Genomic DNA, 57,671 nt, shown 5'->3' on the forward strand with positions numbered 1-57,671 from the left:
GATGATGGTGAATTATTTTTTCTAAACCCACAGCTTATTTATGATAATAACAAACAAACAGAGCTCGGTACGAAAATCCCCCAACTCGTCAAAAAAATGATAAAGGACGAAAATTATCTTCGCGATTCTACTGTCCAAGATGCGCGTGAAGAGATTGATGAGCGCAGTCAATATGCAGCAATTATCAGTAAAGCTATATCTCTACATATTTTTCAGGAAATAGAAAATCGTTTTGAGAAAATCGCAGAGATGTTGCTCACTCTTGACAAAATGACTGATTTAAAAGGTGTGGAAGAAATGAAAATGCGCATGAACGGTATGCTAGCTATGATTCAAAATGAATCGACAAAGCTACAAATGGTCATACATTCACACGACATTGAAAAAACACTCATTCAAAGATTAAAACGTAAGCGTAATGTGCAAATTCTTGCAAGTATGAATAAACAAATGCCTACTATAAGATAAATTTAGTGAACAGTTTTTTTATGTCATCTAAACTTTTTGTCTCCACATTCGAAAACACTTAAACAAATTGCGTATATACAAATAAACCTCACAAAACACAGTCATGTTGCAAAGTAACAGAAAATTGAAAATTTACTAAAGAGGAATGCCATGGACTTCACAATGTTCACGCAACTGTTCAATCACATTGATCAGGCAACAAAAACATACGTTACAGACATTTCCTCCAACGCAATTGCTACAATTACACCTTTCGTATCAGTCGGTCTCAGCATCACTTTCATTATATATGGGTGGCTTATTATGCGTGGTGCAATAGACATGCCACTCTCTGGATTCCTAAGCCGTTGCCTGCGAGTGAGTATTATTACTTCAATTGCATTAACTGCAGGACTTTATCAACCAGAAATCACGAATATAATAACAACAATGCCCCATGACTTGTCAGCCGCGCTCATAAATAATCCACCACAGGACAAACAATTAGCTAGCTTGATTGATAAAGTTGCCGAAAGAGGGTTCGAAAGTGCAAGCAAAGCTTTTGAAGAAGCTGCTTTCTTAGATGCTGATGGGCTCCTTTACGGCCTCTTTGGTATTCTTATCTTGCTTGCAACAAGCTTCCTCGCAGCAATCGGCGGTGCATTCATCTTGCTAGCAAAAATCGCACTTGCTCTGCTGGTGGGACTGGGACCACTTTTCATCGTTGCCTTGCTTTGGCAACCAACTTATCAGTTTTTCGAAAGATGGATCGCTCAAATCTTAAATTATACAATTTTCTTGGTACTCATAGCAATCATATTTAGTCTGATGATGGAAATCTTTGCAAATTATATGACCGATCTGAAATTCGACGGAAAACAAAATGTGGGTTATGCGCTTGGTGGAGCCCTCATCTTATCCATTATCTCTATTGTACTATTGTTTAAACTATCAAGCATTGCCAATTCCTTGGCAAAAGGTGTTACATTTAGACACCTCTGGAGATATTAGATAGTGCAAGAAACAATGTAACCGATAATATCCGCACAAGCAAATAACCAAAATATCAGCTACCCAGTAAAAAATATCTGTATTCTAACTGAACATTTCCATAAACAATAAAGAAATAATAAACACAATTATAGGCAATATATTTTATAATCAAAATTGAAATAATGACAAAAAAATGATACAAGCATACATTACAGTTGTAAAATAGGAGTATTAAAATGAAAAAAATCATTTTTGCAATTTTGATTGCGAATTTTCTATCCGCTTGCGGATTAGCTCCAAAGCCAAAGCAACCAAGTAATTGGAACCGTGTACCGATTAATAAAACAGTCCCTGCCGAAATTCAGCGAGGAACCATATGAAAAAACAAATTAAACCAGTAAAAGCACAACAACTTAACAGTTATTATGAAGAAAGCAGAGGCTTAGAACGTGAACTCATAAACGAATTTGTGAAATTAGCGATGTAATTGTCCATCCTTCTAAAATATGAAATAATTAAAAGGAGTAAAATATGAAAAGGCTGGTTATTGCAGCGGTAATAAGTGTATTTTCTGGAATACCAAGCTACGGAGAAGAACATCTATTTTATAAACCAGTAGGCGTTGAACAAAAATCTCTTACGGTGGCTGATTATGAATTACAAACAGTCAATGTGAGTTATCCAGTTAAATCCGATTCTGAGATAGAGTTATTGAAAGAACAAATTGAGTCTCTAGATAAAATGCGTTATTCTATAACCGGCACCAGAACAAAAAGTCGAGTACGTAATGATGATGATGGTGAATTATTTTTTCTAAACCCACAGCTTATTTATGATAATAACAAACAAACAGAGCTCGGTACGAAAATCCCCCAACTCGTCAAAAAAATGATAAAGGACGAAAATTATCTTCGCGATTCTACTGTCCAAGATGCGCGTGAAGAGATTGATGAGCGCAGTCAATATGCAGCAATTATCAGTAAAGCTATATCTCTACATATTTTTCAGGAAATAGAAAATCGTTTTGAGAAAATCGCAGAGATGTTGCTCACTCTTGACAAAATGACTGATTTAAAAGGTGTGGAAGAAATGAAAATGCGCATGAACGGTATGCTAGCTATGATTCAAAATGAATCGACAAAGCTACAAATGGTCATACATTCACACGACATTGAAAAAACACTCATTCAAAGATTAAAACGTAAGCGTAATGTGCAAATTCTTGCAAGTATGAATAAACAAATGCCTACTATAAGATAAATTTAGTGAACAGTTTTTTTATGTCATCTAAACTTTTTGTCTCCACATTCGAAAACACTTAAACAAATTGCGTATATACAAATAAACCTCACAAAACACAGTCATGTTGCAAAGTAACAGAAAATTGAAAATTTACTAAAGAGGAATGCCATGGACTTCACAATGTTCACGCAACTGTTCAATCACATTGATCAGGCAACAAAAACATACGTTACAGACATTTCCTCCAACGCAATTGCTACAATTACACCTTTCGTATCAGTCGGTCTCAGCATCACTTTCATTATATATGGGTGGCTTATTATGCGTGGTGCAATAGACATGCCACTCTCTGGATTCCTAAGCCGTTGCCTGCGAGTGAGTATTATTACTTCAATTGCATTAACTGCAGGACTTTATCAACCAGAAATCACGAATATAATAACAACAATGCCCCATGACTTGTCAGCCGCGCTCATAAATAATCCACCACAGGACAAACAATTAGCTAGCTTGATTGATAAAGTTGCCGAAAGAGGGTTCGAAAGTGCAAGCAAAGCTTTTGAAGAAGCTGCTTTCTTAGATGCTGATGGGCTCCTTTACGGCCTCTTTGGTATTCTTATCTTGCTTGCAACAAGCTTCCTCGCAGCAATCGGCGGTGCATTCATCTTGCTAGCAAAAATCGCACTTGCTCTGCTGGTGGGACTGGGACCACTTTTCATCGTTGCCTTGCTTTGGCAACCAACTTATCAGTTTTTCGAAAGATGGATCGCTCAAATCTTAAATTATACAATTTTCTTGGTACTCATAGCAATCATATTTAGTCTGATGATGGAAATCTTTGCAAATTATATGACCGATCTGAAATTCGACGGAAAACAAAATGTGGGTTATGCGCTTGGTGGAGCCCTCATCTTATCCATTATCTCTATTGTACTATTGTTTAAACTATCAAGCATTGCCAATTCCTTGGCAAAAGGTGTTACATTTAGACACCTCTGGAGATATTAGATAGTGCAAGAAACAATGTAACCGATAATATCCGCACAAGCAAATAACCAAAATATCAGCTACCCAGTAAAAAATATCTGTATTCTAACTGAACATTTCCATAAACAATAAAGAAATAATAAACACAATTATAGGCAATATATTTTATAATCAAAATTGAAATAATGACAAAAAAATGATACAAGCATACATTACAGTTGTAAAATAGGAGTATTAAAATGAAAAAAATCATTTTTGCAATTTTGATTGCGAATTTTCTATCCGCTTGCGGATTAGCTCCAAAGCCAAAGCAACCAAGTAATTGGAACCGTGTACCGATTAATAAAACAGTCCCTGCCGAAATTCAGCGAGGAACCATATGAAAAAACAAATTAAACCAGTAAAAGCACAACAACTTAACAGTTATTATGAAGAAAGCAGAGGCTTAGAACGTGAACTCATAAACGAATTTATAAAATCGCGTAAGACGGCATGGCGTGTCGCAGGTGCTGTTGGCATTTTTGGGTTGTTTGGCATGATATGTGGAGTCGTTGGCTTCTCCCAACCAGCTCCAACCCCCTTGGTGCTACGCGTTGATAACACAACTGGCGCGGTCGATGTCATTTCTATAATGCGCGAGCATGAAACCAGCTATGGTGAAGTTGTAGACAGATATTGGCTCAATCAATATGTCCTTAATCGTGAAACTTACGACTACGACACTATTCAGCTAAACTATGACACAACAGCGCTTTTAAGTGCGGGAGCTGTTCAACAGGAATTTTATAAAATTTATGAAGGTGAAGATGCCCGTGATAAAGTGCTTTCTAACAAGGCACGTATCACAGTTAAAGTACGCTCGATCCAACCCAATGGACGTGGTCAAGCAACAGTGCGTTTCACCACACAACAACATGAAAGCAGTGGCGCAGTTGGGCCAAAACAACACCAAATCGCAACAATTGGTTATACTTATGTTGGTGCACCAATGAAATCATCTGATCGATTGCTTAATCCCCTTGGCTTCCAAGTAACAAGTTACCGTGCTGATCCGGAAATACTGTTGAATAATTAAGGGATTGATTGTTATGAAAAAAATTGTGTTCGTTGCTCTACTGTTTTCATTTTCCTCTCTTTATACACTACCTGTACAAGCACTCAAGACCCCATCTCATTCACAATATGATCACCGCATTCGCTATGTCATGTATAATGTAGCTGATGTAGTTCAAATTGAAACTGTTCTCGGTGTGGCAACACATATTATCCTTGAAGAAGGCGAACAGTATATCACACATGCTTTTGGTGATTCGGATGCCTATGCCTTTGCCCATAAGGGACGACATATCTTTATCAAGCCCAAAGCAGAACTTGCTAATACCAATCTCATTGTTGTAACTGACAAACGGAGCTATAAATTTCGACTACAGTTCAGAAATGACCGTGCTGGAGCAACCTACGAATTAGCTTTCCATTATCCCGATACAAATACCCAAAAATTAGATGAGAATACTCATCGCCTTGCTATTGAACGTGGTTTTCACCAAGGGGTGAAAGGTTATAACCTAAGCTACACCATGAGTGGTAACCAAGATATTGCTCCGATAAACGCTTGGGACAATGGACGTATTACCTATTTCAAATTTCCTGCCAACATGGACATGCCATCAATTTACGTAGTAGACGCTGAAGGCAATGAAAGCTTAATACCACGGACCGTTGTAGGTAGTTCCAATGATATTATTGCCGTTCATAAAGTAAATCCTAAGTGGCTCATACGGCTTGGCAAACGTGCTTTAGCTATTTTTAATGAAGCCTATGATCCCAATGGTATACCAAACACAACTGGGACAATATCTTCGGTGGTTCATCGCGTTAATAAAGGAGGAAAGTAATGTTTGGCGACAAGAAAGGGGATGAAATCAACAAAAATGCGGAACCAGGTTATATTGAGCAAAAACATATTGAAGGTGCATATGGGAGCTCTGAATTAGGTTTAGAGCGCCGTCCAACGATTCCTGGTGCACGTGCATTATTAATGGTAGGACTGGTTGTCATAATAGCAGTGCCAATTGCTTTGACTTGGAAAGCTTTAAAAATGCGTAATAGCGCAGAAGTTGAAGAAGAAAAGCCTCAACAGACGGTACAGCAAATTATACCAAGTTATACCCCTCGTGTTATAGAAGAACCGAAAGTTGTAGAAGAGAATGAAAAAACAACACCAGCAGAAGACACAACATCGGAACTTCCTGCAGCTTTAACGAAACTTCTCCAAACAACGATTCCACCACATTTGATGCAAGATGCTGAAGAATTGGCACGCAAACGCATGTTCAGTTCTGGTCTAAACAACGGTGGCAGTAGTGAAGGCTCTGCAGAAAGTTCAAAGAATAAAGCATCTAACAATGATCAAAATAACGGTGTACTATTCGATAACCTACAGCCGGTACGATTAGGCCAATCCTATGCTGCGCAACTCCATAATCGTGATCTCTTGATTACGCAGGGAACGCAGATAGATTGCACATTAGAGACGAAGATTATTACCACACAACCAGGCATGACAACATGTCATTTAACACGCGATGTTTATTCTACGAGTGGCCGGGTTGTTTTGCTCGATCGTGGTTCTAAGGTCATTGGTTTTTACCAAAGCGGCATACAGCAAGGGCAAACGCGTGTTTTCGTACAATGGTCACGTATTGAAACACCTTCCGGTGTTATCGTCAATCTTGACTCACCTGGTACTGGCCCCCTTGGAGAAGCTGGTATCGGTGGTTGGGTCGATACGCATTTTTGGCAACGGTTTGGTGGAGCAATCATGGTGAGCATAATTGGTGATTTAGGAGAATGGGTAAAGGATAAAATCTGGCGAAGAGGTAAGGAAAATAAAGAGGACAAAGAGAATAAAGAACAAGCACTGCCCCAGGGCGTGCAGAATGCTCAATCGATAGTGAACGATGTTCTTCAAAACTCCATTAACATTCCACCAACACTTTATAAAAATCAAGGCGAGCGAGTGAATATTTTTGTTGCTCGAGATTTGGATTTCAGTGATGTCTACAGCCTCGTTACACGTTAATAAAATACAGAAAGATCAAGCAGTTGCACAGCTTCTGCAACCGCTTGATTGTTTCTTAGAAGATCCCAAAATCACTGAATTATCGATCTGTCGTCCCTGTGAAGTATGGACAAAAAGCTTTGAAGGTTGGCAGGTACATAACGTACCAGAATTAACAACTGCTTTTTTACAAACGCTCATTACAGCTGTGATCGTTTATAATGGTATGGCTCCCAGAAGTATTAATTATGTGCGCTTACCTGGTAGGCAGCGTGGTACAATTGTACAAACGCCGGCTGTCATTGATGGTGCACTATCTTTTGTGATTCGCAAGCATTCTCTCACGGTTAAGACACTAGAAGAACTTGAGAAGGAAGGTGCATTTAATGGTTTTACCGATGTAAGCTTTAATAAGCCTACAGAAAAAGAAGCAAATAGCTTGTTATCCAAGCAAGATTTCACAAGACTAGAGCCATTTGAAGTGCAGCTGCTTAGTCTTAAACGTGAGAGAAAAATTCTTGAATTTTTGGAACAGTGTGTACTCTACAAACGCAATATCATCATTGCTGGAAAAACAGGATCGGGTAAAACAACATTTGCTCGCTCGCTCATTGAAAAAGTTCCCGTAGAAGAACGCATTATCACCATTGAGGATGTTCATGAACTTTTTCTACCCAATCATCCCAATCACGTACATATGCTTTATGGTAACGGTGCAGGTCGTGTTTCAGCTGATGAGTGCTTAGATGCATGTTTGCGTCAGTCGCCTGACCGCATTTTTCTTGCCGAATTGCGTGGCAACGAAGCGTGGGAATATCTCAACTCATTGAATACTGGGCATCCAGGATCAATTACAACAACACACGCCAACAATGCTTTGCAAACGTTTGAGCGATGTGCCACACTAATCAAAAGATCAGAAATTGGCCGTCAACTTGATATAGAAATGATAAAGATCGTGCTTTACACGACAGTAGATGTGGTGTTGTTCTTCAAAGATAGAAAACTCTCTGAAGTCTTTTATGATCCAATTTTTTCTAAATCGAAGATTATTTAAGGGAACTCTTCAATATTATACAGACAATAACAGCCGTGACAATTTGTTGCGGCTTTTTATAGACCTTTTGAAATAAACCTTCTCCTCCACTTACTTTTTGGGTAAAACCTTCATACTCTCATAACAAAAGAGATAAAAAATTGATGATACGACTCTATGAGAAAAGATAAATCCACACAAAACTCTTATTGCTTTTGATTGTTTTACTCATTTTTTGAAAAGCATATTTTTATGCCAAAAGAGGAATAGCTCTTAATTTACATATCAATGAAGATTCTATGAAATATTTGTCATCATAAAAGCAATAACTTATCGTTTAAAATTCTATATTTCACTTTCTCGTCATCAACATAGCTGCTCGTTAATCAAAAAATGCCTTTATAGAGTCTACCAACACGAACAACTCAGTCGCATTATAAACAATTAAGCAGCAACAAATCACATGTCAATTTTCTCAGAGAGAATATATTACCTCTCATTATCTTGTGGTTACGAGCAATTGCCATTGAAGTTCTCTTCGCGCCATATTTTATTTTGTAAAAAAACATACTTACATCTGAAAATATCTTGAAAGCAATTTACTGTTTTTTATGCAAACTGATCCTACTTTTATAGTTTATGCTTTAGCATAATTTTGCAATATTATAGATCACTTCCTAATTACAGAAACAGTTATGTATGTAAACTTTCGCTTGAAAAACATACACAACCTGTCTTTCCTATTCAAAAACTATGAGATAATGAATGCAATAATAAACGTGATGAATTATTGATGCTATTAGCTAAAGTTCATTTCTCATGCTAAGAAATAGCTTTTATACCAAAAAATAAATAAAAAAGTATTTTGGTTGTGCAAACAAATTTCTTTCACTTTTATAGAAGCAACAATAAAATTTAATGATAAAACAAAAACCTAAACGATAGCAAAAATTCCCCTTTTCTATAGAACAATGTAAAAGAATATAAACTGAGCCTCCATAAAGATTTATCAGGATCAAGCATAATTTCTCTGAAAACTGAAGCCATTCAGGCAATAATAAATTCTTTACAGCTTATTGTTGGCATTCAAGATATATTTCTGAATGAGACATCTCTTTTGTTAAAAAGAAGAAGCATCCTTTTTAAGAAGCGATAAGAACTATTTTTGATGCGCATATAAAAGCCAATAAGCTTTTATAGATTTAATCCTGTGTATCATCCCAAAGAGCTTAAAAAGCACGCATACTTTCTTGCTTTTCACATTCCGCTTATAAGGGATAAATTTCTAAAGGCACCACTCAACCATGAGTTTTTTAATCTCAGCAATTGCCTTTGCAGGATTGAGCCCCTTTGGACAAGTTTGCGCACAATTCATAATCGTATGGCACCGATAAAGGCGGAAGGGAACCTCTCAAATTATCGAAACCCTCACCACACATTTCATCACGAGAGTAAGCCAATCTAAGCGATAAGCTTGGAGCAAAATAGCTGGCTCCAAAGGGCGATCACCATTCCATCAATAACTGGGACATGAAGTCTGACAACAGACGCACAGAATACATTCATAAAGACTCTCTTTGGGACAAAAAATACAAAAATAGGGAGCCCCCCTACTTTACCCTCATGAACAGATGAACTTTTAAAGACGGCGTTCAACCATGAGTTTTTTAATCTCAGCAATTGCCTTTGCAGGATTGAGCCCCTTTGGACAAGTTTGCGCACAATTCATAATCGTATGGCACCGATAAAGGCGGAAGGGATCCTCTAAATTATCGAGACGCTCACCACACATTTCATCACGAGAATCAGCAATCCAGCGATAAGCTTGGAGCAAAATAGCTGGCCCCAAATACCGATCACCATTCCACCAATAACTGGGACATGAAGTCTGACAACAGGCGCACAAAATACATTCATAAAGACCATCAATTTTTTGCCGGTCAGAATGACTTTGTAACCATTCTTTAGCCGGTTCAGGTGAAACAGTTTGCAACCAAGGTTCAATCACACGATGTTGTGCATAAAAGCGCTTTAAATCAGGAACCAAATCTTTAACTACCGGCATAGAAGGCAAAGGATAGACCTTAATGGGATGCTTTACATCATCCATACCTTTGGTACAAGCCAGCGTATTGGCTCCATCAATATTCATAGCACACGAACCACAAATACCTTCACGGCATGATCGACGAAGTGTTAAAGTTGGATCAATATGATTCTTAATAAACAAAAGCCCATCCAGAATCATAGGACCACAAGCGGAGCGATCTACATAATAGGTATCCAGATGCGGATTCTCCTCATCATCCGGTGACCAACGATAAACATGAAATTCTGTTAGTTGTGTAGCACCTTCAGGTTTAGGCCACACCTTTCCTGGTTTTACCTGAGAATTTTTGGGAAGCTTAATTTGTACCATAATCCATTCTCCCCTCAGTAAACACGTTTTTTAGGTGCAATGCGCTTTAAGTCGATACCACCATCTGCTTCAGATGTTAATGGATCAATATGGACAGGTCGATAGGATAAAGTCACCTTCCCATCTTTGGACAAATGAGAAAGCGTATGTTTACGCCAATTTTTATCGTCCCGCTCTGGATAATCTTCACGTGCATGAGCACCCCGACTTTCTAAACGCGCTTCTGCAGAATAAACAGTGGTAATTGCATTGGCCATCAGATTCTCAAGCTCTAATGTTTCGACCAAATCAGAATTCCATATCAATGAGCGATCCGTGACTTTAAGATCAGCTAATTCACCCCAAATTTGACTTATTCTTCGACATCCTTGTTGCAACGAATCTTCGGTACGGAAGACAGCAGCATCTTCTTGCATAGTGCGCTGCATTTTTTCACGCAATACAGCTGTTGGCATTGTTCCTCGAGCAAACCGCAATCGATCAAAACGCGCGATAATTTCGTCAACAGCAACCTCATTAAGAGGAGGAATTTCCGCATCTCGATCAATTACTTCACCAGCACGAATTGCAGCGGCACGACCAAACACGACCAAATCAATTAATGAATTTGATCCCAAACGATTAGCGCCGTGAACAGAGGCACATCCAGCCTCGCCCACCGCCATCAAACCTGGTTGAACACGATCAGGCGAATCAGCGGTTGGATTGAGAACTTCTCCGTAATAATTGGTAGGAATACCGCCCATATTATAATGCACTGTTGGAAGGATGGGGATCGGTTCTTTTGTCACATCAACTCCTGCGAAAATCCGTGCTGATTCAGAAATCCCTGGTAAACGTTCATGCAAGATAGCAGGATCAATATGACTGAGGACCAAATGGATATGGTCCTTTCTTGGACCAACGCCGCGCCCTTCACGAATTTCAAGGGTTATACAGCGTGAAACCAAATCCCGCGAAGCCAAATCTTTAAAGGAAGGTGCATAGCGTTCCATAAAGCGCTCACCTTCAGAATTGATCAAATAGCCTCCCTCACCACGCGCGCCTTCTGTAATTAAGCAACCCGAACCATAAATCCCTGTAGGATGAAATTGCACAAATTCCATATCTTGAAGTGGTAATCCAGCACGGGCGATCATTCCCCCACCATCACCCGTACAGGTATGAGCCGATGTTGCCGAAAAATAAGCACGTCCATAGCCACCGGTTGCAAGAACAACCATCTTGGCAGAAAAACGGTGTATTGTACCATCATCAAGGTTCCACGCTACAACCCCTGTACACACACCATCAGTCATAATGAGATCAAGCGCAAAATATTCAATAAAGAATTGTGCATTATGTTTTAAACTCTGTCCATAAAGGGTATGCAAAATGGCATGTCCCGTGCGATCAGCCGCCGCACAAGTCCTCTGCACAGGTGGACCTTCACCAAATTGTGTTGTATGCCCACCAAAGGGACGTTGATAAATTTTACCTTCTTGCGTCCGTGAAAAAGGCACCCCATAATGTTCTAATTCATAGACAGCAGCAGGGGCGTTCCGTACCAAATATTCCATTGCATCGGTATCGCCCAACCAATCAGATCCTTTCACGGTATCATATAAATGCCACTGCCAATTATCAGGTCCCATATTGGAAAGCGAGGCGGCAATACCACCTTGTGCAGCAACCGTATGCGACCGTGTAGGAAAAACTTTTGTGATACAGGCTGTTTTTAATCCCTGCTCTGCCATCCCAAGTGTTGCCCGCAAACCAGCACCACCTGCACCAACAACAACGACATCGAATTTATGATCTACAGTGCAATAAGGGGCATTACCTGCTCTAGCACCAAGAGATGATCCTGTACTCGCCATACTGCTTAACCCCCTAACGCAATTTTCAAAAGAGCAAAAATGATGACTCCCCCCAAAACAAAACAAAACAAAATGTTTAATGCCAAAAAGAATATCCGGAAACCTTCACGTGGAATATAATCTTCAATAACCACCTGCATTCCAAGCTTCATATGATAAAGGACTGAAACAGCGAACAACCCCATTAAAATAGCCACGACAGGATGAGCAAGCCGTGCACGCACAGTGCTATAATCTGCTCCAACCAGTGAGAGAATAAGAACAATAAAAAAGACTAAAAGTGGTAGATTTATAAAACCTGTCAACCGCTGCAACCAAAAATGCTCTGTTCCCTCATGTGCACTTCCACGTCCACGTACTTTAGCAAGTTCCGTTCGAAAATCTTTTTTCATAGCCCTCTCCACCCCCAGCTAAACAATGTTATATCCAACAATCCAAATCGCAAGAGTAACAATAAGAGAAATAAACACTGTTGCCCAGGCAGTTACAGTTGCCTTTTTTTTATCTAAAAGGCAAGGTTTCAGATCCCAAACAATATGACGAAGTCCGCCCACCATGTGATGAACCCCAGCAAGGGTATAAAGAAACAAGATACAAAGCCCAGGCAAAGAACTATAAATTTCCTGAACTGTTTTAAATGCCTCAGCTCCACAAGCCACCGCCATTAACCAAAGAGCGAGAAAAACCATTCCAAAATAAAGAGCCATACCGGTGATACGATGTGCAATTGACATAGCCATCGTAATGGTCCAACGATAAATACTTATATGAGGAGAACGAGGGCGCTCTTTTATCCTAATTGTCTCTGCCATAAAATATCCTGACCTGGCTTTTACTACAACCTCATCATGACGATGCACCCCCATGATGAGCGATAAGATTCGCACAAAATGACTGGATTCATGATCAATTCCATTTATTTGGCATTTCAAAATGCCAATATTACAGGTCGGTTGTCTCAAATAACGGATTAAAGGTCACGCATAAAAAAAACCGATTGTTTTACCAACATGTATCCGTAAAACAGGCTTTAATCTAATACAATTTTACTCTCACGTCAAAGGTCTAACATCATTTCACAAAATAAAACATACATTTTTCCAAGTATATTGATGCCTATTTTTAAATACCAACAATATCGCCAAAAGAACTTGAGTTTCACACTATAATTTAAGAGAAACAAAATACAGAGACTTTGAGAGGCCTAACATTTTTAGGCATCCTCAAAGCCACTCCTTTAACTGGATATACGAATCATGCAGGATAAAAATATGTAATATAAAGTCACTCTTGCACAAATTTCAGCGACAAGCAGTCTTTATTCAGCGGCTTGCGTTGATGCCTCTTCACTGACAGCTGCGGCTTTTGCGATTTCAGCAACCTTTTCACTTTTTTTGCGGTAATCTCTCTTTTCAGCGATACGTGCAGCTTTACCTCTCAAACCACGAAGATAATAGAGCTTTGCACGGCGTACTTTACCGCGGCGCACCAGCTCAACCCCCTCAATAAGGGGAGAATAAACCGGAAAGACCCGTTCAACGCCTTCACCATAAGAAATCTTGCGCACAGTAAACGTTTCATTCAACCCACCACCTGAACGTGCAATACAAATTCCTTCATAAGCTTGAACACGGGTACGTGTTCCTTCGGTCACGCGCACCATAACACGAACGGTATCTCCTGGTTTAAAAGCGGGCAGTTGGCGTTTTGCTTCAATTTTTGCACATTGTTCAGCTTCGAGCTGTGCGATAATATTCATTTCCTTTATCCTTCATGTTCTTTATCGAACAGTCAGAGCGCTCAACTCTTGCCGAAAAAAGCTCTCTCATACAAAGAAAAGAAGTTCTTTAGGCTATGCATTACACAGGAGCGAATACACCATTCCTTGATTTTAATTTTGGAACTACAGAAAAACCTTATATAAAAATTCTCTAAAAAGAGAGCCATGCAATACACCACCTTACAATATGAATCAAGTTTTATGACGATTTTTCTCATAACGCGCATAAAGATCAGGACGACGTTGAAGTGTTAACAATTCAGCTTGTTGTTGGCGCCAATCAGCAATAGCTTTGTGATGTCCTGATGTTAACACCGGTGGGATAGCACGTCCTTCAAAAAGAGCAGGACGCGTATACTGAGGATGTTCCAGCAAACCATTCTCAAAACTTTCCCATTTTGCAGAAGCCTCATTACCCATCACACCAGGGAGAAGACGTATAATAGCATCCAAAAGAACCAATGCCGCCGTTTCACCCCCTGAAAGAATATAATCTCCAATGGATACCTCTTCCAATTTCCGCGCTTCTATGACCCGTTCATCGACACCTTCAAAACGTCCACAAACCAATGTCACACCCGTCTCACACGCGAGAGAACGTGCATAATTTTGATCAAAAGGTCGCCCACGAGGACTCATCAACAACCGTGGCGAATCATTTGGACAACTATCCAATGCAGCCGCTAACACATCCGCCCGCATCACCATACCAGCTCCCCCACCAGCTGGTGTATCATCAACACTATGGTGTTTATCCAAAGCAAAATCTCTAATCTGCACTGTCTCCAATGACCATATGCCTCGGGCTAACGCTTGTCCAGCTAAAGAATAACCCAAAAAACCAGGAAACATTTCAGGATAAAGTGTTAAAATGCGCGCTTGAAACTTCATTTTTTCATTCTTTCATCTCTAGCTTGTAATCCTAAGCCGTACAAAACCAACACCAACCAGCTCATACTCAATGCCATGATATTTATTCAAAGCAAAAGCACCCATAGACTCTGCGTCCCAGCCCCACATCCCCTACTGTAAAATTTATCCTGCTTAAGAAAGACATCTTTACATGCCTTCATTTTTCCTTTTTATTTTGTACTTTCATTGTTATTTTTTGGAGTTCCAGGTGATTTATTCTTTTCTCATATATCACTTAAACCAGCTGCCACTGGATCAACAACCAAAAAGCCAGCAGCAAGGCAAATTTCTGGCACAGCTGCCTTACTAAAGGGAATAAGCACAGTTTTACCCGTATTCAACCGCATTTCAAGCAAATCACCAGCGCCAAAATTAAAAAAACCACTCACCTCGCCCAAGATTTGACCAACACCATCTTGAATACTAAGCCCTATTAAATCGGCTTGATAAAATTCATCCTCCGTTAAATCCTCTACCAATTGATCTCGACTAACATAGAGGCGAATCCCTTTTAAAGCCTCGGCAGCATTGCGATTTTCAATTCCTTTAAAATGCACAATCGCATTGTTTTTTTGCATGCGAAGCGTTACAATTTCATAACAGCGCCCCATATCATCATAAAGAGTACCGTAAGTTTTTAAATACTGCGGTTTATCACTTAAGATCTTAACCCAAACATCGCCTTTTATGCCATGGGCATGACCAATAATGGCAAGATAGACTTTATTTTTAAGCTTTTTTTGATTATACTTCATGCAAAAACATTATCTCTCACAAACGAATCCTTATAATCTAATAATTTTCTTTCAATCTTGTTGCCATATGAGACATATCTTTCTCAAAGTTTTTCTTGGTAACAAAGCAAATTAATACAAGGAGAAGTCTTATGGCAAATGTTATGCTATTTTACAAAGATATCACCCCAATCAACAAAGTTTCTCATAAAAACCTTAAATTTGCCCCTCCAAGTGATATGTCTTTCGCCAAAGACACCCACTGGGTTCCTTTAGCAAGTAGTGAATATTTTCAAGCAGCACTAGATTATCCCATTTTATTTATGTCCGCAGAAGACGAACAAAAGAAACGGCATTATACATCTGCTGCTCTTGTTGGTCTTTCTAACGATGAAAATGATTATATAGACTCTGATAAGAGTTGGAAAACAAATACTTATGTTCCAGCTTTTGTCCGCCGCTATCCTTTTGTTCTTGCTCAACTGAGCAATGAAAAAGAGCTTTCTGTTTGCTTTGATCAAAAATCAGGCATGTTTAATGAAGTAACCGGCACAGAACTTTTTAATTCCGATGGTTCTATTTCTCCCTTTATGGAAGAGCGCATTCGTTTTCTTGAAAGCTTCAAAATCGCTATGGAAAAAACCGCTGAGTTTATTGACGCCCTTGTAGAGATGGATCTTCTCAGTCAAAAATCCATCAATGTGAAGAACGACAAAGGTCTTTCAGCGCAATTAGAGCACTTTTGGATTGTTGATGAAGAAAAACTGAATAAACTCTCCGCAAGTCAACTTGCAAAGCTCCATAAAAATGGCTTTTTAGGATTGATCTTTGCGCATCTTATGTCAACAAATAATCTTTTAAAGATACTCTCTCTCAAAGGTGAAAAACAGCTTGCCAATAGCGAAGTGCAATCACAAAATGAGAAGAGTGAAGAACCGACTAAGAAAGAGACCCTCAATTAAAAAATGTCCCTAAAAGATGATACGAGAAAAGATGAAAATATCCCTCTTATTCCAGCAGATCATGCTGTTTTGAGCGCAAGAAAAAATTGGCTGGATTGTTTGCTCGAAACACGTCGCATGGCTGTAAAAACAGTAGAAGCCTATGAACGTGATACACGACAATTTTTGTCTTTTCTCTGTCAACATTTAGGACATAAACCAACCTTCAATGATCTTGCCAATTTGCGTGTTGTTGATTTGCGATCTTATTTGGCTTATCGGCGTGCGAGCAAGATAAGTGCACGTTCCTTGAGCCGAGGAATGGCAGGGTTGCGTTCTTTTTTCAGCTACTTATCTCGTGAAGGAATTGTCAATATTCCTGCTGCGAAGCTTGTTCGCACCCCAAAACACCCCAAATCCCTACCAAAACCTTTAGCGATAAAATCAGCACTACATTTAGTAAAACAAGAAAATCAACAAGAAAATGAACCATGGATTACCGCTCGTAATACTGCTGTTTTCGTCCTCCTCTATGGCTGTGGAATGCGGATATCTGAAGCTTTAAGCCTCACCCCCGAACAATTTTCTGACCCCCAGAAAAAAAGCTTATTCATAACAGGCAAAGGAGGAAAAACGCGCCTTGTTCCTCTCATCAACGTTGTTCACGAAGCCGTACAAAATTATCTTAAATGCTGCCCATACCCTTTAGGAGACAACCAACCAATGTTCCGAGGTGCAAAGGGTGGCCCCCTACAAGCAGCCATCATTCAACGTGCTATGCGAAACTTACGAGCACAGCTTGGTTTACCAGAAACAGCAACGCCCCATACATTGCGCCATTCCTTTGCCACACATCTTTTATCAAGGGGAGGAGATTTACGCACGATTCAAGAACTTCTTGGCCATGCGAGTCTTTCCACCACCCAAGCCTATACCCACGTTGATACGGACCACTTATTGGAAATTTATCAAAAGGCGCACCCACGTTCTTGAAATATTTATCCAAAAAGAGAAAATAAAACCGATGTAATCTTAAGCGCCAAAGCACGAATACAAATTTACGAATCCATTCTATAAAACTGAGATACAATCACCCGATAGATTTCTGCGCTTTTCATATCTGAAAAAACTCTATTTCGCTCTTAAAATTTTTTGAACAAAAGTAAAATATTAAATCGATTCAACCTCAAGCGCTAAAGCATGAACACAGGTTGCAAGCTCTTTTTGTAAAACGTGATAAATCGCTCGATGGATTTCTACACGTGTCTTGCCTATAAAAGCAGAAGAGAGAATTTTCACCCGAAAATGCGTTTCTCCTTTACCATCAAAAGCATGTTCATCATGTGGATGTCCCTCATGCAGATGGCTCTCATTAATCACCTCAAGTTTTTGTGGATGAAAAGCATCCTGAAGTTTCCTGTTAATTGTTGTTTGAACTGTTGTAGACATTTTTTATTCCTTCCCAAAATGCATGGTACAAAAGCATTTTTTTCACTAGCAAACGAATGTGAAAATAATTTTTTCAAAAGTCAATTCTTGTCAAATCGATTGATTTTGCATAAATCAAAGATATGACAATAACATCTAAATTATTCGACTCAATTCGAATCAGCTCCAATAAAAAACAAAAAGCTGAATCAGAAACACAACAGTGCCAATGGGAAGGGTGTGAAAAATCGGCATCCCATAAAGCACCAGCGGGACGAAATCACGAAGGACAGTATCTCCATTTTTGCATTGAGCATGTGCGTGCCTATAACAAAAATTTTAATTATTTCTCTGGTCTTAGTGATAAAGATATTGCCAAGTTCCAAAAAGATGCTCTCACAGGGCATCGCCCAACGTGGCCGACGGATTTGAGCAATGGAACATCAAAAAAAACAGCTGCCAATTACGCACAAATTCGCTCTGGTACAGCTGCCTATCAAAATCGTATGCGTGATCCCTTCGCGCTATTTACTGGGCGTCATGGAAGCAATAATGCATCGCGAAGATTAAAACCTTTAGAAGCCAAAGCTTTTGATACCTTAGGGTTACCAGCAAACGCGACATCTGAAGATATTAAAGCAAAATATAAAGAGCTGGTAAAAAAGCATCATCCAGATTCCAATGGCGGTAACCGTTCTTCAGAGGAGCGCTTTCGCGATGTTTTACATGCCTATAATTTACTCAAAAAATCTGGTTTGTGCTAAAAAGCGTACATTCAAAGAGCTCTATTCTGTTCGAATTATAAAAAAATGTAAAAGAGCAAGTCAGAAAACACCATCCTGTCTCTAATAGTGACAATCATTCTTTAAGAAGAGCGCTTTCGGGATGTTTTACACGCCTATCATTTGCCCCTAAATTTGCTTTATGCTAAGGAAAATCGCACCTAACAACTTCACTCTTCATTCGAATGATCTCTGCTTTCGCAAAATATTATAAAACACGAAGGGTTTCTTTCACATTTAAGACTTTTACCATAGGGCATTGCATAAGTGCTTTAAGTCCTGTATCATTTTTTAACAACCGAAAATAGCGTTCTCTCCCTTCCAGAAAAACAATGACAAAAACAAAGCTTACAGTTGAAAATGTGCCCGATACCACACTCTGCGCTCGTGATCTGTTTCACATTGATACGGATATGAAGGTTCCAGCCTTTAGCACGAAAAGCTCCCATGTTCCCGATGTAGATCCCGATTATCTTTTTGATCAGCAAACGACTTTAGCGATTTTAGCAGGTTTTGCATTTAACCGCCGTGTCATGATTTCCGGCTATCACGGTACAGGTAAATCAACACATATTGAACAAGTTGCGGCGCGTCTTAATTGGCCTTGTATCCGCATTAATCTCGACAGTCATGTAAGCCGTATTGATTTGGTAGGAAAAGATGCCATTGTTTTAAAAGATGGCTTGCAAATCACTGAATTTAAAGAAGGCATTTTGCCATGGGCTTATCAAAACAATATTGCCCTTGTTTTCGATGAATATGATGCAGGACGTCCTGATGTTATGTTTGTCATCCAGCGCGTCCTTGAAGCATCTGGACGCCTAAGCCTACTTGATCAAAGCCGTGTCATCACGCCTCATCCAGCCTTTCGCCTTTTTGCCACTGCAAATACCGTTGGTCTTGGTGATACAACAGGGCTTTATCATGGTACACAACAAATCAATCAAGCGCAAATGGATCGTTGGTCCATTGTAACGATCCTCAATTATTTACCCCATGATAAAGAGGTTGACATTGTTTGTTCTAAAGTCAAATTCTTTCAAACAACAGAGGGCAAAAAGACAATTTCACAAATGGTTCATGTTGCTGATATGGTACGTCAATCCTTTATCAATGGAGATCTTTCCACAGTCATGAGCCCGCGCACTGTCATTACGTGGGCAGAAAATACGACAATTTTTCAAAATGCTGGTTTTGCCTTTAGGCTTACTTTTCTCAATAAATGTGATGAACTTGAACGTGCCATGGTCGCAGAGTTTTATCAACGTGCCTTTGGAGAAGAGCTTCCCGAATCTCTCATTCATGGTGTTTTGCCTTAAGGAATATGTCAATCATGGCTACCAATACTGGTGACCACAAAAATCTAACAAATGACTCTTCCCACAGCAGTCTTAATGCTGAAGCTTTTAAAAAAGCACTTTCCACTTGTATCCGTGCCATTGCTGGTACGCCCAACCTTGAAGTTTCCTTTAGCCATGACCGACCATCTTTAAGCGAAAAATACGCCCGCTTACCGGAACTCTCACAACACGCGACAGATAAAGATATAACAATTAGCCGCGGACTAGGCGATTCCATGGCGCTACGTACAGCATGGCATGATAAGCACATCCACCAACAATTTTCTCCACGAGAATCAACAGCACGTGCTATCTTTGATGCTCTCGAGCAAACACGTGTTGAAGCAATCGGCACTTTAAGTATGGAAGGAATTGCACAAAATCTTGATGGCATGCTTGCTGATAAATATCAAAGAGCTCATTATCAAAAGATTCGTAGCCAAAGTGAAGCTCCCATTCAAGAAGCAATTGCGCTTTTATTGCGTGAAAAAATCACAAAACGCCCTCCCCCAAAAGAAGCAGGATCTGTATTAGAGTTATGGCGTCAAGAAATTGAACAAAAAGCTGCTACAGAACTGAATGAACTAACCCACCATGTTCACGATCAACATGCATTTGCGCGGATTGTTCGCCAAATGCTTGTTACATTAAAAATGGCAGCGCAATTTGAAGAAACATCGAGCAACATAAACAATCAAAAATCAACAAACGCGTGTGAACCACCAAACAAAACAGACAACGACAGCAAAAAACCAAAACACACTAAGAACGAAGAACAAGCCGCCACTGAACAAGAAAGTGACGTGCAAGACAAAGGAAAAACCAAAGCAACAAAGTCAAATGACAATCATAAAGATGCAAAAGAGCAAGAAAGAGGTTCTAGGCAAAAAGAATCGAGTCACTCCAAACGTCTTTTTACTGTTTCAGAGCAAATGGAAAGACTTGCTGACTATAAAGTTTTCACCCGTCAGTTTGATGAAGTTTTGGAGGCGACGGATTTTTGTTCTGAGAGCGAATTGGATCACTTGCGTCGTTATCTTGATAGACAAATCAATCATCTGCAAAATATTGTTGGGCGCTTAGCAAATCGTCTACAACGCCGCCTTATGGCACAACAAAATCGCAATTGGACCTTTGACCTTGAGGAAGGATATCTCGATACCGCACGGCTTTCACGCCTGATCATTGATCCCATGCAACCGCTTTCTTTCAAAATGGAAAGCAATACCCAATTTCGCGATACCGTTGTTTCACTCCTCATTGACAATTCGGGCTCCATGCGAGGGCGCCCCATTACAGTTGCAGCAAGTTGTGCAGATATTTTGACACAAACTCTTGAACGTTGCGGTGTAAAAGTTGAAATTTTAGGCTTTACCACCAAAACTTGGAAAGGAGGACAATCACGCGAACAGTGGCTTCGCCAAAACAAACCCAATCATCCTGGTCGCCTTAACGATTTATGCCACATAATCTATAAAAATGCTGATACCCCATGGCGTCGTGCACGACGCAATTTAGGTCTCATGATGCAGGAAGGATTACTAAAAGAAAATATCGACGGTGAAGCGTTGATTTGGGCCCATAAACGCCTTTTATCACGACGTGAACAACGTCGCATTCTTATGATTATTTCCGATGGAGCTCCCGTTGATGATTCAACGCTATCGGTTAATTCCAGCAATTATTTAGAAAAACATTTACGCGCGGTGATTCAAGAAATCCAAACACATTCTCCTATAGAACTCATTGCCATTGGTATTGGTCATGATGTCACACGCTATTATCAACATGCTGTAACAATTATGAATGCCGAAGAACTCGCCAACGCTATAACAAAACAATTAGAATCCCTCTTTAGCAATAAAAAACTTCATTCTCTTAAGAAACATTAAAAGCAAACCTCGTGCTCTTTATTTGACTCTCCCTCTTCCAAAACCGCGTTGACCCAAAAATTAAAATATGTGCTCAATTGCTTTACTCCCTTTTTTCCATACCACTGCGATAAAAAAAGAAAGGGACAGACATAGTGATATATGCGATCATGCAATGCAAAAAATGAGCAAAATGAACTCTACAGCTCCTGCTCTGCAACACCACTACCGTAAATGTAAAACACCAAATGCTGATAGAATACAGATACCAAACAATAAACAGCAGTACCCCAATCATCCAGTGAAACTATGGTAAAATACGATATTTATTATCAAAGAAGCAGCATAAAGATGCCGTGTTTGGTGGTTGAATACGTCAAACAACACGTTCAGAATGGGTGAATAACTGCTCTTTCAGAGCAGCAAAAAGAATTCTTCAAGCAATCAAAACAATGAAGCGTAAAGAAAATGCAGATAAGACCACATCATCGCAGCCATGGTCCATAAAAACGAAATGAGTTCACATTTAAGCACCCTGGTAGTACTTCTTATGCAGGATAAGAGACTCTCGCCAAAGAATTTATTGTTAACCAAACCAAGATGACAAATGACCAAACAAGCTATGCTGAAACCACACAAAACCTTGGGCTTAAAAGGAGAATAGAGAATGCTGCAATGAGCTCTAAAACCATAAAATTAAAGCAACTAAAACCAGAAGAATTTCTTAAAAAATTGGTTTATTGATCCCCTCTCCACACCTCAAATGAGGAAGATTCCTACTCGTGCCAGACTGTAAACAATCCAGCTACTCTCAATGAATTTCACCTGTTGACCATTCGTAGGTTTACTTGGCTCTACGAGCAAATCCTATCCTGAATATGCATACAACACCTTCTAAAAACATTGAACGTATAAAGTCTTATATGCTTATATCATTGTACCTCAAACAACGGTGTTTTACAGCATAATGCGATAAGCCATACTTTTAAGCAGACAAACCATTGCACACGATCAAAATTACAATACTATGCCTCTCTCCATAAAGCTTGTCTTCTTATGAGGGTAAAACCAATATCACTATTTTTTCTTTTTCAGCTTTCAATACACAAAGACTCTTGCATTTAAGAATGTTCAGAAGAGATATCTTTCCCCTTTATAAAATGGATCTACACGTTAATCCTATTGATGGCATACAAAAGAGTGATTTTTATTGATTGACCATGAAAAAATTTCAAATAAAAAAATCTTATGATATTGAGATTCTTAAAACAATAAATTATTATAATTCAATATATTGTCTTTTACTTGATCATTGGTCATAAATAAAAATAATCATCTTTTCTTCTTCAATTTCAGAATACGGCTTTTTCTTAGAAAGTTGTAAACTATCTTTCATTGAACAATAGTCATTTGTGAAGCATTCCTTATAATTTCCATCCTCTCATGGAGATTCCGCATTGCCTCATGCTGTTATTTCTCTGGTTCTTTAATAGAATCGCATTCCTCATGCACAACAGGATGCTAAAACATGCTATTATATTGCCAATCGCACAGGCTTTTTGAAGAAACATCTCTCAAAGCTCTCAAGCCCATTTCACGAGTACCACCCATAAAAATTATAGCAGTAAAACCATTATGCACCACCATTTTTACACTGATGAAACAGCAAACGAGCATCATCATATTATTTGCCAGCTCCAAATATGGTGAGAGTTCTTGCATTTGAGAGTTTTCAAAAGAGATATATTACCTCCTTTTTGCAGTATTTTCACCCACGCTCCACCCTGCTCTTGACGCGCAAGGGAACAATTTTAATGGCTTCAATATAAGAGGTTTTGAGATGAGAAAAACTGATTGTATTCGGATTAACAATACAAGTTGAATACATTTATTTATTGTTTAAAATCAATGTATTATCAAAAAAGAAATCACATTTAAGAAAATTAAATTGTCCAGGATGCATAGAGCTCTGAATCTTGAGAAGCCTCCTGCTTTTTAAAACCAAAACAACCTTTTGAGGTCATATCGAAACATGTCTATATTGAAAATGATTCTACAATGCTACTCTTAAGAAAACAAAGAGCGCTGTTTTCTAACTTTCAAAACAATCAGAGAACAAAGACTATTATTTGCTTTCAACAACAGATAAATCATCTCTTGATATGACTACTATGATAAAGAGGCATTTTCATAGCGCTAAGGATTGTTCTATAAGGGATTAACATAAACAAACTCATAATAATTTTAATAGAAAAATCGCCAACAGCAAGCGAAAACCAAACAGGGATCCCAACCCCTCCCCAAAGGGTGCTCTCTATAATTGAACTATCGGCATAATCTGTCATCTGATCGATAAAAGCAAAAGAGCTAGAAAAAGCAAGAGCAAAAAACACCACTGTATCCAAAGCCGACCCCACCAATGCTGCTGCCAAAGGAGCCTTCCACCATACTTTACGACGCAAAGGAGTAAAAACAGCAATATCAAGAAGTTGCCCGAATAAAAATGCTAAACTCGAAGCAATTGCAAGCCGTGGAGTCGCCAAAATCCAAGAAACAAAAACACCAGCAAAAAAACCAGCATAAACCACACGACGCGCAGCAGCTGGACCATAAAAACGATTGGTCAAATCATTAATCAAAAAAGCAAAGGGATAGGTAAAAGCGCCATAGGTCAGTAGGTCATTTAAACCAAACCAATAAATAGGATACTGCACCAAAATATTAGAGGCAGTCACAGCAAGACACATAGCAAGAATCGAACAAGCAATATACCTGCTCTCTTGCCGTGCCAATAAAAGATCGCGTGCTGAAAACATTTTTTTAACCTGGGATATGGAACCAATGAAATACAACGATCAAAAACTATAAAATGGAAAAAACAATACCTCTATAAAACAAAAAAAGACCAAACAGTGTCATAAACAAAGCTCATTACGCCGCCTGTTCAGCCTTTTGTTCAGCTTTTTTCTTAATAATCTGACGCTTTAATAAACGCGCCCGTTGTGACAACTCTTTATCATCGGCTTTAAGCAAAAAACCATCCAAGCCACCGCGATGCTCCACAGAACGCAAAGCACTTGCCGAAACACGCAAACGGTAATTTTGCTGTAACACTTCCGAAATCAATGTCACATTGCAAAGATTTGGTAAAAAACGACGACGGGTTTTATTGTTCGCGTGGCTAACATTATTGCCATAAAGAACTGCTTTTCCTGTCAATTCGCAAGCACGAGACATAAACTTCACCTTTAAACTCTGAAAAACTCTTAAAATCCCAATACCCATACAACAGAATGGACGCAAAGAGCGCACAACACCCCCTTAAACGGAATTATTGAGAAGGTGTGCTTTTAATAGGGTGTCGATACCAAAAGGTCAAGTCTTTTGTAAAGTCTTTTGCGTTCCTTATCATCTCATTCTGCTCTCTTTGCCTATAAAAGATACAGAAAATATTTTTTTTTAACATGGAGCATGCTAAAAGAACAGTTACCATCTCCTCTAAAGGGAAGCATTATCATGAACAAAACAGCCTCCTCCATGGCAAAGCCTCAACAAAAACCTATCCGTTTCTCTTCACTTTTGTTAGGCATATTATGTATGTGTTTTTTTCTTCTCTTTAGTGCATTAGGTGTATGGCAAATACAACGATTAAACTGGAAAACAAATCTTATCATGAGTGCCAATCAACGTGTTCATTTGCCTCCCATAAAAGCCCCGCCTCAAAATCAATGGGTCAAGACTACTTTTGAGAAAGACGAATATCGCCCTGTCATTATCACAGGAAAATTTTTGACAGATAAAAATATTCTGGTTATTGCTGTTGCTCAAAATACCACGGGCTATTGGGTTTTGACCCCTTTACAAGCAGCTGATAATAGCGTGACCTTTGTCAATCGTGGTTTTATTCCTATGGATGCACTCCATGACTTCCAAAATTCAGAACCATCACAAACAAATGCCGCACCTCATCAGGATTCTCTCTCAGAGAAAAAACAAACCACAATTGTAGGTTTATTGCGCATGAGTGAAAAAAATGGTTTTTTCCCACGCAAAAATAATCCGGACAAGAATTTATGGTACACGCGTGAACTTCCTGCTATGGCAGAGAAACTTGGTTTGTCCACTGTTGCACCTTATTTCATTGATGCTGGAAAAAAAACAGCCACGCAAGGAGCTCTCCCCGTTGCTGGTCTCACGGTTGTGCAATTTCGAAACAATCACCTTGCATACGCTATTACATGGTTTATCTTAGCTGCTGGTGTTCTAGGTGGCTCTCTTTTTCTGCTACGGCAAAAAGACTAAAAAATACACCACAAAATACGCACACCACAAAACAGTGCTGTTAATGCTCAACAACCTTGCTGTAAAGAAGCACAAATTCCACAACAGAGCATACCCTCTCTCTGTTATGTTGAGAATTTTAATAAGAGTTACTTTTCACAATAGCACAAAGCAAATACTATAGCGAACACATAAATGCTTCCCTGATACATTCTCTCTTGGTAACATCAGAAAGAGAGGAAAACGTCCCATAGCCGCTTTCCTCATAACAAAGGCTCTACTCAAATTCTATTATAAACAAATTTTAGAGAGATTTATAAGAATGGCGCCGCGCAACTGAATCAATATCACCACGACAAATGCCAAGATCATTAAGCTCGTGTGTTGAAAGATGACTTAACGCATTCACTGTCCGCCGATAACGGCGCCAATTACTATAAGAACGCAAAATATTCATTTCCTTTTACTCCAACCTAACGTTACCCTCTTTAGGGCATAAATATAAAGCAAATGACAAAAAAGAGTCGTGTTATAACTTCATAACAGATATGCATCTAAAACATGCTAAAATTATCTAAAACGTCTCTTGTTTAAAAAAAGCAGTCATCAAAACCATTAATGATACAAATGCCGTACACCTGTAAAAACCATCGCTAAATCATGCGCATCAGAAGCCACAATCACTTCTTCATCACGCATGGAGCGACCTGGTTGAATAACTTGCTGTAACCCCTGCGTTAGCAGCTGCTAACAACCAAATACACCGACACAACAAGCTCTTTGCAACACTGGTCTTATTCGAAAGAAATAATTACCAAAACTATTAATGGCGGAAATGCCGTACACCCGTAAAAACCATCGCTAAATCATGCGCATCAGCAGCGGCAATCACTTCTTCATCACGCATGGAGCCACCTGGTTGAATAACTGCTGTAACCCCTGCGCTAGCAGCTGCCAATAAACCATCTGCAAAAGGAAAAAAGGCATCTGATGCAACCACGGCCCCTTTGGCAAGAGATTGTGTTAAGCCTGCGATCGTTGCTCTTTCTTCCGCTTTACGCGCAGCAATTTTTGCCGAATCAATACGACTCATTTGACCCGCGCCAATCCCAACTGTTGCAGTATTTTTTGCATAAACAATAGCATTTGATTTGACGTGTTTAGCTACCCGAAAAGCAAATTGAAGATCACGCATTTCATCTCGACTTGGTGCACGTTTTGTCACCACTTGCAATTTAAGATCATCCACCACCACATTATCACGTGACTGCACTAAAATTCCACCCGCAAGCGTTTTAGCAATAAGCCCTCCACAACGTGGATCAGGAACACCACCTGTTATCAACAAACGAAGATTTTTCTTGCTTGCAATAATTTCACGCGCTGCCATTGTTGCATCAGGAGCAATAATCACTTCCGTAAAAACTTTGATAATCTCTTCTGCACATCCTTCATCGAGAGTTTGGTTTAACGCCACAATTCCACCAAATGCCGAAACATTATCACACCTCAAAGCTTTCAAATAAGCCTCTTTCAAACTCTGCCCTTCAGCAACACCACAAGGGTTGGCATGTTTAATAAGCGCAACAGCAGCAGTCTTTTGGGGATCAAATTCTGCCACAAGTTCAAATGCTGCATCTGTATCATTCATATTGTTATAAGAGAGTGCTTTGCCTTGCAAAAGTTTGGCGGTTGCAACACCAAAACGTTTGTCACCATTGCGGTAAAATGCTGCCTGTTGATGCGGATTTTCCCCATAACGCATAACCGTTTCAAGATGTCCAGAAAAACTCTGCCAAGATGGTGTTTCAATTTTTAAATCCTTTGCAAACCACGCTGCTACGGCTGCATCATAAGCAGCCGTGTGCGCATAAGCACGCATCGCTAGCTGCTGTCGCAGAGCTAAACTTAAACACCCATTATGCTTTTTCAATTCAGCAAGGACTACATCATAATCACGCACCGCTGTGATAACAGCCGTATAAGCATGATTTTTTGCCGCAGCACGGATCATTGCTGGTCCACCAATATCAATATTTTCAAGAATGGTTTGTCTATCAGCACCTGATTGAACAGTCTCTTCAAAAGGATAAAGATTCACCACCAAAAGATCAATTCCATGAATGCCATGCTGCCCCATAGCACTTTTATGACTAGGATCATCTCTGACTCCTAACAGAGCACCATGAATCAAAGGATGAAGTGTTTTGACGCGCCCATCCATGATTTCTGGAAATCCTGTGACCTCAGCAACGTCTTTAACCGGTAAACCAGCAGCCATTAAGGCTTTGGCTGTTCCTCCTGTTGAAATCAATTCAACACCATAAGCGTGAAGCGCTTGTGCAAAGGCAACTACGCCGGTTTTATCAGACACAGAAAGCAGAACACGACGAACCTGATGAAGATCAGATATGGGAAAATTTTTTGCAACAACACCCATAACAGGAACCCTAAAAATGAAATGGTTAAAATTCAAGTAAAATAAGCTTATACTTTAATAGCACAGGCCTTTATTAAAATACACCAAAAGGATAGAATCTCTCTATTTTAACACAGAAAGAATAACGCTCCATTTTATCCGTAATTATAAAAAGGTATCATTGTTCTGATGAACAGCGAAGAAAACGCCATCGAACTTTTTCTTGAACTGCAGGGCGAAAATACAAAACAATCTGTTGTGTCCGTTGCGGACCTGTTACTTCAGCAAAATCAATTGAATCTTCAAGGCAAATATCTACATCAGGCGATATAAAATACCATACTTGCCCACCCTCCAAGGCTAAACGCACACGCTTACCATCATAGTTGACTTCCACTTTTGGGTGAAGATGAAACCGAACAGCAACATTATTTTGTTCACTTTGAACTTTCTTATCTTTCTTTGCAAGCTTCTCATTTGGCGTAAAAAAGCGATCAAAACCTTCGATCATATCGCCATTTGTCGCTAAAATCAGACCACGCTCATGAACAAGATGAAAAGGTCGCACATAACCATCATGGCTAGCAACAAAACCAGTCTTTTCGGAATCCTCTATACGGCGCACTTTCACATCCGTTGGTCCCTCAAGCAAAAATGAAGCTCCCGTTCTTTTTTTATGAAAAACACCCACACAACAATCATTAACTGTTGCTGTTGAGTGAGCAGCGGTAACACGGCCTAAATGTCGATATTCTTCACGCCCATAAGGATTAACGCCCGTATTAATAATAAAGCGGCTTCCCTGTGAAGACATTTCAAAAGACAAACACCCCGAACCAGCGTGCTGAGCAGCAGAACGAGGTGGAAACTTTCCTGTATCAGCAAGCACTGTCGTTTGATTGGCTTGTAAACGCTGAAACCCTGAATAACGCGCATAACTAAAAGGATGCCCTGCTGTCTCATCCAGTTCTAAAAGTGCTGATAATCGTTGCGATACCAGAGGGCCCACCCCATTAAAATGCGCCAATGTTTGATCTTCATGGATAAAAAACCGCAAAGCCGGCAACATACGCTCAACAGAATCAATCAAAATACGTGGTGCGGTTTCATTACTATGCATAAAAAGCTGACGTAACGACAATAAATCTGATAACAAATAGAGCAAAATGACAGGGCTACGCGAAATATGTCCACCATCAATCAAAATTTGGCATGAAAGCTCCTCAATAAGAAAGGTTTGCGCCTTTTTTTTCATGGCCGCAGAAACTGGTAAAGCCAGAGAAGCAAATGTCAAAGCAACTGCGGCTTGTAAACGTTTATCATTTTTTTCCATACTGGAAATGATGACGCGCAAATAGCGAAATTGGAAACCAAGAGTACGCAAAAACCGCTTTTCAAACCGCTCACTTGCCCCTTGTAAGAGCATTTTCGCGTGACAAATCCACGAAATTAAACGCCGTGCCACAACCGGTGCACTCCAAGCAAGCCCCTTTACTTTTTTACTCCACTGATCGAGCCAATCTTCTAAAAGTGCGCGCGCATGTGCTGCTGCCAAATCGCTCCCAGCTGCTGCCATATGTCGCAACCAATGAAAATCATGAAGAGCCTCCTCCCATTCTGGTGTCGGGGGAACTAACGAAAAAGGGGAAACCGCACCAGAATGAACCACATGACCCGCAAAAGCAAAACGACCATGGTAAAATTCGTGTGCCATCACCGGATCAGCTAAATGCAAATCAATGGGATAGGCTAAAATTTGATGAGGACGAAATCCCGAAAAGCGCCAACGAAATAGTGGTCCAACCCATAAACGCCGTATAAACTGGTGTGCTTCATAGACAAAGTCCGACGCCTTTACCTGAGGACCTTTTAACGCAATTGCCACAATCTCATCTCCATTTGCACTGAATCACGTACAATTTCAGCCATTTTAGTAAATGAAGCGTTAATTAAGCCACTTTTCGCAAGCGTGCGGCAAAAAAACCATCCATTCCTAAAAAGATGTTGTGATCAGACCCAAAGTTTTTATGACAAAAATCTGCCGGTGTTGTCCGCAAAATGCCCTTACACGAGAGCAAATGCGCCATAACACCCATTTCCTCTGCAAGGATAGGCTCTAAAACAACGTCACTACGTGTCGATACAATTTTTTCGATGAGATCCTCACCTTCTTGTTTTGCCAAAGAACAATTGGAGAAAACAACGCACCCTCCCTTTTTTATCAAAGCAATTGCTGCGACAAGCAAATCATATTGGAGCTCTGTCAATTTGGCGATATCGCCCATTGATTTTGTCCATAAAATATCCGGATGACGACGTATTGTTCCCGTAGAAGAACAAGGCGCATCAAGAAGCACAGCATCAAAAAGCTGTTCGGAGTGAAAATCTCTCACATCCCCCTGCCAAGTAGAAACGGAAAAATGAAGGCGCTCCATATTTTCCTTTAAACGCTTTATCCGATTAGCAGAAAGTTCAATAGCTGTCACATCGGCGCCTTGCAAAACCAATTGTGCTGTTTTTCCCCCAGGACTTGCACAAAGATCAGCAACTTTCTTTCCCTGAATATTGCCAAGCAAGCAAGCAGGCAACGCCGCAGCAAAATCCTGGACCCACCAAGCCCCTTCCCTGTAACCTGCTAAATCAACAACAGAACCATCCAAACTGCTCAACCGAACAGAACCATTGGGCAAAACAACACCCCCAAGCCTCTTAGCCCATCCCTCACTATCAGACTTCACTGTCAAATCGAGAGGAGGCGGAGTACTTTGAATTGCCAAAATCTTTTCAGCTTTTTCTTTTCCATAAGTCGAGACTAAAAGCTGGGAAAACCATGCTGGACTCCCCTCAATACGAGGAGGTTGTTGGCGTAAAAATACCGCATCACGTGCAACATTGCGTAAAAGAGCATTGACCATTCCTGAAAACCGCCGCATACGAGGATCAAGTTTAGCCACACGCACCGCTAAATCAATAACAGCATGATCGGGAATATCAAGATAGAGAATTTGTGCCACACTGATATGCAAAAGATGCTGCAGTGCAAGTGCTTGTGAGGGCAAAGGACGTGCTAAAAAGCGTGATAAAGCAGCCACAATCTGCCCGCGATGACGCAACGCTGCTGCTAAAATAGCACGGCACAATGAACGATCTCGCTGTGAAAGTCCTAAATATTGTGGATGTCCATGTTCATTATCTATCAAACCCGAAAGAGAGGTCTTTTTATCAAGCACCGCGCCTAAAAGACGAACACACACCCGCCGGACAGCTAGTCCTGGAACATTTTTTTCGGACACACACCCCGCATTTTCGTGCTTCAAAACAACACCTTTATTCCTTTAAAAGCTGAATAATCAAGGCTTTTTTGAATCTTCATAACGAAGCCAAGAAGGGCGCTTTTTAACACGCTGAAAAGGACTCTTTTCCTGATTGCCAAAAACATTGGTCCATGCAGCAGAATCAGAATCTTTAGAGCCTCTGCCTTTTTCATACCAATCGCTTTCCTTACTCCATTCCATATTTTTCGTTATTGCTCCTTTCATCTCTTCGGCTTGCCGATAAAGAGCAGCAATACGATTTGCCGTTGCTGGATGGGTAGAAAAAAGACTATCGGCCCCTTCACCACTCAAAGGATTGATAATAAACATATGTGCTGTTGCCGGATGATGTTCTGCTTCTTCATTGTATACCGTCTGCCCACCGCCTGCAATTTTACGCAATGCTGAAGCCAACCATAAAGGATTACCACATATTTCAGCTCCTCGCCTATCAGCAGCATATTCACGCGTGCGACTAATAGCCATTTGCACCAGCATTGCAGCAAAAGGCGCCACAAACATAGCAATAAGCCCCCCGATTGCTCCAGCACCATGAGAACCCTCTGAAGAATTACGCTGTCCCCCCATAAAAAAAGCGAAATTCCCAAGCATTGAAATTGCTCCCGCAATTGTTGCCGTCAAGGTCATCGTTAAGGTATCACGATGTTGAATATGTGCAAGCTCATGAGCCATCACACCGGCAATCTCTTCTGCACTCAACGTGTTTAACAATCCAGTACTTGCTGCGACAGCCGCATTTTGAGGATTACGTCCCGTAGCAAAAGCATTTGGCTGCGCATTATCAATAATATAAACTTTTGGTTGAGGAAGAGAAGCACGCCTAGCTAAATCGCTTACAATCTTATAATAAACGGGAGACGAATGCTGATCAACTTCACGCGCCCCATACATGCGTAAAACGATTTTATCCGAATTCCAATAAGAAAAAAAGTTTAAGCCACTTGCTATCAAAAGTGCAATGATCATGCCACTGCCCCCTCCAACAAGATAACCAACTCCCATAAAAAGAGCGGTCATAAAAGCCAAAAGCATTGCTGTACGCATTATATTCATGACTCAAAAAACTCCATGATAAAATACAATCAATATTATATGATGGTGTTTTCTTTCTGCTTCTTCAATGGAATAGGTGTAAAATGGATAAAAAAGATGACAAAATAAAGACACAAAATACGACCATCAACAAACAACAATCCCTCTCTCCCGCAGCACAACGCGCCCTAAACGAAGCGCAAGAAAGACGCAAACAGGAAAAAAATGAAGAAAAACCTTTAGAAAATGGTGGACGTGGTGGCAAAGACCCTTCACGCTATGGAGATTGGGAAATTAAAGGCCGTGCCATTGATTTTTAAAAAATCTATCTTCATTACTTAAAAGGAGAGCGGCTTTTGGCAAAAAAACGATAACAATTGCTGTCTCCCTATAATACAGGTAATATATTTATTTATAATAATAATTCATTGTTCATTTGGAATGAGAGATCCTAATACCATAAAATTCTCTCATTTCAAATTTCTCCTATGTTGAATCAATCAAAACTATTCCCTTACACGTTAAAAGCGAAATTAGCATGTGAATAGAAATTCTTAAAGCAAGGAGGAAAATATTTCTACTGAACGCTCTCAAATGCAAAGGCTATTGCAACATTGGAAGCTGGGAAAATAGCTTTCGTTATACCATTCAGGGAACATCGTCGTAAAACGGATTTTTGTGCCTTAAGAGACATCTCTTTAAAACAAACAAGTGAATATATAATAAATAAAAATAAATCCTTAAAAAATAGGCGCAGAAGTAAAAAAACATCACATTATGGAAGCTATAAAGTTAAAACCGCACCATAACTTTTTTAAAGTATAGTCACTAAAACATAAATATCTCTTTAAAGAAAATCCGTTTTTGTCATTCAAAAACGGATAATACTCACTTCTCTATAAAATCTTTTAAAAGCAAAATTGCTTGTTTTAAACAGCCACACTTCTTATGCTTCTGAAGCGGATTCAGCTTCAGCCGACGCATTTTCTTCAGCAGCTTGCTTTGCAGCAGCTATGCGTTCTTGTGCTTTTTTACCCGGTTCGCCTTTTTGTGGATTATTGCGGGTTGGACGTTTTTTCAAGCCAGCTGCATCCAAAAACCGTAACACGCGATCCGTTGGCTGCGCACCTTGACCAAGCCAATATTGGATACGTTCTTCATCCAGTTTCACACGCAGTCCATCTTTCGGCAACATTGGGTCCCATGCACCAACACGTTCAATAAAACGTCCATCTCGCGGACTACGTACATCCGCAATAACGATATGATAGTAAGGACGTTTTTTTGAACCTCCACGGGACAAACGAATTTTTAATGCCATATTTTATCTCCTATTGTCAGCTCTGGCTTTCGTTTAAATTTATTTGCATTGTTTTTGCTCTTTGGCGATCACCTCATGGTGATGCACAACTTCTTTAATGACAAACTTTAAAAATCTTTCAGCAAAATCGGGATCAAGATGACTCTCTATAGCCAATTGCCGCAATCGTTCTGCTTGACATTGTTCACGCAGAGGGTCGACTGCAGGCAAATCATAACGGGCTTTTAAATGCCCCACAGCATTCGTACAACGAAACCGCTCTGCCAAAATATGAATCAAAGCTGCATCAAAATTATCAATGGATGCTCGTAAATGCGCTAATTCATCCAATATTTTTTCCTGCATCATATTCCCTTTCCTCTTTGCATCTTACTTTTTCTTGGGATGCTGAGGAAATTTTCCCCTCTCGGCAACGCCACTAGAAAGACCAGGAAATGTAAGCCCATGCCCTGGAAGACCAGGCAAGACCTTCCCTCCATTACCACTTTCAATCTGTTTTTGAAGTGTTGAGAGTTGCTTTGCATCAAATCCTGATAAATCAGGGAGAGTTGCAGAATCACCACTCACAGCTCCCATACCACCAAGCCCCATCTTAGAACCAAGCCCACTCAACATCTTTCCCATCAAACCACCTTTGCCTTTACCCCCTATGGCTTTGACCATATCGGCCATTTGACGATGCATTTTTAAAAGCTTATTAATATCAGCAGCACTTGTACCAGAACCCTTAGCAATGCGTTGTTTACGGCTATGTTTTAACAGTTCCGGATTGGCGCGCTCTAAGGGAGTCATTGACGAAATAATAGCCAATTGACGATTAAACAAACGATCATCAAGTCCTGCAGCAGCGATCTGATCTTTGACCTTACCCAAACCTGGCAACATTCCCATAATGCCGCCCATTCCCCCAAGTTTTTTCATTTTCTGCAATTGTTCTGCCAAATCATTGAGATCAAATTTTCCAGCTTGCATTTTTTTTGCAAAAGCGGCGGCCTTCTCATGATCCATTGTTTCAGCAGCTTTTTCAACCAAAGAAACAATATCGCCCATTCCCAAAATACGATCGGCAATACGACGCGGATGAAACTCTTCCAAAGCATCTATTTTTTCACCGATTCCAATTGCTTTAATCGGCTTTCCTGTCACAGCACGCATAGAAAGAGCCGCACCACCGCGCCCATCACTATCCATACGCGTTAAGATAATTCCTGTAATTCCCACCCGCTCATCAAAAGAGCGCGCCAGATGAACAGCATCTTGACCGGTCAAACTATCCGCCACCAACATAATTTCATGAGGAAGAGAACAAGCTTTAATTTCAGCCAATTCAAGCATCAAAGCTTCATCAATATGGTTACGACCTGCTGTATCAAGAATCAACACATCATAACCACCCAATTTGGCTGCTTGTAGCGCACGTATTGCAATATCGACGGGAGACTGCCCCGCAATAATAGGCAAACTTGCCAAGTTTGCTTGTTCTCCTAATTGGCGAAGTTGTTCCTGTGCTGCAGGACGGCGTGTATCTAATGACGCCATAAGAACTTTTTTATTATTTTTGTCCGTTAAACGCTTAGCAAGCTTTGCTGTTGTGGTTGTTTTTCCAGAACCTTGCAAACCAATCATCATCATCACAACAGGTGCCGGTGCATTGAGATCACTGAGAACGCCTTCACTTCCAAGCACATTCACCAATTCGTCATGGACAATTTTAACAACCATCTGTCCAGGTTTAATTGATTTAACAATTGCAGCCCCAACAGCTTTTTCACGAACCCTATCGGTAAAAGAACGCGCAACATCAAGCGCCACATCGGCTTCCAATAAAGCACGCCGAATTTCGCGCAACGCCGCTGCAACATCCTGATCCGACAAAGCCCCCCGCCCTGTCAAATGAGACAGTATGGAGCCAAGCCGTTCTTGTAAGGATTCAAACATTCTCTACCTCATTGCTGCATAACAAACCAACCAAAGCGGCATCCGAGAACGCATCGCGCCGTCGGATGTTGACCTCTGAGATCTCTTTATACCCTCACATTGGGGTCTCAGTCGGTGGCTCCAAGTTAATCCTGTCACTGAAAGCTTATTCTTTCAAACAATAAAACCTTAGCTTTGTCAAGATTTATCATACAATACTTTTAAAAGACAGCAAAGGTTATACTTAATCTTTCTAAACCTCAACACGCACAAAACGACCTGTTTCCTGTTCTACACTCCACAATTCACCACTTGAAATATCAAACCAAACCCCATGTAGTGTTAAAAGTCCTTGATCTTTGCGTACCTTTATCCAAGGAAAGGTTTCTAAATTTTTCAATGAATAATGTATAGACAATTGTTCTAATGCGATCTGCTGTTCTGATGCGGTCAGTGATTTATTATCAAGAACTGCTTGTGCTGCTGGTGCTAAAAGGCTTATCCATTGCCCAATAAAATCATTTGACGATAAAGATTTGCACTTTCCTTTAAGAGCAGTGCACACTCCCCCACAATGGGCATGACCAAAAACGACGATATGCTTGACCTCAAGCAATTGCACGGCATATTCAATCGCTGCTGATGTTGCATGATACTGATTATCAGGAGAAAAGGGAGGAACCAAATTTGCAACATTGCGCAATGTGAAAATTTCACCTGGTTTAGCATCAAAAATCGTTTCTGGTATTGCCCGCGAATCACAACAAGCAATGACCAAAACTTCAGGTTTCTGTCCTTCAGTTGCCAATTGCTGATAACGCGCTGTTTTATGTGAAAAATGATTGTTTATAAAGGATTGATAACCACTTAAAAGTCTCTCAGGCAAACACGTCATTCTCTCTTTACTTTCATTCACTTTGTATATTTTTTAAGAGCAAACTATTAAGATGCAATAACATACAAAAATACTAAAAAAGCCATTTTATCAACGCAAGATATTTTTTAAATAACAGATTATTAATTAAAGTGACAAAACAAGTTTATCCTCTCCAATAAATAACTATTCCCTAAAACAAGAAGATGCTACACTAAAAAGAATATTATACAGATCTGTTCTTAAAAAGAAGATAAAGAACATCAAGAGCAAAAAAAGGGAAATTCATTGTGTTAAAACAACAAACATCAGAGACAAAAAGTAATCAAAATAAAATAGAACAAATCCTTTTTGCTCATACCGATAAAGAAGATATTATTTGTTACCAAAACGAAGAACTCCAAAAAGCCACAGCTACAGCTATTGCGGCTTTTAATCTTCACAAGACAGGAAAAACAATTATCTGCTTTGAACGAAATTTGACTCGTAACAGCAAACCTATAACGGTTATCACCCTCGTCAACGATAATAAGCCCTTCCTTCTTGATTCTATTTTAAATGTCTTTAATCAACATAAAAATCACATTTATTTGATTGCACACCCCGTTCTTGATTGTGCCTCTGGGCAACGCATCAGCTTGATGCAAATCCATATTGAGTCTTTAAATGATCAACAAGTACAAAAGCTTAAAGATGAACTGGCCTTAGTTCTTGAACAAGTCAATGCAGCCGTGCAAGACTGGCAACCTATGCTTGAAGAAGTAAGGAAGCATATCCATGCCTATCAAACAAGTCTCCCATCATACTACACACAAGAAGGTGAAAAAGCCATTGAATTTCTCAATTGGTTAATGGACGATAATTTCATCTTTCTTGGCATGCGCACTTATAACTTTATCAAAGACCAAGAACCCACAAAATCCTTTACAGCCAGAGGCATTGAATTGGGCATTCTCACCGATGCTTCTATTCGTATTATTGGCGATGCACGTGTGGAAGAGCCTCCTCAAGAAATCCTCTCCTTTATGGAAAGTGATAACCTATTTATTGTCACAAAAGCCAATAGTCGCTCAAAAATTCACCGTTTTGTTTGGCTTGATTATATTGGTCTTAAAATCTTTGATGAAAACAATAAACTGTGTGGAGAATTGCGCATTGTGGGGTTGTTTACCTCCTCCGCTTATACACGCTCTATTTTGCAAATCCCTTTCTTAAAAGAAAAAGCCAAAACGATTATTCAACGTCTTGGACATAACCGTGCCGACTATTCAGGAAAAGCACTTATCAGTGTTTTAGAAACCTATCCAAGAGATGAAATGTTTCGCTCCGATATTGATACACTAACGGAAAATGCCAAACTTATCATGCAACTAGACGAACGCCCACGTTTGCGGGTGCTTGCCCATAGCGATCCCTTTGGACGCTTTGTCTCTATACTTGTCTATGTACCGCGTGACCAATATAGCAGCAATGTTCGTGAAAAAATTGGCGAACATTTTGTTGAACTTTACAAAGGTGATTTTTTTGAATCCTATCCTCTATTTTTGGAAAGCACACTGACACGTGTCTATTATGTCATCCACCGCCAGGTCCGTGAAAATGCTCCTCTTATCGAACGCACAGCCCTTGAACAACATGTACGTTCTATCGCACACAGTTGGGAAGAATCTGTTCAAACGATAGCCCTTACCCGCAAAACGACAGAGCAACAAACACGTTTAGCCTGCCAATTTCCTAATAGCTATCGTGACCTCTTTTCAGCTGAAGATGCTATTGAAGATGCCGGACATATTCTAAGTCTTCATGAAAAAAAACCACTTTTTGTTACTTTTTATCATGCAGGCAATAAGGGAAAACGAAACATTTCTCTCCGGCTCTTTCACTGCCATAAAGCGTTAGCCCTTTCCAAGCGCGTACCCCTTCTTGAAAATATGGGGTTTCGGGTTATTGCTGAACAAACACTTGAATTACCAGATGGCAATGGACACTCTGTATATCTTCATGATATGCAACTAGAAAGCGCCTTTCAACTGTGTATTGATTTCGACAAAAACGGTCAAAAGCACGCCGAAACATTTGAAGCCATTTGGGCTCAAGATGCTGATAATGATGCCTTTAATACCCTAACCCAAACAGCTGATCTTTCTTGGCGCGAAATTGTTATTTTACGCCATTATGGACGCTATCTCCAACAAGCTGGCATTCCTTATTCACAAGACCGTGTTGCTCAAACTTTAAACGCCTATCCTGACATTACCCAAGATCTTTATGCACTCTTCCATTTGAAATTTCATCAAAGCCATACAGAAAAAGAACGCAAAGAGAACCAACAGGCTATTCAAAAGCGTATTGAAGAAAAATTACAGAACGTATCGGGTCTAGATGATGATCTTATCTTACGCCGTTATCGTAATCTTATCGATGCGAGTTTACGAACCAATGCCTTTACGCCTCTTAAAAATGGAAATCCACGACGTATTTTAGCCACCAAGTTAGATCCACGCCAAATTGAAGGATTGCCTGAACCGCGCCCTTATCGCGAAATTTTTGTTTATGGACCAGAAGTTGAAGGGGTTCATTTACGCTTTGGTCCTATTGCTCGAGGTGGAATTCGTTGGTCAGACCGTGCACTCGATTACCGCACTGAAATCCTTAGCTTAGTCAAAGCTCAACAGGTAAAAAATGCCGTTATTGTTCCCGTTGGTGCCAAAGGTGGCTTTTATCCTCACCGCCTTCCCCAAACAAATGATCGTGCTCTCATCATCGAAGCTGCACGACAAGCTTATATTGACTTTATCACGGCTTTGCTTTCCATCACCGACAATCTGGTAAACGATAAAATAGCTCCTCCTCACGACATCATTTGCCATGATGGACATGACCCTTATTTTGTTGTCGCAGCAGATAAAGGTACAGCAACCTTTTCTGATACAGCAAACGCACTCAGCCAAGAAAACCACTTCTGGCTTGATGATGCTTTTGCCTCAGGAGGTTCAGCAGGCTACGATCACAAAGAAATTGGGATCACCGCCAAAGGAGCATGGGAAGCAGTCAAAAGACATTTTCGAGAATCCTTTAACCACGATATTCAAACAACACCTTTCACCTGTATTGGGGTTGGTGACATGTCTGGCGATGTTTTTGGCAATGGCATGCTGCTTTCTCAACAAACAAGGCTTATTGCCGCTTTTGATCACCGCGATATCTTTATCGACCCAGATCCAAACATAGCTGAAAGCTATGCGGAACGTATGCGCCTCTTTCAACTTCCTCGTTCCAGTTGGCAAGATTACGACCAAACCAAATTATCAAAGGGCGGTGGCATTTTCTCACGTACCATGAAAACCATTACGCTTTCACCTGAAGCAGCACAAGCTATTGGTTTTGAAAAACAAACAGGAACGCCTTTTGAAATCATTTCTGCACTTCTTAAAGCACCCGTTGATCTTTTATGGTTTGGTGGCATTGGCACTTATATCCGCGCGACGACAGAAACCGATGCACAAGTAGGAGATCGTGCTAATGATGGACTACGCATTACCGGTGAACAAGTTCGTGCAAAAGTGATTGGTGAGGGAGCTAATCTTGGCGTTACACAACGTGGTCGAATTGAATATGTCTTAAATGGCGGGCGATGCAATACGGATGCCATTGATAACTCCGCAGGTGTTAATTGTTCAGATGTCGAGGTCAATATCAAGATTGTTCTGGCATCAGCCCTTCGTGCAAAAACCCTTACCCGCGAAGCCCGCAATGAGCTCTTGAAAAAAATGACTCCACAAATCGAGCAATTAGTCTTGCGCAACAATTATTTGCAACCTCTTGCTCTTTCTTTAGCTGAAAACCAAAGTATTGTAGATTTACCTCATCAAATCCGCTTTATGCATGATTTAGAAGAAAAAAAGCTTCTAGATCGTAGAGTGGAAATCCTCCCTGATGAACAAGTTTTGCGGCAAAGAATAACACAAGGTCAAGGACTTATCCGTCCAGAACTTGCTGTTCTTTTGGCATACGCTAAATTAACCCTAAAAGAAGAGATCGCCCATAGCCCCATTATTGATGATCGTTATTTTGATACAATCTTGTTGCACTATTTCCCAACTCAAATTCAGGAAAACTTTGCAAAAGAAATCATTAATCATCAGTTGCGTCGTAATATCATTGCAACGCTGCTTGCCAATGATATTGTGAATCGTGGAGGACCTACTTTTGTAAGTAGACTACAAGATGCAACAGAACAAAAGGTTGAAAATATTATTCGCGTTTTCATCACACTGTGTGATGGTTTTGAAATACCACAACTGTCTAATCAAATTGACAAGCTTGATAATAAAATACCCGGTGTTGTTCAAAATAAATTCTACGCAGCGATTACTTCAATGCTCTTTGAGACAACAAACTGGGGATTGTACAATATGGATCTCTCGACTCCATTAGAAGAACTTGTACAAACAATAAAGCAAGCGCGTGCTGTTATTGAAAAACAACTTACGCATTCGAATGATAAAGATATCAACAAAAAAATGAAAGAAAAAACGCTCCATTATAGTGAAGAAGGAGCACCAAAAGCTTTATCAAAACAATTGGCTCTCTTGGAAGCTGCTCCTATCATTTGTGACATTTCTTTAATTGCCAAACAAAGCAACAGTGATCTTATTAAAACTGCAGAGATTTATTTTTCACTTGCACAAATCATTCGTATCAACCGCATTAATGAAGCAAGTCAAACAATTCCTGTACTTGATTATTATGATAGTATGGCCTTAAGCCAAGCCAAAGAAAATATTGCCGAAAGCTTACGGAAAATTGTTATGAAAATTCTGAACAATTATGGAGTAAAAGACGACCCTTTTGCCACTTGGAATAAAAGAGCAGAAGATCACATTCACAATGTAACAAACCGTATTAGTGCACTTATTGAAAATGATCTCAACATTTCTCGTTTTACTTTTGCAGCAGGATTGATTGCACAACTTCAAAACACGGGCTTTCAGACTTAAAGTAGCGTAAGATGGCAAAGTTTGAAAAACCTCATTTTGCCATCCATGACAAACCCGCAAGAGAATAAGAGGAGTGCTATCCGCATTTTCAGACATAGCTCCCCAAACAAAGAAGCACTCTTTTATCTCTGAAGCAGAGTTGAAAGTACGATTTAAAAAACAGCTTTCAGACTCAAAGCGGTGTAAGACGCCCAAGTTTTAAAAAACCTAATTTTACCCATCCATGACTAACACGCAAAGAAATAATCGGATAGCCATCTGCACTTTTAGGCATAGCGCCCAAAACAAAAAATAAAGCTTGTAGATTGTTAGCTTGCTCAGGAAATAAGCGCTGCATAGTAGTAAGGAGTTCCATATGCTTCACCAAGACAAGATCAAATTTTGCTGTTAAATATCCTTCATCATCAAAAGAAAAAGGCCCACTGACACGTAATATACCACCTGTATGAAAAACCAATTCGCCCCGCTTTAAAAGTCCACTTTTCCCATACAAGCGCTGTTTCCAATTGCCTCCTCCATTTTCAAACACATGAGGTACATCATTGAATATCCATTTTAAATTGCCATCAATTTTGGGAACATCCACCAAGTAAGAGGCAAAAAACACGGAAGGATCAAAATCATCAAAAGTAAGATGCCCCGATAAATGATTTTTCTCGTCTTTCAGATCAAGTCGTAAAAATTCTGTCGTTATTTTTGGAGACACATTTTCTTGATCTAAGACAGGCACAATCACATCTAGCGAATCTTTTAAAAATGCTTGATCACCAACATTTTCCTGCATTACTTTCTTGTTTTCCGGCTGTGATTCCAATTTTTCTTGAACTTTCTGATCATCAAGAGATGAAGAAATAGTAGAAATTTCAAGCCCTTCAGCCATCAGTTTAAATGTCTTACCCGTTTTCCAATAAGGTTCTGTTTCAATGACCAAATTGCGCCACTTTGACACAAATGGAGTCTTTCCAGCAAAAACAATAAATGCAGGAGAATGAACATTAAATTCAACCCAATGGGGTGCATAAACTGGTGCACCAACCGTAAAATCCCCCGTTGATAAGGAAAGCCCGTGCAAAGGCCAAGCAAACTGAAATTGATCACAAGTAACACCAATACGTAACGGATAACCACTCTTGCTGAGATGCTCGCACACAACCGTCATATCATGGGCAGAAGCCCTTTCGAAGAGATAGGCTACATAGTCCTCTATTTTACGTGAAAAAAAAACCAGAGTAAGCTATAAGTGAATATCAACACAAAACAGCATAGCCCACAAAAAAAATATCTTAAAGAACAACTTTTCCGTATTGATTTCAATGGAGAAAACATAGACAAAATAAAAATTTTCCTTATTTTATAACGATAAAAACTTCTTAACTCTCACGCATGTATGATGGATATACAAAGATTTTGTGCAATGCATTTTCAAACCATTTGCTCAAAGCCTGATCATAGATTAAACGACCTTGCAAATGCACAGCAGCAGGTTGAGCCCCTTTTTCCGTTAATTTGTGTGCCGAACGCACAACCAAACGCCGCATCATTGCACGTGTAAATTCAGCATGAAATTGTAGACCCCATGCATTTTCTCCATAACGGAAAGCTTGTGTAGGATATGTATAACCTGTTGCCAAAAGCTCTACCTCTTTAGGTAAATCATAAATACCTTCATCATGAAAATGATAAACCATTTCCGGCCAATTCATCACTGCTTTTCCTTGCAAGGTTGCTTCCAGTGGATACCATCCCACTTCAACGATCCCATCACGTCTTGTACGAACACAGCCCCCCAGATTTCGCGCTAACATTTGTGCGCCAAGACAAATACCTAAAAAAGGCTTATTCTCTTTTAATGATAAAGAAATCCAATCAATTTCCTCACTAATATAAGCATCCCTGTCATTCACACTCATCGGTCCCCCTAAAATGACGACACCAGCATAATACTGCAATGTATCGGGGAGTTTCTGTCCTAAAATAGGACGATACACATCAAGAACAAAACCACTTTGTTGCAAAAATTTTCCCAAACGACCCGTATATGTAGACCGACGATGAATAACGACTGCGATCCTTGGTTTGCTCTTTCCTTGCTTCTTACCAACACACCTTTGACTTAAAAACATTTTTTAACCAATCACTTTTGCAAACCAAGTAAAATTTCACTTTTTAAACACAAGAGAATAATTTTAGCGAACAATATTCACTATAATTCTACTTTTTAAAATAAACGAAATTTCTTTTTTGATAAAGATGTCTCCTCTTCTTCTGTTTTTACCCCTGGATCATCAACATTTAAATGGATTTGATTAAATGTTTTGACATCTTGCTCTTTTATATCTTGTTTCTCTACCTGTACATTATGCAACAAAGAATCCTCTCGCGCAGGTAATTTTTCAAGCGTCTTTTCTTCAACACCAAGACCTTCTCCCACAATATCTCCTTTATCTTGTTTTTTAGGCATAATATTGGCAGCCTCTAATGTGAAGGGAGACATACGGGGAGGTGCTTTCCATTCAAAACAGCCCAAACGCCCAGTTATGGGAGAAACCACTGACCAAGAGGTAAAAATGGTACCATCACACATCCACACCGGATCACGTTCAGCACGAAGTGCTAAAGAAAGCCATTGACGCACTGCTGCTTGATTATTCCCCTGTGCTTCTTCAATATCTGCTAACAATAAATACACACTTTCCCGCTGATGATACTGGAGCGCTTTTTGTGCCTGTTGCCTTGCCAATACCGTCTCACCAGCATCCAAAGCAGCTTTAGCAATAAGAAAAGCCGCTTCAAATGTGTCTTTATGATAAGAAGCAAGTGTCTTAGCCTTTTTTAATCGTCCAACGGCTCCTTCTTCTCTTTCAAGATAAAGCGCACTCAAATCAGGATGCGGCTCTTTCTGCCAAGCCGTTATAATCATCTTATCGGCTTTACGCGTTTCATTGAGCTTATAAAGAATATCAGCAGCAATAACCGTTATGGGAACAAAATCAGGTTCCAATTTATGTGCTTTCAAAATAGCCGTACGTGCTTGTACTGGATATGTTTCAAACAGATGAAGAGCCTGCCCACAAAGTAACAAAGCCTGTATATGTTGACGCTCAGTAGTCAAACGGATTGCACGCGGTAAAGCTTTTTGCGCGCGTTCAAAAACAGCAAGAGCTTTGTCCCATTGTCCACTTGTGCTAAGTTGATCAAGCACAGTTTGATGTGCCCATAAAAGTGCTGGTGATAAAGCCAGCGCCTCTTGTGCATATTGTTGTGCTGCTTCATAAGCTTTATTCTTTATGGCTTCGCGAAACAAACCATAAAGCCCTGCCAATTTTGTTGATGTTTCTTTTCTCATTTCCTCATAGAGAGGAATGGCGTCGGCAGAATTATTTTGCAGCGACAAGGTTTGTGCTTGTAAAAGTTTTACCAACGGCTCATCTTTACTGGCAAGATATTTGTCAACACGAGCCTCCATTTGTTGCGCTAACACCCCATCGCCTGAAAAAACTGCCAAAATCCCTTGTGAAAGAGCTTCATAACCGCGCTTTTTATGGCGTTTATAGAAGTAATTGGAAACAGCATGGGGGACAGAAAAAAGGACAGAAAGAAACCACCATAAAAGTGCTAAAATTCCAAAAAACAAAATAAGCATGCTTAGCACTGTAAGCAATGAAGCAGAGAAGCGAAAATGCAAAAATGTGAGGACCACAACACCATTGTGATTAGCAACCCACCCGAACACGAGACCGAGCGCACATACAACAAAACTATAAACAAAAACACGTATCATCTGGAGCCTATTTACATCTTAGTTGCCTTAAAAGATCCTTGTTGCACAGATATCAACAATTTCTGAAGCAACTGATGAACAGCAATATGTGTTTCAAGCTTCTGCACAAAATCCAGCGAAACATCTTTTGCATTTTGAGGTAATGTTTGCCATTCGCTTAAAGCCTTTTCGTAATCACCCCTTTGAATGGCAACTTCCATCCGCGCCGCAATTGCTCCCACTGTCATACCTTCAATATTTCCAACCGGACGCGAAACAATAAGACCCTTTATCCATGCTAAAATCCGTTCAAAAAAACCAGCATCTGATGCAACACTCTTTTGTGTAGCAACGATGCTATCTGCAATACGAGCAAAATCACTTGAAAGTTGAGCTGAACTTGGAAGACCTACAGCCGCTGTCTTTTGCAACAAATCCAGTCCATCAATCGAAGGCGATAATTGTTGTAACAGTTTTAATTCATCACTATAAGATCCACCACGCTCTACAGCATTTTTTAGGGAACTGATGGCAGTAAAGAGTGCCGTATTGATTTCGTTTTTCTCACTCTTGGTAGCAGCAATCTCTTCTTGCATAGTTTCTAACCGTTGTTTTAAGGTAGCAAGAGCACTTGCATTGCTTTGTCCAACGGAAAAAGCCGCTTTTGTTTCTTTTGAGCCTTCCACAAAAGCTTGCACAGATTTTTCAAGATTATTTACTTTTTGCTCTAAAGCAGTAAAAGCTTTTTTGTTTTCTTGTGATGCTCCATCACTTTGAATTGTTTCTATATGTTGTGATGAAAAAGCAGCAAATTCTGCTTTCAATGTATCAATTTCTTGGAGAACATGCCCTAATTGCTTGCGTGTTTCCTCACCTTGATTTTTTGCACTTTCAGCAATTTGTAAAATTTTTTCTCCCTCAGTATTTTTTTCCATAACAGAAGAAGGAAGCACGCCTGTCCACTGAAGACCGATCAAAACACCCAAAGCGATGAGACCACCCAAAATTCCTGAAATAAGCAAATAAAGCCAAGTCATATAAGACATGCAGTGCTTCTGCTCATGCTTTTCACTTTGTTTCTCCATAGTATCCAATTCTGCTGGATTTTGTGTTATTTGTTCTGAATTATGAGCCACAGTTTCATGTTCAATCACTGGCGTTTTACGGCGCGTACCAGTATAATGTGGTTTAGCTTTTGGTTTTGAAGAATCTACCATCTTAATCACTTTTTGTGCACACTCTTCTCTCATGATAAAATAACAAAATGAAAAAAGCTTTAAAAAACGAAGAATTTCTCAAAGAGCATTGTTTATTTCAAACCATTTTTACTAAAAAGTATAACTTCACCGAAATTTTTAACACTGTATTTTTATGGACAACAGTTAATCTTATAAAGTTTAATGAACAATATTTGGGGAACATATCATTATTTTATACTGAAAAAAAAGCTTCATTTTGAGTTAACAAAGCCATTATATTTAAAGAGAATGCATTTAAACGCATTTTTAGAGAGAAAATAATTTCATGAGAAGTTCTTTGCATCTTTTCCTGTCCGTGATACCCACAAAAAAAGAGTCTTTAACAGAAGGTTTTGTTTAAAATGCGCCTGTTAGGAATAGAAACGAGTTGCGATGAAACTGCTGCTGCTGTTGTTGAATACAACAATGAAGGTAACAGTAGAATTCTTTCTAATATTGTTTGGAGCCAAATTGATCATCATGCACCCTATGGCGGTGTTGTTCCTGAAATTGCCGCCCGTGCCCATGTTGAAATTCTCGATAGTTTAATTCTAAAAGCACTAACAGACGCAAACGCAAAATTGAACGATATTGATGCCATTGCAGCCACCAGTGGTCCAGGTCTCATAGGAGGACTATTGGTAGGTGTTATGAGCGCAAAAGCACTCTCTCTTGCCACGGGAAAGCCTTTTATTGCCGTCAATCATTTAGAAGGGCATGCCTTGACAGCCGTGTTAACGCATAATGTCCATTTTCCTTATTTATTGCTGTTGGTCTCAGGTGGTCATACACAAACAATCCTTGTTCACGGAGTAGGCAACTACCAGCGTTTAGGAACCACCATTGACGATGCCTTGGGAGAAGCTTTTGATAAAACAGCAAAACTTTTAGGCCTTCCTTATCCTGGTGGTCCAGCACTTGAAAAAGCTGCTTTATTAGGAGACAAAAATCGTATCCCTCTTCCACGACCTTTAAAAGGTGAAAAAAGATTAGATTTCTCTTTTTCAGGTCTTAAAACCGCTGTTCGGCAAGCAGCAACAGCCATGGCGCCTCTTACAGAAAGCGATGTTGCAGACATTGCCGCAAGTTTTCAAGCAGCAGTTACCGATACAGTGCATGATCGCGTTCATTTGGCTCTACAACACTTTATCCAACAATATCCTCTCTCTCATGGTAAAGGACAACGTCCTCCTGCTTTAGTTGTCGCAGGTGGTGTTGCCGCCAACCAAGCCATTCGATCAACATTGCAAAAACTTGCACATCAACATGGTTTTGAATTTATAGCGCCCCCTCTTTCCTTATGTACCGATAACGCTGCAATGATTGCTTTTGCTGGTGCACAAAAGCTTGCTAGAGGAGAAACAAGCCCCCTTGATCTTGCCCCGCGCTCACGCTGGCCATTGGATGAAAAATCTACTCCCTTAATCGGGATGGGACGCCGTGGAACAAAAGCCTAACAAAATGAATTTTTATGTTCTCCACAAAGCACAATATGAATGACTGTTATTGAATATTTCATCTCATTATTATAACTTTTCTTATCTTGAAACTTCTAAGACACAATTTTCCTACACAACTTTTCAAAGCAACCCAATCATAGATTATTTTTGACATTAAAAAATAACTGCACTTGGGCTTAATGGCTTACTTTAGGCTTATGTTTTGATCCACATGCATATTTTTTTCTTCTAACAATTAAGTAAAAGACAAGATAGTTTCACGCATTTTAATGAAACAGAATAAAAAGATAACGCATGATGATAAAACAATTTTATTCTCTCTCCAAAATGAAGAAATAAATTGATAATCTGCATTCTTTACTTCATTTTAAATGAAATGATCGTACTTAGCAGTGCTATACTTAAGTGCATATAAAATACGTATGATGCCTAAAATATTCACAATCCATAAAAAGGAGAACGCATGGCTTATTGGCTTTTTAAATCTGAACCTCATAAATGGTCATGGGACATGCAGAAGCAAAAAGGCGCGGATGGTGAACAATGGGACGGTGTCCGCAATTATCAAGCTCGTAACAATATGCGTGCCATGAAATATGGCGATAAAGGCTTTTTTTATCATTCCAATAAAGGGCTAGAAATTGTAGGTATTGTAGAAGTATGTGCAGAAGCACACCCTGATTCTACGACTTCTGATCCACGCTGGGAATGTGTCGATATCCGTGCCGTTTGTGATATGCCAACACCTGTTTCATTAAAACAGATTAAAGCAAACCCTAAACTGAAAAATATGGTGCTAGTCAAAGCTAGTCGCTTATCAGTACAACCCGTAACAGAAGATGAATGGAAAGAAGTTTGTTTTATGGGCAACCTTAAATAAAGAAATGCTCTCATCTTAACACAATAATCTCTGACCACTGATTCCTATGGGGCAAGAGACGTTCCATAATCACCGTGCAAGTGCAATACATCCTTCTGTAGATGCATAATTTTCTTATGCTCAATGCATAAATATAGCACTTCCTCCTGCCATTTTTCATTCTCCAATATTCCAATCCAAAACCAAGACAATCTCATAAAACCCTCTCACGATAAATTTTTTCAGCACTATTACCATAAGGAAAATGTATCAAACGATTATAATCATCATCACTACTCGCATCACACCAACCATCTTGCCAAGACAGTGAAAAGGCAAAACACAGCGTAATAAAAAACCATAAGACTTGCCACAAAATCCACTCAAACAAGGCATATGTGCTAAAGTGTTGCCCTACCTCCTTCATGCTTAAAAGCAGAAATACTAACCCACCCCAGAGCACAAAAAAATGATTTTGATCAACGCACAATACACCTCGCGCACAATGACCTACTTGTCAGAAAACGACCAGAGAGACAATAAAAGTTCTTTTTTTAGAGGCTTTCTTTTTCAATTTTCCTTGCATGCAATCTCATTTTTCATGAAACTGCTCTCCATCAATTGGTGCATCAACATATCTTATAAGGAACAAAAATGAATCGCTATACCCTCTTAATTGTTGAAGAAGATAATGATCTGCGCCCTATTTTGGTAGAACAATTGCAAATGCATAAGGAATTTGTAGTCTTTCAAGCAAAAACAGCTGAAGCAGGAATAACAATAACCCAAGAGAGAAATATTGATCTTGCTATTTTGGGACTTGAGCTATCTGATCTTGATGGCCGTAAAGCAGTCAAAAAATTACGCATCCAAGGATTTCGCGCTCCCATTATCATGATTACAAATCATGATACAGACTGCGATACCCTGTTAGATCTTGAAACAGGCGCTAATGATTATGTAAAAAAACCTTTCCGTTTTGCCGTGTTATTGGCACGAATTCGCGCCCAATTGCGCCAATATCAGCAAAGTGACGATACAACTTTTCGCATTGGCCCTTATATTTTTAAACCAGGACAAAAACTCCTCATTGATCAACACAACAATGAAATTCGTCTTACAGAAAAAGAAGCAGCTATTCTTAAATACCTCTATCATACTAATGACCAAATCGTAAACCGTGAAACACTTTTAGAAAAAATTTGGGGCTATAATGAAAATATTGTCACCCATACCCTAGAGACCCATATCTATCGTTTGCGCCAAAAAATCGAAAAAGACCCCTCCAACGCACAAATTCTTATTACAGACCAAAATGGCTATCGTTTAAACCTTTAACACCTTTTTGACATGAACTGCTTCAAACATGATTTTGATTCTCCCAATTTTTCTCTGCAACAAAATATATTTGAGATTTAATGATAACATTTTAATTTTAAAGGTAATTTACCATTTTTAACTTGAATGGCAGCCCAAATAGCATAAGCGCTCTCACAACAAATCATTTTATGATGAATCTAAATAAAAGCCATTTGAGACTAGACTTTATGTCCACTCATAAACTGTCTCAATGCAAAAAAATCACAATATAAAAAACTGGAAAAGAGCATGATTATACTCATGCTCATTTATACCTTGCAGCAGTTAAAGAGGATATACTCAATGAAATTTTACATGATAACTTTCGTGAAATGGAATTGGGCATGAGATGGGAAGAACTCTCATAGGCTTGGGGTGATAATGCAGGAATAAAAACGCGCCGCGATTGACGACGCTGTACAAGCAGACCTTGATAAACACGTTTCTGCGCCTGACACATCAAGAGTCCACCAAAATAAGACAAAAGATGACGGGCAAATGGTTCATAAAAAAACGAAAAGAGCCGTGAGATAGAACCAGAAGAAGGTGTATAATATACAATTTCTTGCACTGATTGAGAAACAAAATTTGTTCTTTCAAACAGGCGAGCAATCTGTTGTCGACTATAAGGCTCACCGTAACCAAACGGTGTGGAAGTATTGCGTGCCCAAAAACCAGAACGATTAGGAACAATAACAATCAAACTCCCATTGGGCGCTAAGATACGCCATATTTCATTGAGTGTTTCGAAAGAATTTTCTGTATATTCCAGTGCATGTACCAATAAAACACAATCAACCGAAGCATCAGGCAGCGGCAAATCCTCTTCAAAAACAAGTGCTGTAGCAACTTTCTCAGCACAAGGCCAAGGTTCAGCACCCTGAGAAGCTGGCATAAAAGCAAAACATTGTTGTGCACGCCTACGCAACACAGAAAGATAAGGAAGTGCATATCCCAGTCCCATCACCCGTTTATCAGTAATATCAGGCCACCAGAAATTTAATTGGTCACACAATGTTGCCTGCACGCGCAACCCCAGTGCCGAAGCATAAAAATCTCTCAGTGTGACTATATCCAACTCAACATACCGTGTAGAAAAAAACTTTAAACATTACAGGCCTTCCTATCCCCATTTATATGGATTTCTGCCTTTTATCGACAATGTCAAAAGCTTTGAATGTTGCATATTTCAAACCCAAATAACAAAACAACCTATAGAACATTTTATTGATTACAGTGGATAAGCGATTTCATCATGCCCCTCATCTTTAAACCTTGTGCCTCAACTTTTAATACGCCCTTTTTGCATCGATTAAAAGAGAACAAAGTGATTAATTAAAATGAAGCAATCTTTCAAGATAGTTTTTTTCTACTTCTAGGATATGCTCCTTACCCAAACGTTTGCGAATTTCTTCTAAAATCTGTCGTGCTCGCATTTGATCACTTTCTTGTGGTATTTTCGTACCTTCTTTTCCTTCTTGATCTGTTTTTGAAGAAAGTGGACGTCCTAATGGATCTTTAGCGCCAGAAGCAGCATTTTGCTTATCTCCAGCCTCTTTAAGCATTTCACGCATTTTTTTCACAATATTTTGTGCACCTTGCCGCAAATCTTCTAAAGCATCTGACTGATTTTGCATAGATATTTGATTGTTTCCCTGCTCAAGAGCATCTCCAGCAGAATTCATTTTTTCTTCTGCCTTTTTGAATGCATCATGCGCTTCAAACCCTTGCACAGAGAGTTCTTTTTCTAACATAGACAATTCAGACTGCAACTCAGCCTGACGTTTTTTTAAAGATTTCTTTTGCTGTTCTGGTATGTTTTCCCCACTTTGTCGTTTTTTTTCTAATTGGTGTGTTTCATTGAGAATTTCTTGCTGACGCCGCATTAAATCTCCAAGCTGATCCATTTTTTCTTTCATCTTAGCAGATTGGTTCTGCTGCTTCTCACCACCTTGATCCCCTTTTTGAACTTGCAAATGATCAAGAGTCTGTTCCACTTCAGCCAACAACTGTTCAGCTGCTAAAGAGGAACCGGTTTTTGCCATTTCTTCAATGAGATTGAGCTTTTTTTCTAATGAATCCTCTGAAAGATTTGGACGACGAATATTATTATTGTTAGGATGATTCTTGTCTTGTGCACGTTCAGCCAAAGCGTGAATATAGGTATCCATAGCTTGGCGTAAATCTGCCATAAGCCGTTCAATTTCTGCTGCTGGAGCACCATAACGAAGTGCATCACGCAAAGCAGCCTGTGCTTGTTTTAAATTTTTCTGCACAGATTCGAGCTGATTACCTTCAATACCCAAGGCAATTTGCCATAAATAATCAATGATACCGCGCAAATCATCTTCTGTCTCTGCCATAGAAAGCCTTGTCCATGCACTCTGTAGAACAAGAAAATGTGTGAAATTTTGCAGCCCATCTTTTGGACGCACAAACAACGCAGAAAGCATATCGAGGACACGTTCCCGCATAGAAGCATCAAGAGCAAGTAAACGACGCAGTTCAATCACCGCACGTGCAACAGGATTCGAAAACACACGTTGTGGGAGTGTCATCACAAAAGTTTTGCTCCGCCCTTGTTGTCCCGCCCCATCTTCTGCCAGCAAAGTAATTTTAACTTCCGCACCAGCCCATGGATGTGCTGATACATCTTGTACCATCCGCATTTTACCCTTTCCACCACGTGGCAAAAGTAGTTTTATTTCAGGCGCCCTATAAAGAGCAACAGTACTTTTGTGCTGCTTTAAAAAAGGCTCTATTTCAACAAAAGCCTTTGTCACTCCATAATCATCATCCAGTTCATATTGTAATTCTAACGAACCAGTCAAAATTCGCCCTGGCTTTTCCAACCAACGAATTGTTGGGAGCTGATCTTTAATCACCTGCAAATGCCACTTCTGTTGCTTATGCCGTGATGAAACCAATAAATCTATTGAATGTTCTAAATGTGTTTCAAAATGAATGATTGGCTTATCCAAAGCCACCTTTTCATTTTTCTTGGCAAACAAAACTTCTTGCCCATCTTTTTCAGAAATTGCTTTTACTGTAATGCCAGCCCCATTAACAACACGGATAACGAGGTCACTCCCTTGAGGAATTGTCACCTGTGTTTTCTCATCTTTTGTTAAATAAAGAGGTGCCACACCAGTATAAGCAGGTGGTGTGACCCAAGCATCAATCCGCATAGATGTTTCATCAATGACAGGACGCAAATCAAATGCATCTGCCAAACGTCCCCCCAAAGAGCCAAAAGAAAAACTAAAAGCACACACACAAAGCAGGAGACAAACAGTTCTCAGAGCCAAAGGATCATAAGCCACAATATTAAGAGAAATAAATCCTGTTTTTAAATTGGATAATTGTCTCGCCATGCGACGTTGATGTTCACGCCAAATAATTGCATGAAAACCGTCATCATTTTCAGCACATAAATGATCTGTTTGAACGCTTATGGGTTGATTTTTAAGCCCATTGACTTGTTCAAGATGCCGATTTACTTCCCTCATTGTAGGAAAACGAAAACGTCGAAGAAAAAATAAACTTCCCACAGCCAAGCAAAACATAAGCCCAAGTAAGAACACATGGGGCCAATAACTGAGAATGCTAAAAATACCCAACCAACTAAGCGAACAAAAAAGACTAAGAACGAGGAAAAACGGCAACAACTGTACCCATATCCGCTCAAATAAGAGGATAAACCACATAAAAATGCGCACACACAAAAGCTTTATGATTACAAAACTTTTGATGTTTTCATTTTCCATAGACAAATATTTTTCCCCTTGTACAGCGGTGAATTGAGATCTTGATCTCCTCCTCGCCTTAAAAAACGAAGATTCTTTAATCCCCACCAACCTGTAACCAGATTGTTTTCTCTCAGGTCAGTTTTACTTTCCAACCACTTATGTGATTCACCTTATAAGCTTACCAAGCAAATCCTGCCCTAAATATTCGTACAACTTTACACTTTTACACTTAGGTGATGCAAAAGAAAACTGCAATCAGAGAGAAAAGACATGATATTTTTAAGATGGATAAATGTACCTTCTCTCACCATATTGAAAGAAAATATTTTATGGAACTCACAGTAAATCCCACAGAAAATACCTTTCAAAGAATGAACTGTTTCATCAAAATTGAGTCAAAATAAGACCAAAAGCACTTAGCAACGCTCAATCCAATCTGGAATATGATCACATCCTATCAATTGCGCATAATCAAGACGTGGACGAATAACCGCATAACGTGTATCTTGGACAAGAACTTCCGGTATTAAAAGCCGGCTATTATAGGTGCTCGCCATTACCGCACCATAAGCACCTGCTCCGGTAATCGCCAAAAGATCATCTGGTGCTAAAATTGGTACATGACGATTTAATGCTAAATAATCTCCGGTTTCACAAACCGAACCAACAATATCCGCACGAATGAGTGATGCATCTTTTGGTGTTTGTTTTACAGGGAGCACATTTTGCCAAGCATCATAAAGTGTTGGACGCATAAAATCATTCATTGCCGCATCAACAATAACGAAATTTCGCCCTTCACCTTTTTTCAAATAAACAACAGATGCCACCAACACACCCGCTTCACCAACAATGCTACGTCCTGGTTCCACGATAATCTTGATCCCTAAAGGTGCAATATGCTTTTTCACCAATGCTGCATACTCAAAAGGAGAGGGTATAGCATGCTGTTCATTTCCGTATGGTATACCAAGCCCACCGCCAATATCGATATGTGTTATCGTATAACCATCACTCCATAATTGGCGCACAAAATCTGTAATGATAAGAAATGCCTCCTCAAAAGGTTTTAAATCACAGATCTGACTCCCAATATGCATATCGACACCGCAAACCTGCAATCCAGGGAGAGAGGCAGCTTTTTTATAGGCATCTCTTGCAAACAACAATGGAATACCGAATTTATTCTCAGACTTTCCTGTAGTAATTTTCTTATGAGTCTTTGCATCAACATCTGGATTAATGCGCAGTGAAACCCGTGCTGTCTTTGCAAGTGCCACAGCACGCCGTGACAATTGTTCTAGTTCTGGCTCTGATTCAACATTAAAACAATAAATATCTTGGGCAAGAGCAAAATCTATCTCTCTGACTGTTTTCCCAACACCAGAATAAACAATGTTGTGAGCAGGAATACCAACGGCAAGCGCGCGCCGTAATTCGCCTTCTGAAACCACATCAGCTCCCGATCCATTTGCTGCTAAAAGCCGTAAAATAGCTTGATTAGAATTGGCTTTGACTGCATACGCAATCAAACTAGGCATATCTTGAAATGCCTTTTTATAGTCCTGAAAGCGTGTAACCAATGCATTAGTGGAATAACAATAGAACGGTGTCCCCACATCCCGCGCAAGAGTCGAAATCGGAAGACCTTCAGCATATAACATAGCTTGATGATAAGAGAAAAACTGCACATTTCCCTCCTACTTTATCAAACGATCAAGAATAAAAGGCTTATCTTCTTCATCTTTAGTAACAGATGCGCCTTGCCTAGACTTCTCCACATTGAGAGGTGGCATCTCCAATGATCCCTTACGTCCACATCCAACAACAACAATACCTCCCAAAAGGACAATTGTTAAATTCCTTAAAATAATTTTCATCTGCCCTTTGCTCTCCTATCGATCTTTCTTTTTATTGTATTTTGTTGGATTATAAATTCCATCCTTTAAGCTGTAACAAGATATTTTTTCCAATAGTGAATTTGATAAAGCACTTCTGAAGGCGCCGTCCCCCCAAAACTTTTACGGCTTTCAACTGATTTTTCAACCGTTAAAACATCAAAAACTGTTTCATTAATCTCTGCACATATGGTTTGAAGTTCACTCAATGATAAGGCATTAAGGCTGCACTGTTTTTTTTCTGCTAACGCTACAGCACGCCCCGTAATATGATGTGCTTCACGAAAAGGGTGCCCTAATTCACGCACCAACCAATCAGCAAAATCTGTTGCCGTTGCATAACCCAAATCCGCTGCTTGCCTCATTGCTTCTTTATTAACGTGCAAATCCCCTATAATCCCTGTCATTGCTGCCAGTGATAATTCGAGATTTAAGGCTCCATCAAACACATATTCTTTATCTTCTTGCATATCTTTTGAATAGGCAAGGGGTAATCCTTTCATGACCGTTAACAAACCTATGAGTGCACCATTTAGTCGTCCACTTTTGGCGCGCACAAGTTCCGCTGCATCAGGATTTCTTTTCTGTGGCATAATGGATGATCCGGTGGAAAAAGCATCCGATAAACGAATAAAATGAAATTGTTCACTTGACCATAAAATAATTTCTTCGGCTAAACGCGAAAGATGCATTGCACAAAGGGCACCAGCGCTTAAAAATTCTAAGGCAAAATCGCGGTCTGAAACACTATCAATCGAATTGCGTGTTGGTTCTCGAAAGCCTAGTGCTTTTGCTGTCATAAAACGATCAATAGGAAAGCTTGTACCAGCTAAAGCTACAGCGCCTAAAGGCGATTCATTCATGCGTTTGATGGCATCACGCATCCGTGATAAATCTCGACCAAACATTTCAACATAAGCCATCATATAATGACCAAAGGTAACAGGCTGTGCCGATTGTAAATGTGTAAATCCAGGCATAAAGCTATCAACATGTTGTTCTGCTCGAACAAGCAATTGCTCTATTAATCCCTTTAAAGCTTGCGCTATTTTTTCTGTTGCCTCACGCACCCACAAACGAAAATCGACAGCCACTTGATCATTGCGTGAACGCGCCGTATGCAAACGCCCCGCAATAGAACCAATCAATTCACAGAGCCGTGCTTCAATATTCATATGAATATCTTCCAGCTTTCGTGAAAACACAAATGTACCATTCTCAATTTCTTGACGAATACATTCTAAACCATGAACAATTTTTTCATAATCTGATTGCGAAATAATCTTTGTTTGCGCTAACATAGCAGCATGCGCAAGTGAACCTTCAATATCTTGCTG

The 57,671-nt window shown here is 39.7% G+C and carries 49 protein-coding genes and 3 pseudogenes (1 of these 52 running past the window's edge); 22 read left to right on the plus strand and 30 right to left on the minus strand.

Annotation, left to right across the window (positions count from 1 at the left end; all coding sequences use genetic code 11):
* The 11 genes and pseudogenes from PVV68_RS00005 to virB11 all read left to right on the plus strand — a co-directional run.
* A partial coding sequence (locus tag PVV68_RS00005; protein WP_273782550.1) for a type IV secretion system protein occupies nt 1-468 on the plus strand: 468 nt, incomplete at its 5' end.
* A gap of 150 nt (nt 469-618) precedes the next feature.
* A complete protein-coding gene (locus PVV68_RS00010; RefSeq protein WP_273719756.1) occupies nt 619-1,458 on the plus strand; it encodes a type IV secretion system protein in 840 nt (279 codons plus the stop codon).
* Between the two features lie 218 nt (nt 1,459-1,676).
* Entirely contained in the window at nt 1,677-1,820 is a 144-nt protein-coding gene (locus PVV68_RS00015; protein ID WP_273719755.1) for a lipoprotein, read from the plus strand.
* Nucleotides 1,817-1,915, plus strand: a pseudogene (locus PVV68_RS00020) (TrwG protein); the annotation flags it as partial. The gene PVV68_RS00015 and the pseudogene PVV68_RS00020, both read left to right, overlap by 4 nt.
* Nucleotides 1,916-1,971: 56 nt before the next feature.
* Nucleotides 1,972-2,700 (plus strand): type IV secretion system protein, encoded by a 729-nt coding sequence (locus tag PVV68_RS00025; RefSeq protein WP_273782551.1) that lies wholly within the window; start codon nt 1,972-1,974, stop codon nt 2,698-2,700.
* A 150-nt stretch (nt 2,701-2,850) separates the two neighbouring features.
* Nucleotides 2,851-3,690: a type IV secretion system protein gene (locus PVV68_RS00030; protein WP_273719756.1), complete on the plus strand. Its 840-nt coding sequence runs from the start codon at nt 2,851-2,853 to the stop codon at nt 3,688-3,690.
* A 218-nt stretch (nt 3,691-3,908) separates the two neighbouring features.
* A complete protein-coding gene (locus PVV68_RS00035) occupies nt 3,909-4,052 on the plus strand; it encodes a lipoprotein (protein WP_273719755.1) in 144 nt (47 codons plus the stop codon).
* Nucleotides 4,049-4,744 (plus strand): virB8 family protein, encoded by a 696-nt coding sequence (locus tag PVV68_RS00040; protein ID WP_273782552.1) that lies wholly within the window; start codon nt 4,049-4,051, stop codon nt 4,742-4,744. Before PVV68_RS00035 ends, PVV68_RS00040 begins: the two co-directional genes overlap by 4 nt.
* A 13-nt stretch (nt 4,745-4,757) precedes the next feature.
* Complete coding sequence (virB9, locus tag PVV68_RS00045; protein WP_273719753.1) at nt 4,758-5,564, plus strand: P-type conjugative transfer protein VirB9; 807 nt, start codon at nt 4,758-4,760, stop codon at nt 5,562-5,564.
* Nucleotides 5,564-6,751, plus strand: a complete 1,188-nt coding sequence (gene virB10, locus PVV68_RS00050) for a type IV secretion system protein VirB10 (RefSeq protein WP_273719752.1) — start codon at nt 5,564-5,566, stop codon at nt 6,749-6,751. Before virB9 ends, virB10 begins: the two co-directional genes overlap by 1 nt.
* A complete protein-coding gene (gene virB11, locus PVV68_RS00055; RefSeq protein WP_273782554.1) occupies nt 6,723-7,787 on the plus strand; it encodes a P-type DNA transfer ATPase VirB11 in 1,065 nt (354 codons plus the stop codon). Before virB10 ends, virB11 begins: the two co-directional genes overlap by 29 nt.
* Nucleotides 7,788-9,051: 1,264 nt before the next feature.
* On the opposite strand, the pseudogene PVV68_RS00060 reads toward virB11, so the two are convergent.
* The 8 genes and pseudogenes from PVV68_RS00060 to rimM form a co-directional block, all read right to left on the minus strand.
* Nucleotides 9,052-9,303: pseudogene (locus PVV68_RS00060) on the minus strand (4Fe-4S dicluster domain-containing protein); the annotation flags it as partial.
* Nucleotides 9,304-9,405: 102 nt separating this feature from the next.
* On the minus strand, nt 9,406-10,185 hold the full coding sequence (locus PVV68_RS00065; RefSeq protein WP_273756270.1) for a succinate dehydrogenase iron-sulfur subunit: 780 nt from the start codon (nt 10,183-10,185) through the stop codon (nt 9,406-9,408).
* Between the two features lie 14 nt (nt 10,186-10,199).
* Entirely contained in the window at nt 10,200-12,044 is a 1,845-nt protein-coding gene (gene sdhA / locus PVV68_RS00070; RefSeq protein ID WP_273719749.1) for a succinate dehydrogenase flavoprotein subunit, read from the minus strand.
* A gap of 5 nt (nt 12,045-12,049) precedes the next feature.
* Nucleotides 12,050-12,436 carry a succinate dehydrogenase, hydrophobic membrane anchor protein gene (gene sdhD, locus PVV68_RS00075; RefSeq protein WP_273719748.1) on the minus strand — a complete coding sequence of 129 codons (387 nt, stop codon included), beginning with the start codon at nt 12,434-12,436 and terminating at the stop codon, nt 12,050-12,052.
* Nucleotides 12,437-12,454: 18 nt separating this feature from the next.
* Complete coding sequence (sdhC, locus tag PVV68_RS00080) at nt 12,455-12,856, minus strand: succinate dehydrogenase, cytochrome b556 subunit (protein ID WP_273719747.1); 402 nt, start codon at nt 12,854-12,856, stop codon at nt 12,455-12,457.
* Between the two features lie 506 nt (nt 12,857-13,362).
* Nucleotides 13,363-13,803 carry a 50S ribosomal protein L19 gene (gene rplS, locus PVV68_RS00085; protein WP_273719746.1) on the minus strand — a complete coding sequence of 147 codons (441 nt, stop codon included), beginning with the start codon at nt 13,801-13,803 and terminating at the stop codon, nt 13,363-13,365.
* Nucleotides 13,804-14,016: 213 nt separating this feature from the next.
* Entirely contained in the window at nt 14,017-14,715 is a 699-nt protein-coding gene (gene trmD, locus PVV68_RS00090; RefSeq protein WP_273719745.1) for a tRNA (guanosine(37)-N1)-methyltransferase TrmD, read from the minus strand.
* Nucleotides 14,716-14,960: 245 nt separating this feature from the next.
* Entirely contained in the window at nt 14,961-15,491 is a 531-nt protein-coding gene (gene rimM, locus PVV68_RS00095) for a ribosome maturation factor RimM (protein ID WP_273719744.1), read from the minus strand.
* A 131-nt stretch (nt 15,492-15,622) separates the two neighbouring features.
* Between rimM and PVV68_RS00100 the strand changes: the two genes are divergently transcribed.
* Nucleotides 15,623-16,432 carry a SapC family protein gene (locus PVV68_RS00100; protein WP_273719743.1) on the plus strand — a complete coding sequence of 270 codons (810 nt, stop codon included), beginning with the start codon at nt 15,623-15,625 and terminating at the stop codon, nt 16,430-16,432.
* A 3-nt stretch (nt 16,433-16,435) separates the two neighbouring features.
* Nucleotides 16,436-17,404 (plus strand): tyrosine recombinase XerC, encoded by a 969-nt coding sequence (locus PVV68_RS00105; protein WP_273719742.1) that lies wholly within the window; start codon nt 16,436-16,438, stop codon nt 17,402-17,404.
* Between the two features lie 177 nt (nt 17,405-17,581).
* Here the strand turns inward: PVV68_RS00105 and PVV68_RS00110 are convergent, their stop codons facing one another.
* On the minus strand, nt 17,582-17,860 hold the full coding sequence (locus PVV68_RS00110) for a BolA family transcriptional regulator (protein WP_273719741.1): 279 nt from the start codon (nt 17,858-17,860) through the stop codon (nt 17,582-17,584).
* Nucleotides 17,861-17,982: 122 nt separating this feature from the next.
* On the opposite strand from PVV68_RS00110, the gene PVV68_RS00115 reads away from it, so the two are divergent.
* From PVV68_RS00115 to cobT, 3 genes are all read left to right on the plus strand, one after another.
* Entirely contained in the window at nt 17,983-18,603 is a 621-nt protein-coding gene (locus tag PVV68_RS00115) for a J domain-containing protein (protein ID WP_273719740.1), read from the plus strand.
* Nucleotides 18,604-18,953: 350 nt separating this feature from the next.
* A complete protein-coding gene (cobS, locus tag PVV68_RS00120; RefSeq protein WP_273719739.1) occupies nt 18,954-19,940 on the plus strand; it encodes a cobaltochelatase subunit CobS in 987 nt (328 codons plus the stop codon).
* Between the two features lie 14 nt (nt 19,941-19,954).
* Nucleotides 19,955-21,853, plus strand: a complete 1,899-nt coding sequence (gene cobT / locus PVV68_RS00125; protein ID WP_273719738.1) for a cobaltochelatase subunit CobT — start codon at nt 19,955-19,957, stop codon at nt 21,851-21,853.
* A 2,129-nt stretch (nt 21,854-23,982) separates the two neighbouring features.
* On the opposite strand, the gene PVV68_RS00130 is transcribed toward cobT, so the two are convergent.
* Both PVV68_RS00130 and rpmB read right to left on the minus strand, forming a co-directional pair.
* Nucleotides 23,983-24,648 (minus strand): VUT family protein, encoded by a 666-nt coding sequence (locus tag PVV68_RS00130; protein WP_273719737.1) that lies wholly within the window; start codon nt 24,646-24,648, stop codon nt 23,983-23,985.
* A gap of 115 nt (nt 24,649-24,763) precedes the next feature.
* Nucleotides 24,764-25,069 (minus strand): 50S ribosomal protein L28, encoded by a 306-nt coding sequence (rpmB, locus tag PVV68_RS00135; RefSeq protein WP_273719736.1) that lies wholly within the window; start codon nt 25,067-25,069, stop codon nt 24,764-24,766.
* Between the two features lie 279 nt (nt 25,070-25,348).
* On the opposite strand from rpmB, the gene PVV68_RS00140 reads away from it, so the two are divergent.
* Nucleotides 25,349-26,134, plus strand: coding sequence for an SURF1 family protein (locus PVV68_RS00140; protein WP_273719735.1), 786 nt, complete (start codon nt 25,349-25,351; stop codon nt 26,132-26,134).
* A 283-nt stretch (nt 26,135-26,417) separates the two neighbouring features.
* Here the strand turns inward: PVV68_RS00140 and PVV68_RS00145 are convergent, their stop codons facing one another.
* The 5 genes from PVV68_RS00145 to htpX form a co-directional block, all read right to left on the minus strand.
* Nucleotides 26,418-26,570: a DUF1127 domain-containing protein gene (locus PVV68_RS00145; protein WP_273719734.1), complete on the minus strand. Its 153-nt coding sequence runs from the start codon at nt 26,568-26,570 to the stop codon at nt 26,418-26,420.
* A gap of 366 nt (nt 26,571-26,936) precedes the next feature.
* Nucleotides 26,937-28,553 (minus strand): bifunctional phosphoribosylaminoimidazolecarboxamide formyltransferase/IMP cyclohydrolase, encoded by a 1,617-nt coding sequence (gene purH, locus PVV68_RS00150; protein WP_273719733.1) that lies wholly within the window; start codon nt 28,551-28,553, stop codon nt 26,937-26,939.
* Nucleotides 28,554-28,710: 157 nt separating this feature from the next.
* Nucleotides 28,711-30,417 carry a heparinase II/III family protein gene (locus PVV68_RS00155; protein WP_273719732.1) on the minus strand — a complete coding sequence of 569 codons (1,707 nt, stop codon included), beginning with the start codon at nt 30,415-30,417 and terminating at the stop codon, nt 28,711-28,713.
* 64 nt (nt 30,418-30,481) lie between these two features.
* Nucleotides 30,482-31,849 (minus strand): RsmB/NOP family class I SAM-dependent RNA methyltransferase, encoded by a 1,368-nt coding sequence (locus PVV68_RS00160; RefSeq protein ID WP_273719731.1) that lies wholly within the window; start codon nt 31,847-31,849, stop codon nt 30,482-30,484.
* A 33-nt stretch (nt 31,850-31,882) separates the two neighbouring features.
* Nucleotides 31,883-32,920: a zinc metalloprotease HtpX gene (htpX, locus tag PVV68_RS00165; RefSeq protein WP_273719730.1), complete on the minus strand. Its 1,038-nt coding sequence runs from the start codon at nt 32,918-32,920 to the stop codon at nt 31,883-31,885.
* An 83-nt stretch (nt 32,921-33,003) separates the two neighbouring features.
* Here htpX and PVV68_RS00170 point away from each other — a divergent pair, with 83 nt between their 5' ends.
* A complete protein-coding gene (locus PVV68_RS00170; RefSeq protein WP_273719729.1) occupies nt 33,004-33,219 on the plus strand; it encodes a DUF1674 domain-containing protein in 216 nt (71 codons plus the stop codon).
* A gap of 626 nt (nt 33,220-33,845) precedes the next feature.
* Here PVV68_RS00170 and rpsP read toward each other — a convergent pair.
* The 4 genes and pseudogenes from rpsP to PVV68_RS00190 all read right to left on the minus strand — a co-directional run bounded on the left by rpsP (nt 33,846) and on the right by PVV68_RS00190 (nt 37,032).
* Entirely contained in the window at nt 33,846-34,220 is a 375-nt protein-coding gene (gene rpsP, locus PVV68_RS00175) for a 30S ribosomal protein S16 (RefSeq protein WP_273719728.1), read from the minus strand.
* A gap of 16 nt (nt 34,221-34,236) precedes the next feature.
* Nucleotides 34,237-34,565: pseudogene (locus PVV68_RS00180) on the minus strand (chorismate mutase).
* Between the two features lie 24 nt (nt 34,566-34,589).
* A complete protein-coding gene (ffh, locus tag PVV68_RS00185) occupies nt 34,590-36,158 on the minus strand; it encodes a signal recognition particle protein (RefSeq protein ID WP_273719726.1) in 1,569 nt (522 codons plus the stop codon).
* Between the two features lie 232 nt (nt 36,159-36,390).
* A complete protein-coding gene (locus tag PVV68_RS00190; protein WP_273719725.1) occupies nt 36,391-37,032 on the minus strand; it encodes a carbonic anhydrase in 642 nt (213 codons plus the stop codon).
* Between the two features lie 269 nt (nt 37,033-37,301).
* Here PVV68_RS00190 and PVV68_RS00195 point away from each other — a divergent pair, with 269 nt between their 5' ends.
* Entirely contained in the window at nt 37,302-42,011 is a 4,710-nt protein-coding gene (locus PVV68_RS00195; RefSeq protein ID WP_273782556.1) for an NAD-glutamate dehydrogenase, read from the plus strand.
* Between the two features lie 172 nt (nt 42,012-42,183).
* On the opposite strand, the gene PVV68_RS00200 is transcribed toward PVV68_RS00195, so the two are convergent.
* The 4 genes from PVV68_RS00200 to PVV68_RS00215 all read right to left on the minus strand — a co-directional run bounded on the left by PVV68_RS00200 (nt 42,184) and on the right by PVV68_RS00215 (nt 46,988).
* Nucleotides 42,184-43,239: a DUF2125 domain-containing protein gene (locus tag PVV68_RS00200; RefSeq protein ID WP_273719766.1), complete on the minus strand. Its 1,056-nt coding sequence runs from the start codon at nt 43,237-43,239 to the stop codon at nt 42,184-42,186.
* Nucleotides 43,240-43,381: 142 nt separating this feature from the next.
* Nucleotides 43,382-44,134 carry a glutamine amidotransferase gene (locus PVV68_RS00205; RefSeq protein WP_273719723.1) on the minus strand — a complete coding sequence of 251 codons (753 nt, stop codon included), beginning with the start codon at nt 44,132-44,134 and terminating at the stop codon, nt 43,382-43,384.
* 95 nt (nt 44,135-44,229) lie between these two features.
* The gene (locus PVV68_RS00210) at nt 44,230-45,792 is read right to left on the minus strand and encodes a heme biosynthesis protein HemY (protein WP_273719722.1); all 1,563 of its coding nucleotides are present in this window, start codon (nt 45,790-45,792) and stop codon (nt 44,230-44,232) included.
* Between the two features lie 11 nt (nt 45,793-45,803).
* Nucleotides 45,804-46,988 carry a COG4223 family protein gene (locus PVV68_RS00215; protein ID WP_273719721.1) on the minus strand — a complete coding sequence of 395 codons (1,185 nt, stop codon included), beginning with the start codon at nt 46,986-46,988 and terminating at the stop codon, nt 45,804-45,806.
* A 383-nt stretch (nt 46,989-47,371) separates the two neighbouring features.
* On the opposite strand from PVV68_RS00215, the gene tsaD reads away from it, so the two are divergent.
* Both tsaD and PVV68_RS00225 read left to right on the plus strand, forming a co-directional pair.
* Nucleotides 47,372-48,466, plus strand: a complete 1,095-nt coding sequence (gene tsaD, locus PVV68_RS00220; protein WP_273719720.1) for a tRNA (adenosine(37)-N6)-threonylcarbamoyltransferase complex transferase subunit TsaD — start codon at nt 47,372-47,374, stop codon at nt 48,464-48,466.
* A gap of 466 nt (nt 48,467-48,932) precedes the next feature.
* Entirely contained in the window at nt 48,933-49,349 is a 417-nt protein-coding gene (locus PVV68_RS00225) for an EVE domain-containing protein (protein ID WP_273719719.1), read from the plus strand.
* Between the two features lie 193 nt (nt 49,350-49,542).
* Here PVV68_RS00225 and PVV68_RS00230 read toward each other — a convergent pair whose 3' ends face one another.
* Nucleotides 49,543-49,719 carry a hypothetical protein gene (locus PVV68_RS00230; RefSeq protein WP_273719718.1) on the minus strand — a complete coding sequence of 59 codons (177 nt, stop codon included), beginning with the start codon at nt 49,717-49,719 and terminating at the stop codon, nt 49,543-49,545.
* A 263-nt stretch (nt 49,720-49,982) separates the two neighbouring features.
* Between PVV68_RS00230 and PVV68_RS00235 the strand changes: the two genes are divergently transcribed.
* Nucleotides 49,983-50,666: a response regulator transcription factor gene (locus PVV68_RS00235; protein ID WP_273719717.1), complete on the plus strand. Its 684-nt coding sequence runs from the start codon at nt 49,983-49,985 to the stop codon at nt 50,664-50,666.
* Nucleotides 50,667-50,952: 286 nt separating this feature from the next.
* Here PVV68_RS00235 and PVV68_RS00240 read toward each other — a convergent pair whose 3' ends face one another.
* From PVV68_RS00240 to argH, 5 genes are all read right to left on the minus strand, one after another.
* Complete coding sequence (locus PVV68_RS00240; protein WP_273719716.1) at nt 50,953-51,765, minus strand: class I SAM-dependent methyltransferase; 813 nt, start codon at nt 51,763-51,765, stop codon at nt 50,953-50,955.
* A gap of 253 nt (nt 51,766-52,018) precedes the next feature.
* On the minus strand, nt 52,019-54,454 hold the full coding sequence (locus PVV68_RS00245) for a TIGR02302 family protein (protein WP_273719715.1): 2,436 nt from the start codon (nt 54,452-54,454) through the stop codon (nt 52,019-52,021).
* A 398-nt stretch (nt 54,455-54,852) separates the two neighbouring features.
* Nucleotides 54,853-56,127, minus strand: coding sequence for a diaminopimelate decarboxylase (gene lysA / locus PVV68_RS00250; RefSeq protein WP_273782557.1), 1,275 nt, complete (start codon nt 56,125-56,127; stop codon nt 54,853-54,855).
* Between the two features lie 9 nt (nt 56,128-56,136).
* The gene (locus PVV68_RS00255) at nt 56,137-56,316 is read right to left on the minus strand and encodes an LPS translocon maturation chaperone LptM (protein WP_273719713.1); all 180 of its coding nucleotides are present in this window, start codon (nt 56,314-56,316) and stop codon (nt 56,137-56,139) included.
* Between the two features lie 65 nt (nt 56,317-56,381).
* On the minus strand, nt 56,382-57,671 hold the 3' portion of the coding sequence (gene argH, locus PVV68_RS00260) for an argininosuccinate lyase (RefSeq protein ID WP_273719712.1). It continues 111 nt past the right edge of the window; 1,290 of the gene's 1,401 nt are visible here — the last part of the coding sequence; its start codon lies off the right edge, out of view; it ends in the stop codon at nt 56,382-56,384.

The organism is Bartonella sp. ML69XJBT, assembly GCF_028618515.1.
In the GTDB taxonomy this organism is placed as follows: Bacteria; Pseudomonadota; Alphaproteobacteria; order Rhizobiales; family Rhizobiaceae; genus Bartonella.

Bases quoted from the DNA above. Each gene is read 5' to 3' on its own strand.
- rpmB (WP_273719736.1), bottom strand. From the start codon at position 25,069: ATGTCTCGTGCTTGCGAATTGACAGGAAAAGCAGTTCTTTATGGCAAT.
- tsaD (WP_273719720.1), top strand. From the start codon at position 47,372: ATGCGCCTGTTAGGAATAGAAACGAGTTGCGATGAAACTGCTGCTGCT.
- PVV68_RS00215 (WP_273719721.1), bottom strand. From the start codon at position 46,988: ATGGTAGATTCTTCAAAACCAAAAGCTAAACCACATTATACTGGTACG.
- cobT (WP_273719738.1), top strand. From the start codon at position 19,955: ATGGCTACCAATACTGGTGACCACAAAAATCTAACAAATGACTCTTCC.
- sdhD (WP_273719748.1), bottom strand. From the start codon at position 12,436: ATGAAAAAAGATTTTCGAACGGAACTTGCTAAAGTACGTGGACGTGGA.
- PVV68_RS00015 (WP_273719755.1), top strand. From the start codon at position 1,677: ATGAAAAAAATCATTTTTGCAATTTTGATTGCGAATTTTCTATCCGCT.
- htpX (WP_273719730.1), bottom strand. From the start codon at position 32,920: ATGAATATAATGCGTACAGCAATGCTTTTGGCTTTTATGACCGCTCTT.
- PVV68_RS00030 (WP_273719756.1), top strand. From the start codon at position 2,851: ATGGACTTCACAATGTTCACGCAACTGTTCAATCACATTGATCAGGCA.
- PVV68_RS00035 (WP_273719755.1), top strand. From the start codon at position 3,909: ATGAAAAAAATCATTTTTGCAATTTTGATTGCGAATTTTCTATCCGCT.
- ffh (WP_273719726.1), bottom strand. From the start codon at position 36,158: ATGTTTGAATCCTTACAAGAACGGCTTGGCTCCATACTGTCTCATTTG.
- PVV68_RS00110 (WP_273719741.1), bottom strand. From the start codon at position 17,860: ATGTCTACAACAGTTCAAACAACAATTAACAGGAAACTTCAGGATGCT.
- sdhC (WP_273719747.1), bottom strand. From the start codon at position 12,856: ATGGCAGAGACAATTAGGATAAAAGAGCGCCCTCGTTCTCCTCATATA.
- PVV68_RS00105 (WP_273719742.1), top strand. From the start codon at position 16,436: ATGTCCCTAAAAGATGATACGAGAAAAGATGAAAATATCCCTCTTATT.
- PVV68_RS00210 (WP_273719722.1), bottom strand. From the start codon at position 45,792: ATGATACGTGTTTTTGTTTATAGTTTTGTTGTATGTGCGCTCGGTCTC.
- PVV68_RS00010 (WP_273719756.1), top strand. From the start codon at position 619: ATGGACTTCACAATGTTCACGCAACTGTTCAATCACATTGATCAGGCA.
- PVV68_RS00170 (WP_273719729.1), top strand. From the start codon at position 33,004: ATGGATAAAAAAGATGACAAAATAAAGACACAAAATACGACCATCAAC.
- PVV68_RS00100 (WP_273719743.1), top strand. From the start codon at position 15,623: ATGGCAAATGTTATGCTATTTTACAAAGATATCACCCCAATCAACAAA.
- rimM (WP_273719744.1), bottom strand. From the start codon at position 15,491: ATGAAGTATAATCAAAAAAAGCTTAAAAATAAAGTCTATCTTGCCATT.
- PVV68_RS00235 (WP_273719717.1), top strand. From the start codon at position 49,983: ATGAATCGCTATACCCTCTTAATTGTTGAAGAAGATAATGATCTGCGC.
- rplS (WP_273719746.1), bottom strand. From the start codon at position 13,803: ATGAATATTATCGCACAGCTCGAAGCTGAACAATGTGCAAAAATTGAA.
- virB10 (WP_273719752.1), top strand. From the start codon at position 5,564: ATGTTTGGCGACAAGAAAGGGGATGAAATCAACAAAAATGCGGAACCA.
- PVV68_RS00190 (WP_273719725.1), bottom strand. From the start codon at position 37,032: ATGACGTGTTTGCCTGAGAGACTTTTAAGTGGTTATCAATCCTTTATA.
- trmD (WP_273719745.1), bottom strand. From the start codon at position 14,715: ATGAAGTTTCAAGCGCGCATTTTAACACTTTATCCTGAAATGTTTCCT.
- PVV68_RS00025 (WP_273782551.1), top strand. From the start codon at position 1,972: ATGAAAAGGCTGGTTATTGCAGCGGTAATAAGTGTATTTTCTGGAATA.
- PVV68_RS00115 (WP_273719740.1), top strand. From the start codon at position 17,983: ATGACAATAACATCTAAATTATTCGACTCAATTCGAATCAGCTCCAAT.
- purH (WP_273719733.1), bottom strand. From the start codon at position 28,553: ATGGGTGTTGTTGCAAAAAATTTTCCCATATCTGATCTTCATCAGGTT.
- PVV68_RS00255 (WP_273719713.1), bottom strand. From the start codon at position 56,316: ATGAAAATTATTTTAAGGAATTTAACAATTGTCCTTTTGGGAGGTATT.
- PVV68_RS00205 (WP_273719723.1), bottom strand. From the start codon at position 44,134: ATGTTTTTAAGTCAAAGGTGTGTTGGTAAGAAGCAAGGAAAGAGCAAA.
- PVV68_RS00145 (WP_273719734.1), bottom strand. From the start codon at position 26,570: ATGAATATTTTGCGTTCTTATAGTAATTGGCGCCGTTATCGGCGGACA.
- virB9 (WP_273719753.1), top strand. From the start codon at position 4,758: ATGAAAAAAATTGTGTTCGTTGCTCTACTGTTTTCATTTTCCTCTCTT.
- PVV68_RS00225 (WP_273719719.1), top strand. From the start codon at position 48,933: ATGGCTTATTGGCTTTTTAAATCTGAACCTCATAAATGGTCATGGGAC.
- PVV68_RS00140 (WP_273719735.1), top strand. From the start codon at position 25,349: ATGAACAAAACAGCCTCCTCCATGGCAAAGCCTCAACAAAAACCTATC.
- sdhA (WP_273719749.1), bottom strand. From the start codon at position 12,044: ATGGCGAGTACAGGATCATCTCTTGGTGCTAGAGCAGGTAATGCCCCT.
- PVV68_RS00040 (WP_273782552.1), top strand. From the start codon at position 4,049: ATGAAAAAACAAATTAAACCAGTAAAAGCACAACAACTTAACAGTTAT.
- cobS (WP_273719739.1), top strand. From the start codon at position 18,954: ATGACAAAAACAAAGCTTACAGTTGAAAATGTGCCCGATACCACACTC.
- rpsP (WP_273719728.1), bottom strand. From the start codon at position 34,220: ATGGCATTAAAAATTCGTTTGTCCCGTGGAGGTTCAAAAAAACGTCCT.
- PVV68_RS00130 (WP_273719737.1), bottom strand. From the start codon at position 24,648: ATGTTTTCAGCACGCGATCTTTTATTGGCACGGCAAGAGAGCAGGTAT.
- PVV68_RS00245 (WP_273719715.1), bottom strand. From the start codon at position 54,454: ATGGAAAATGAAAACATCAAAAGTTTTGTAATCATAAAGCTTTTGTGT.
- PVV68_RS00065 (WP_273756270.1), bottom strand. From the start codon at position 10,185: ATGGTACAAATTAAGCTTCCCAAAAATTCTCAGGTAAAACCAGGAAAG.